Origin of the sequence: uncultured Paraglaciecola sp., assembly GCF_943787955.1 — a bacterium.
In the GTDB taxonomy this organism is placed as follows: Bacteria; Pseudomonadota; Gammaproteobacteria; order Enterobacterales; family Alteromonadaceae; genus Paraglaciecola.
This window is the reverse complement of the sequence record NZ_CALSOK010000010.1, coordinates 465,619-523,289: the sequence shown is the minus strand read 5'-3', so window position 1 is coordinate 523,289 and position 57,671 is coordinate 465,619. Positions and strand designations below refer to the sequence as shown.

The window sequence follows — 57,671 nt, the reverse complement described above, 5'->3', positions numbered from 1 at the left end:
TGGAAATGATGGTATAACTCAAGAGCATAATATTTAACAGTGATATCCTTGCCACATTATAATGCGCTATTTATTAAGATACGCGTTGGTACCCGTTATCAATACATTGAAGGAATTTAGCTGTTTAATAGACGCTCTGAGTTTATCTTCAGCTTTATCTAATTCCTTGAATTTATTACAAAACCATTTAGCCTTAAGCTTTAGGGTTTCAGCTTTTGGCCCCACAGTTTGACCAATTTCTTCACCTAAAATTTCTAGTTGGTTAGCTATCGTGGCGACCTTTTCTTTACTCACCTCACCATTAGCAACCAGTCCACCGATAACTGATAATATACCACCTACAGAAGTGCTCATTGCTTCTTCTAATTGTTCTTCCAATTCGTGGTCGACCAAATCGTTCACTTGCTCAAGACTGCCAGGCCCCATATAAAAATTATCGCTAGCACGTATAAACTTTTCTTTAACGCTCATTTGCACACGTTCAAGAGATTTTTGCAGCTTTTTCTGACTTTTTTCATCTTTCACTAAGCCGCTATACACTTGCTCTATCGTCTCGACAGCAAGCTCGACACCTTCGTTTGCCAACAATATCATTTTAGGCACAACTTGATGGATGCCAGAAGAAAACTCAGCAAGCTCGCGCTCTTGTTGCTCATTTAAAACAATCCATTCACCTTGCACAATCAGCTGTGATGGATGGTTAATCTGGTAAACAGACCGGCCACCATGTCCAATGATTCGGATTTGTTGTTCACTGACTACGACACCATAATTAAGAGACACCTCACAATCTATGTTCGCATTAACAGTGGAGCTTATTAGCAGTAAAATAAAAACTAAGAGACGCATAAGATTCCAAAATGTATAAATCCTAATGCAGTGTGCCTTCAAACAAAAAAAATGCAAAATCAGATCAGATAGGACAGGCAAAACATAGGTTAATCTGCATTTCGCACTAAAACATCAAAACAAATATACAATAAAGGGTTAGAAGCCAATGTTGAGCTGATAACGTCATTTCTCGACATTATAAAATCACCTCACTTTATTCAACATCGTTAGCTGCCAGTTTTAACATCTTCTAAATGATATTTTTCAATCAGAGAATACAAAGTAGGCCGAGTTACGCCTAGAAGTTCAGCGGTTTTAGTCATGTTATGTTCTGCCACCAAAAACGCATTACGTATTGCCCGACTTTCAGCATCTTCTCTGACTTCTCGTAAATTAAGCGTGTCTATATTGGGTTCATCATTATGGAACAACAAGCTCAAATCTTCTGCCTGAATATGAGTTCCTTCGGCCATTATCACAGCAGATTTCAGTTTATTTTGAAGTTCACGAATATTACCAGGCCATGTATGTTGATTCATGGCTTTTATGGCTGAATCACTAAAACCTTTAATCTTAGTTTTAAACTCCTCATTGTATTGCGCCAAGAAGGTCTTAGCCAATAACACCACGTCATTATCACGCTCTCTAAGGGGTGGAATTATGATACTGATTTCACCCACTCGATAGAATAAATCTTCACGGAAAGTTTGCTCTAATACCATGGCAGGAATATCTCGATGCGTGGCGCAAATCACCCGAATATTCACCGGTATTTCAGAGCGCCCGCCCACTCGTTCAATCACACGCTCTTGTAAAAAACGGAGCATTTTAGCTTGCAAACCAATTGGCATATCGCCAATTTCATCTAAAAACAAGGTGCCATCTTGAGCTGTTTCTATCTTGCCTGGTGTGGTTTTATTAGCACCAGTGAATGCGCCTTTTTCATAACCAAACAGCTCACTTTCCAATAAGTTTTCAGGGATCGAGGCACAGTTAATAGCAACAAAAGCTTTGTTTTTTCGTAGACTGTGCTCATGAATACTGCGGGCAAACACCTCTTTACCGGTGCCACTTTCGCCAAGTAATAAGGTACTAATATCAGTTTGCGCGATACGCTCCGCTTTTCTGCTCGCAGCTAAGAGCCCTTCACTTTGACCAATGATTTTGTCCATCGAAGGCGCGACTTCTACCAAGTGGCGGTTTTCCATCTCTAAATTAAACAGGTTAATGGCGCGGCTAACTAAAATTTGAATAGTGTCTAAGTCGATCGGTTTTTGATAAAAATCATACGCGCCAAAGTTCACTGCTTTTAGCGCATTTTTTTTATCATTATTGCCGGTTATCACTATGACTTTTGTTTGAGGCGCTAAAGCTAAGATTTCTTCTAGAGTCGCTAACCCTTCAGTTGCATTACTTGGATCGGGCGGTAAACCTAAATCTAGCGTGACTACTTTTGGTTCAAAACGCCTCAACTGTGCAATAGCCGAACTCCGATCTTCGGCAAAGACAACGTCATAACCTGAAAAGCTCCACTTTAATTGCTTTTGGATCCCTAAATCGTCATCAACGACCAAAATTTTGTCCATGTATTAAAATCCTTTTTATTGTCTAATCTGTTGGAATTCGTAATGTAAAAATACTACCTTGCTGTTGTTTACTTTGTACCAGTAACTGACCTCCAATACGTTCTAAATAAGCTTTAGCATCAAACGCCCCAATGCCCATTCCTGCGTTGCCTTTGGTTGTATCAAAAGGTTTGAACAAACGTGTGCGAATAAAATCTTCGCTCATACCGATACCCGTGTCCACAATATTAATCAACATATACTTCTTATCTGTGGATAACTGTATTTCAATATCTACTTTGCCATCATCACTGGTGGCTTGTTGTGCGTTACTTACAAGATGGTAAATAACGTTACTTAGTTTATCTTTATCTAAAACCGCAGGTGTTTCACTACTAACTACTACACTAGGTGTGGGTAAATAGGATCCACATCTTTGTTCAACCACATTTTTAACACACTCTGATATGTTGACTAAGCTATCAAATCCATCTAGAGAAGCATTTTTTTCAGTCAACTGATATAGCATTTTATCCATTCGAACTTTGGTATGATGCAAGGTTTCAAAAGTATCATCAATGAATTGAGGATTATCTTTATGTTGTTTCGCATTAGACAAAATAAGGTTAATTTGTGCCGCTACGTTTTTTAAGTCGTGCACGATGAAGGCAGACATACGAGTGAAAGCCGCAAATTGTGCATTTTCAGCCAGCTCTTGCGCAGCTTGATGATGAAACAAAAAGTTTGAAATCTGAGCGTTCACAGCGGTCAAATAATCTCTTAACTCCCAATTGAGTTTTTTACGGGTGTTATCTGAACCTTGCATCACCGCCATGCCCCAGAATTTTTCTTCATTGAATATGGGGATCACCAGATGGAAAGAAACACTATTTAAAAGGCTATGGTTGACCTTTAGCCCCTCATAAACATAAGGCTGTGTTCTAAGCTCTTCAATATCGATTATCCAATTTTTCGACGTAAAAAAGGCTGAAAACGCTAACAAAACTGCTTGTTCATCATCATTCAAAGCGGGTTTATCTATATTTGCCAGCACCTTGAGTTCACCGTTTTGACTTTGAATCAAACACCCTATTTGGTAATCAATTGCCTGAATCACCCCTCTTAAAGCACTCGCGTACACATTCCCGTCGGATTCACGGGTATTAAGACAGTGTGTTAACTTCAGCCATTCAATCCTGTAATCAAATTGATTGGCAAAAAAGTGTTTAGTAATAAAAACCTTAATCTTAGTCCGAAAACTCAAAGAAAGAAATAAACTCACTAAAAGAGACAAAGACAAGACAATAAGTACTACTTGAATGGCAGAACCCCATTGGCCACCAAAGTACTTAACTGCATAACCTAGCATCGCCATTACAAATAGATAACCACCCGCTACCATTAAAAGAGTGCTGTGCATCACAATGTCTCGGGAGATATAAATATCAACCCCCCAATTTTTAACTCGCCTAATAGCTAAGACTAACAATGGAATAAGAGCAGAGTAGACATAACCTCTGGCAGCAATGTAATTAGTATTAATTTGCTCCACCATTAAAGCATCCGCAAAAGTAACAAATTCAAAAACGCTGATAACTGCCAAATATATTATTAATGGTTTTAATGCCCAACTACTTTCACCAGCCTGACGATAGATGACTTCAAGCAAAACAAGCACTTGCAAGGCAAGCACAGTCTGAATAAGGAACCTCCACGATCCTTGTTCAATCCCTAGGTAAGGCATTGAAATAGCAATAATCGGCAAGGACAAAATCAACCAGGTCTGTTTTCGGCACAATACTTCAATAATATTAGTAAAGTTATCTTTTAAGCATGAAGCTAAAAAAAGTAGCCAAAAAAAACTTTTAATATTGTCGAAAAGCAATAGCTTTTCGACAGATAATGCGGCAAAAACGAAGGGTGTGATAGACCATAAACATGTTGCACCGGTAGCAAAAATTAACAGATACTTTGCTAGTCCTGATTTGCGAACAGTTAGTAGAAGGAGTAAAAGAAAGGCATAACCAATAGCACTGATTGCATAACCAACAGTTGCGATCATAGTGAAACCTCTATAGTTTTTTTAATAGTAAACTACCGATCGAATACCCAGCCCCAAAGGAACAAAGCAAGCCAATGTCACCTGATTGCAAGTCTTTGTGATGCAAATAAAATGCGATAATGGAGCCAGCAGAAGCGGTATTAGCAAAGGTATCTAATACTATTGGAGCTTCTTCAAAGGTTGGCTGTTTGCCAAGTAACTTTCGGCTTATCAAAGTATTCATATTGATATTGGCTTGATGTAACCACCACCTTGAAACGTCTCCAGAACTAAGTTCATGACGAGCTAAGTGCTCAGATATATGATCTACGGCCATAGGGCATACTTCTTTAAATACCTTGCGTCCCTGTTGATGAAAGAGTTTATCTTCAGCAAATGGATCGGCATCGTTCGCACGGCTAACATAACCAAAATTTGAGCGAATATTGTTTGAATATTGAGTAACCGCTTTAGTGCTCATAATTTCGAAAACATGCTCTGAATCAGCAGTATCAGTATTTTCAACTATTATAGCCGTGGCCACATCACCAAAAATAAAATGACTATCACGATCACAATAATTGACTTGTGGCGAGGTTAATTCAGGGTTAATGACCAACACAGCCTTAGCCGTACCTGCAGTGATCATTTCATAGGCACGATGCAGGGCAAAAGTAGCTGCGGAACAAGCCACCAGCATATCAAAAGCAAAACCTTTAATGCCCAATGCACCTTGTACCTCAATCGCCAAAGCTGGATAAGAGCGCTGTGTGTATGCACAAGATACAATAACAACATCGATGTCTTCAGAGGTTTTATTTGCGGCTTTTAACGCATCTTTGGCTGCATAGATCGCCATTTCAGCTTGATCAGATAATTCATCTTCTGAGCGCTCAGGAATATTGGGCCGCATCCTATCTATGTCTAAAACGCCATCCTTTATATAGACGTAGCGACTCTTAATGCCCGAGGCTTTTTCAATAAATTCTGCACTTGAAAGTGGTTTAGGCTTCAGTCCACTTTCCTCAATTTCTTTTTGATACTGTTGATTGAACTGCTCGGCGTAAGCATTGTATGCCAGAACCAGTTCTTCATTACTAATACTGTGAGTAGGTTTCCATAAACCAGAACCGCTAATTACTACTGAAGGAGTCATGAAAAGTCCTAACTAAACAGATTAGGCTACATATATTTAATGCTATGATGTAGCAAAGAATTTTTCAGTTTATCGGTTTGTAATAAAAAAGTCAGCTTGAAGCTGACTTTTTAGTTTAATAAGTTTTAAGGCTTACCTAAAATAGGTAGGTCTTCGGGGCAGTTAACAATTTGTTTTTATCAGACTTACCCGTCACGCAGAACTTTACATCTTTATATTTGAACACATACACTTTGTCATGAGAGCCATATACACTATCACCGTCTGCTTTAACAAAACCAGATAGAAGAAAGGTAATATTCTCATCATTAGATAAAGAACGAAGCGCAGCATTGATGTTACATAACATGTCGCCAATGATGTCTTTAAACCATGCCAATGACTTTGCAATAAGACGCTCGTCGGTTTTCTCAAATACTGTTTTTAATTTCCTTCGATTAGGATGTGTTCTCTTTGTTTATTAAAGTCGAGGGACACAGTAAAAAAGTTTGTTTCAATAATCAGTCTTTTTAAATCATGTTGTAATTAACGCGTCAAGGTAGGGATAGGAATTAAAGGAGCAACTAATTCAGCCAAATGACGAAACAATCTGACTCGAGTTGTACCGCTTCGCCACACCATACCAATTTCACGATAAGCCATATCTTCGGCAGGCATCGATACGAGAGGAGTGGTGCTTAATATATGATGTTGAATAGCTAATTCTGGCATAAAAGTGAAACCCAGCTTACTATTAGCAAGCTGGACTAAGGTATACAAACTACTAGCGGCTAACGAACTCACTTGCTCTTTATGCTGCAAACCACATGCGCTAACAGCATGCCCAGTCATACAATGCTCTTGTTGCAATAAGAAAATACTTTCTTTGGGTAAAGCTGACATGTCAAGTGGCACTGGTAAGGATTCAACCAAGTCACTGTGAGCAATTAAATGAAAGGGATCATGACCTAAAACCAATTGCTTACAACCTGGTGTATCCAACGGTAAAGCCAAAATAAGTAAATCTAAGCCACCTTCATTTAACTGGGTCAACAAGTTAGCCGTCGTGTCTTCTTGAAGTTGCAACGTAATATCGGGAAGATGTTGTTTAACTGTTTTAATCAACTCCTCAAAAATAAACGGCGCGATGGTGGGAATAACCCCTATTTTGAGTTTACCTGCTTGCCAATTCCCTGCACTTTGCGCAAAATCCACTAATTCGCGGGTGTCGGTTAATAAGGCCTTGCTGCGCTCAACTAATTCTAAGCCAAAAGGCGTAAACACAAAGTTCTTATGATCCCGCTCTAATAACTGAGAGCCAAACTGCTCCTCAAGATTTTGAATAGCGGTGCTGAGTGTTGATTGGCTGACATGACAGCGCTGTGAAGCTCTATGAAAGTGTTGCTCTTGATGTAAAACCACCAAATAATGAAGGTGTTTAAGGTTGGGCCATTTCATGATTACTCATCTATAAAAACGATTAATACCTTTATTATAGATTAGATTCATTGATAAAAAAGCGCCATCAATGCGCTTTTTACAAAAGTTGAGATGAAAGATTAACTACCCACTGAGGCATAAGTCGCAATCTGATTTCTTTCGCCTTCAACAAATTTTGACCATTGTTGCGCCATTCCTCGGCTACCATCGTATTCTTGCGCTTTAGCAAGCTGGTTTAAAGCTTCGTTGTATTCGCCAACATTAAATTGCGCTAAACCAATGACCAGATGCGACATACCTTCATTACGCAAACCGCCTTTTTCAAGAGCTTGTTGCGAAGCGGCAACCGCTTGTTTCCATTTGTCCATGTTTAGGTACATTTGACCAAGCTGAGCATACAACTCACCTGAGTCAGATAATTCAGCCGCAGCTAACATAACAGGGATCGCTTTTTCAGTTTCTTTAGCAAAATTCCAAGACTGGGCTAAAAACGTTAAGTTACGCTCATCTTCAGGTAACTTACCCACATCCATCGCTTTTTGCATAATAGCAGCTGCTTTATATGGCATTTGGTGATAATAATAAAGTTGTGCCAAATTGAACATATCTGAGCCTGTGGCGATAAAACTTTTTTGCTCAGCAATTTCCATCACTGCCAGTTGTTTTTGTTCTTGCTCAAGCTCGCCATACATACCAGCAAGTTGTATCCAATATTTAGGCGCTTCAAACTTTTTAACCAGCTTGAGCAATACATTTTTAACATTTTCAGGCTGTTTCAGTTCAAAATAAATCGCTCTTTGTAACACGTACCACTGCTCGTCTACTTGGAAACCTAAATCGTTGGTTTCAACTTGTAGCACCGCCGCGTTGATGTACTTAGATGCTGCAGCATAATCTTGCTTTTGATACATAGCTTGGGCTTTTAATACTAAATTTTTAGCTGGGATATCTGTAGATGGATACAAGTTTTTTTGAATGGCTTCCCATTGCTCTATTTTGACAATAGCTTTGTCGTAGTTGCCACGCATCATGTGCAATTGAGCCAAACTAAACAAAGTGGCTTGTTCAAAGGTTTCTGGAATGGGCTGTTGTTGTACGACGTTTTCAAAGGCTGCAATCGCTTGGTCGTAGTTTTCAACTTCGTAATGAATAAAAGCATAAAAATTATACATCATGGCAAGTTCATAACTGTTCATTGAACTGGCTTTAGACTTAACATTGTCTAATACCTCAAAGGCTTCTGCCTGATCACCCGCATCGGCTAAACCTTGGGCACGAGATAATTGGTCATACACTTTAGCACGTAAAGTAGGCACACGTTTGGTTTTACGCTCGACTTCTACTTCTTGTGCAATAACAGCACTCACTTGCATACCAGATACCAATACACCGGTCATTAAGACTGGTGCAACTATTTTAAGTATTATTTTATTCATCAACATTTTAGCCCCCTAATTCAAATTTAACTCGCACTTCCACCCCAGATACTTCCATGGGTTGGCCATTAACGACGCGAGGTTTGTATTTATATTTTAAAGTGGCATCCAATGCCGCTTGATCAAAAATACCTGCAGGTAAAGCTTGAATCACCCTAGGACTGGTTACCGAGCCTAACTTAGACACGGTGAATTCGACATCCACATAACCTTCAATACCGCGCTGCAATGCCCTTCTTGGATACACAGCAGCAACACGCACTATAGGTAAAAACTCACCATCACCCGACTCCAAAGCTAATCCACCTTCAAGTGACAGTTCAGCGCCTACATCGGCACCAAAGTCCATACCACTTGTGGTACTTTCTGGACTAGGCGCATCCATTTGTGGTGGCGCCATATCAGGTGGCGGTTGCTCTGGCTTAGGTGGCTTCTTAGGTTTTCTGTCTTTCTTTTGAACCGCTTCCTCTTTTTTCACACGCACAAAATCCAGCACACTGCCTTTAGGTGCATCCGTTAATGCGCTACCACCACTTTGAATTAATGATTGCATCAAAAAGAACAACCCTAAGGTGACAACTGCTGCCAGTAAGATAGCTACAACCACTCTTGATAATGTCTGCGGCATAGTCTTTGACATGGTTTGTGGCATAACGGTTTAAGGCTCCTGCGCAGCGATAGAGACATCTTGAATGCCTGCAGCCCGTGATGCATCCATCACTTTAATCAACACGTCTGTCGTGGCTTTTCTGTCGGCCTGAATAACCACAGTACCTTGCGGGTTTTCAGCATATAAACGTTCGATGTTGGCTTGCACTGCTCGTACATCAACCTTGCGTTTATTGATCCAAATTTCACCTTTTGCACTGATAGCGACCAAAATATTCGCACGGTCTTTCTTAACTGCAGTGGCGGCTTCTGGGCGATTTACATCGATACCCGCTTCTTTGACAAAAGAGGCCGTCACGATAAAGAAAATCAACATAATGAATACGACGTCTAACATAGGTGTCATATCGATTGTGGCTTCTTCTTCATCCATCAAGTTTTGGAAATGCTGTTTCATATCAATCTCTATTTAATAATCCAAAATATGATGGATTAAACTTTATGTTCACAAAGGATTAAACTTTACGTTCCATATGCAGCGAGTCTTCTAAATTCACTCTTTCTTTTTTTGCTGTTCTTGCCAGCCAGGTTGATGCGAAGACACCTGACAAAGCACCCACCATGCCTGCCATAGTGGGGATAGTCGCTTTTGACACGCCAGACGCCATTGAGCGTGCGTTGCCAGAGCCTGATATAGCCATGACATCAAACACTTCAATCATTCCCGTAACCGTTCCCATCAAACCTAATAGCGGGCATAAAGCCACCAGTGATTGGATAATAGGTACACCACTGCCTAATTTTAACGACACACGAGAAATCATCGCTTGGCGAATTTGCTCAGCGTTCCAAGATGAGCGCTCCTGTCTCGCCATCCACTTGGCAATCACCGCTTTTTTGTATTGTTTGTGCGTAACATACACGTACATAGCGCGCTCTAAAATCATTAACCACATGACAAAAATCAATCCGCCAATAATCAGCAGGACTTGCCCACCGCTTTCAGTAAAATCGCGAATAGATTCGAGAGCAGCTGCGAGAATTTCAATCATGATGAATTAAGCTTTTTCGTTTTTGTTGGCTGCGACACTATTGGCTGCAGCGCTTTTTGAAACGGCGCTATGTGCTTCAGCACGCTCAGCAATCACACCTGCAGCTTGCTCTTGCAATATATAAACGATGCTTTTACTGCGAGTATTTAAAATGGCGTATAACAGTGTCATAGGAATAGCGACCACCAACCCTAATACGGTTGTTACCAATGCGGTTGAGATACCACCGGCCATCAATTTAGGGTCACCAGTACCAAACAAAGTGATTGCTTGAAAAGTGTTGATCATGCCCGAAACAGTACCAAGTAGCCCCATCAAAGGTGCAACAACTGAAATCACTTTAATAATACTCAGAGACCGACCTAACTTAGGCACTTCGCCTAAAATAGATTCTGTAAGGTGCAGTTCTAGTGCTTCGGTATCCGCTTCTGGGTAATCATCTTTAGATTTCATAACACGCCCGAGACAGTTGTTGTCTTTAAAGGTTGTTGACTTGAGTTGACAGTTAACCTTTGCGCCTTCAATAAACAAGGCAATAAAGCGCCAGACCGCAATCAACAAACCAACCAAGCCCACGGCTAAGATGATATAACCTACCGTTCCGCCTTGCTCTACACGCTCTTTTAGGCTTGGGGCTTGTACTAATAATTTAAGAATTGAACCACCAGTTGGGTCTAAACCAAACTCAATCAAATCGCCTGATGATTGTTGTAATTGTTCAGCACTGTCGCCATAACGACCAGCGGGCTGACGAACAAGTTCAGCAACCGAACCAGTAGTGCCGTTGTAATCTAAATATTTACCATCTGCAGTCAAAGCAAAGGGCCCAACACGTAACACTTCTTTACTGACTTTATTGCCACCCGCTTCAATAACATCGGTCGTGAATGTGGTGACTTTGCCTGACTCAGTCATTTCACGCTGCATTTCGAACCAGACACGCTCAATTTCTTCGATAGAAGCTAGTTTTGAGGAGGCTCCCATTGATTGGGCTAAGTTATCTAAAAACTCCGCACGACCTGGAATTTGTGCAGAAACAATCGAGTTTTGAAATTTGCTTTTGGTATCACCTGATACTTGCTGCAATACCCCAAATAACTCTTTTAATGAACCTAAACGTTTGTTCATGGCTTCATTTAAGTCGGCGAGTTTAAATTCGTTTTCTTCAAACTGGGTTTCCATTCTTTCAGAGGTAGTTAACGCTGCATCACGAGTTTGTTTGGCTTGACGTAACATTTGGTCTTGCTCAGAACGCTTTGCAGCAAACTCTTGCTCACGTTGAGCATTTTGTTTGTTTTGCTGAAACTGACCTTGTTCAAGCTGTTTTAACAAGGTGTCTAAATTAAGCGCTTTATCTTCTTGAGCCAGCACCAAATTCGAAGTGAAGCCAATACTGATTATTAATAATAATTTTTTTAGGATGCTTTTCATGTTGTTCATGTTTGTCAGGCCCTTAATCCGTCATGGCTATAGGTAACATTAGAAGGTCTGGTGCGAGTTGTTTCTTCGCCATACGCAACCCCTTAGTCACTTGTGTACGGTAACTTGAAGACAAGGCTTGCCACTGACGTGTTTGTTTGTTCCATGTACCTTGTAAACTAGCGTCACGAGTTTGATAAATAAGTGCAGTACGACCCACACGTAAAAAATCCACATCGCGCTCTTGCCCGTCAATAGTATGCAAACCACTATAAGCTTCGAGTGTGCGGCCGTAATCCATTTCAACTTGGTAAGCTTCCATCACGCGGCGAAACTTTTCTGATGGCGCAATATCGGCTCTGTCCATCATGGCTTGTAACTCAACAACACGGTTGTTTCTTTCCTGAGCAAGAAAAGGCACGTCTAATTCTACAAACTGTTCAAGTCCAGTGATCATGCGCATCATAAGCGGGGTAATTTGACGTTCGATAATGCTGACACCATCAATGGATGCATTTAAGTCAGCCATTTCCTGCATTTGATTATCAATTTGTTTTTGCAACTGACCGTTATATACATCCAAACCAGTCGTTTCTTTATTAATAGCTTTAAATTGCTGTAATTTGTTATCAATTTGATCTGTGATGCTGTTGATTTTTTGTTGAGATTTCGCTGCCGATTCATTGATCTCAGTTGCTTTTTGAACCGCAGGCTCAAGCGCTTTTTCCTCTTGAGCAACGCTACTTCCAGCCGTTATGAATATGGCTAAAAATGCTGCAGATAACTTGGTCAGTCGTGTCATACCTCAAACCCTAAATATTGGATAACAGAAAATTACTGTTACTTAAGAACTGCGCAGAGGATAAGGTGTGTATGTGACAGAAATATTACAGATAAATGACGCTAAAATGACAGCGACAATAGTGACAAAATGAGTCTTTTGTTTAGTCTTTTATAAAGAGCAGTGAATGTCGCATTTTAGTTGGGCTGAGGATGTATTTAGAAAAAAGTGTCTAACCTAATACCGATAGTAATTATCCACAATTTTTACAAATTAATAATATGGTATGGTCATTAAATATAAATAATAGGGCCACATGGAGTGACCCCATAATATAAAAATGAATAACCTAAAAGTCGTATTTCAAAGATAAACTCACTTTTGTTCCACGGGTTTGTGAACGCAACAGTACCTCTTCAAATGCTAACTTTTTGTTTTCGCCTAAAAGGTTTTGCACCTTAAAGGTCACAGTCGTATTAAAATTCGGATAATATTTATAAACCGTGTCCAAAGAGTGGAAAGGTTGTTCATAACTATCATCAAATCCATCTATACCCGGAATGAGAATTCGCTCACCAAATACGTTGTAGACAACAGATAAGGAATGCTCCCCGTTGTCTGAATCATAACCCCCTTGCATATTGGCCACATATTGAGAATGGCCAGTTAAGCGACGAGTAAGGTTTGTCACCGCTGCAGATAAGCCCGTTTGATCCACAATATTTTGACGATCTAAAGTTATTTCTGAATCACTGATAGTCAAGTTACCGGATAGAAATATATTCTCCCAAAGGCCATCACCAAAGGATTCTAGGCCTTGCAGAAATTCAAATTCTATACCGTATAACTCACCCGTTTCTGCATTCGCAATTTTGATGAGGGGTGGACCGTCTTGTGCGGGTGATTGCACCGATTCTATTGGCGCGTCCATGTCTTTATAAAACAAACCTATAGAAATGTTATTACCCGCTTCGCGGTACCATTCCCATCTTAAATCGTAATTTAATATGGATGTAGTATCGATGCCTGGTGTACCAGAAGTAGGAAAACCGGTAAGAGGGTCAATAAAGGTTGATGACGACACTTCACGCAAATCAGGTCGAACAACGGTTTGGCCTACACTGGCTCTAAACTGCATTGAGTCATCTTTAATGTAGGTAAAAGCGAGCGCGGGATAAAAGTCATCTTCCTGAAATGCTAGTTGGCTTCGATCAGCATCATCTGGTAAATCGATTTGATTGGTTCTTGGATCAAAAGGTGCCACTACTTGCCGAAAGTCTTCAAATCTAGCACCGCCGCTAACACGCCATTTTCCTTTGTAAAACAAATCCGCTTCCAGATAATAGGCATCGACCTTTTGCGCTGCGACATAGTCATCACCGGCAATAGTGGTATCACGAAGAATAGCGGTGGTATTGAAACGACTTGGGTCTGCCAATACCTCATCACTCAATATAGAAAAGAATGAACTACCCACTAAATCCGTACTGTCTGAAAATGCTCGGGTATTAATATCAAATGTACGGCTTTGTGATGAACGTGTTTTAGTGAGAAAGTCACCGCCCACTTTAATTTCTATTTCCCAATCTTTAATAGAAATTGGATAGGTAACGTTATATCCATAGTTTTCTAAGCGGTCATGTAGATTTTGAAACGTATAGCGAGCAGCAGTGGTCGAGTTATTCAATGAACTTTCATTTTGTGTATCGAAAGACCCATCTTCATTCGCATCCGCTAACACAAAACGTGCTTCTACATTTCCAGGGGCGTCTCGAAGAGAGCGGCCTAATGAATACTTCCAATCCAGTCCTGCAAAGTTAAGTGACGGGAAAGTATGCATACCGCGTATTTGGTTGGTATACATTTTTCGTTCTTCATATTCCACATCAATGTCGCGGATACGCAAGCCTTCTGCAAGGTTCAAGTTTTCTGTATTACCAAAACGTTCACTGATCTCATCGCTAGTATCGCTGAGTAAAATCAAACTATAATCGATACGATGATTTCGATTAAAATCAACACCTAAATTAAGCATGTTTGACCATTTCACAGTCGTTTCAGTGACGGAAATATCATCAAAGAAACGCACGATGTTTATCGAATCTCCAACACGGTCTGCCTGCTCTAACTCATATTCTTCAGACACCGTGGTTTCATTATCGTAGCTGGTTGTCCATAAAAATCCGATGCGCCAGTTAGTGTTAACATCGACACTATTACCCAGAGAAAAACCAAAACCAACATCTGGGCCCACACTTTTCAAGAAAGGATCATAGTCTCGATTCACATCGCTTAATAAAGATAAAGCCACGTCTTGGTCTAAATTATCTAAAAATTGTTTGTTATCCCAACGAGTCTGTATCGCGTTAGGTACTGCTCTTGTGCCATCATCCCGACCTAACCAATCTTGGCCGCCGCCATTATAAGAGAGTGCATCTGCAGTGTTTTCGCTGTTATAACCTAGATTACCTGACATATTAAACAAAAAGTTATCTGGAATAGTTTTCAGACGTATATCCACATTACCACCACCAAAGGATGCAGGCATAGAGGGTGAAAACGCTTTTTGAACAGATAAACTTTCGATAATGTCTGAAGGGAACAAATCTAATGGAATAACATTACGGGTAGGATCAGGACTAGGTACTGCCGCACCATTTAACTGAGTGCTAGAGTATCTCTCACCTAAGCCTCGTACGTAAATAAACTTACCATCAACCAAAGTCAAACCGGTGACACGGCGTAGTGCTGATGCCGCATCACTGTCACCTGTTCTGGATATTTGTTCGGCACCTAATATATCGGCAACAAATGCCTGATTTTTTCGTTCCTCTATAACAGCCGTAGCCGTACCTTTTAAGCGTGTTCCTGTTGTCACAACTTCATCAAGCACATCGTTTTCATTTTGACTTTCTTGGTTTTTTTGGCTTTCTTGTCCTATCACGACTTGCGACATTGTTAACGAAGCAAGCACGGCAAGAGTAAGTGGTGTGACTCGGAACCTATTTTCAGGCTTATTCATTTTAACCTCATTAGCTGCTAACTACTTTTGCAGCCATGTAACTGAACATTGATAACAATTCATTAAAAAATAAACATTTGAAACGCAAGTGCGCTACCTTGAGTAACGCACCTGTTTTCTTATTTTGAACTTAGCGATTTCTATTAATCACTCTACATTCTTATTAAAGACCAACCGTCCAGTTCGCCGTCCAGTCATTATCAGCATCTTTAACCGCACCAATAAAATCAACACTAGAGAAGAACGTACCTAAAGTTGTGACATCAGTAGGTGCGGTGGTATCAATGGTGTAAAACCCTCTGAGTACCGCGCTTTGAGTAGCTGCAGTAGAAGTACCTGATTGAGCTGTGAACCAAGTTTCTTGGTCAAAACCACCTGAGTTTTTGATGTTTTCACCACAAGCTAATACAGAGCTAGCAAAGACCAGTTGCGGGTCGTTTGCGCCATCCATATTTGCTTCTAGGGTGGTATCGCCATCAGACAAATCAGCTTCGAAACACTCGCCCATTCCGGCAGGTCCGGTTACGACAAAGTTATACAGTTGAGCATTAGTCTGGTCTCTTAATAGCACACCTTCAGAGTCAGATTCTGCGGTATCAAAGGTATTACCAATAATAGTCATATTAGCCACAGTAGGGTTTGAGAAAGCCGCACCGTCACCGCCGTCACCATCCCCTTCAATACCTCGGTTTGCATCTGAATTATCATCAGCGTGTTTAACCAAGATAAACTGCATATTACCTTTAAAGCCGTTATCCCAATCAACAGAATCATCTTGAATACCCGTTAGAACAAGATATTTAGCGTTAACAGCACCACCGAAGAACTCCACACCATCGTCAGCGTTTTTATGCACTTGCAAATATTCGAGTGTTGTACCAGATCCTACAGCACCAAATGTAATACCATTTAATTCGTTATCAGGTGCAATTTCGAAACCACCGTGCATGACGCGAACATAACGTAACGTGCCAGAGTTGTCGGTATCGTCTGTGCCACCAAAGACAGCACCTTCTTGAACACCTTCAACTTGTAAAGAGCACTGGGAACCATCTTGTGGACATTTAGTGGAGTTACCATTGCCTAATATAACTAAACCACCCCATTGACCGGCTTCACCGTTAACCAGACCATCAATCACACCGCCAGACACATGATGCTTAGAAGTGAAGGTAATAGGTGCTGATGCCGTACCATTGGCTTCTATTTTTGAGCCGCGGCTGACCACTAAATAATCATTACCAGAACTACCGTACACAACCACACCAGGCTCAACATTCAAGGTAGCACTGTCAGCGTTGTCGTCACCAACAAACACCGCACCAGAAAGTGCATAGTGATTGCCTTGTGTAAGGGTAAGGTTTGATGTAATACGACCTGAAACTTGGCAGGTATTGGTTACGCCATCGATCATCGCTATAGTAGTAGTACCTGCAGGGCAACCAGAAACAGACGTTACAACCCCCACTTCACCACCACCAAAACCAAATGCCCAACCTTGACGCCAGTCATCAGCAGACGTGCCAACAGCCCCTACAAAATTATTGGTATCAAAGAAACCATCAACCACAGCAGGATCACCACCAGCATTCAGTAGCGTGCTTTGAGATGTTAAAGTGCCGTCTATATTTAAACCAATATTTGAGCGGTCCGCATAAGCTACAAGTTGGTTACCTGACTGACTTGTGGTAAACCAAGATTCAAGGTCAACCGTTCCTTCGGGCGTTTTAAAAGCTTCAGCACAGGCAATAACTGAATTCGATATAGTGATGTCTGAATCAGTAAGGTTACCTTGAACAGTCTCATCGGTATCCATTTCTAAACACTCACCCATACCAGAAGTACCCGTGATCAACATATTGGTAATATAAGCACCCGTTTGGTCGCGCAGTAACACCCCTTCTGAGTCCGTCTCGTCTGTATTAAAATCGTTACCTACAATAGTAATGTTGGCAAGCTTCGGCAGCGAAAAGTCTAAACCATCACCGCCATCGCCATCTCCTTCAATACCACGGTTAGCATCAGAGCCATCTGCAGCATGTTCAATATATACATACTGTAACTTACCGTTATAGCCATTATCCCAATCTACAGAATCGTCTTGAATAGCGGTGAGGACTAAGTGTTTAGCACTGACGGAGCCACCAAAAAATTCAACACCATCATCGGCATTGGCATGTACTTGCACATAATCCACCGTAGTACCTGAACCTACACCACCAAACGTGATGCCATTAAGTTCATTGTCTGGTGCAATTTCAAATCCAGCATATTTAATGACAACATAGTTAAGCGTGCCTGAATCGTCTGTGCTGTCACTTCCACCAAATACAGCACCACTTTGAACACCTTCAACTTGCAACGCACAGTCAGTTCCATCTTGTGGACATTTGGTAGAAGGTGCGTTACCCAAGATAATCACACCACCCCATTGACCAGCACGCACTTCATCACCTAACACATCGTTGTAAGAGGTCATGATAATTGGCTCAGCTGCTGTCCCTATTGCTTCGATATCAGAACCTCGGCTAACCACTAGATAATCACTACCACTGCGTCCAAAAATGATGGTACCTGGCTCAATCACTAAATTAATTGAGTCGGCATTATCATTACCAACAAATACTGCGCCTTCAAGCGCCCAGACGGTGTCATTCGATAATGTGATATTGCCACTCGCGTCTGCATCAGCTGCAACAAGCCTGCCTGTTATTGAGCGCACTTCGACTGTTTTACCAAGAGCAGAAGAAACCTGTGAAGATAAAAAAGAACTGGCTTCACCTGGACGGTCATCGCTTACAACAGGCGTTCCATCAGTGCCATCGTCGCCACTCGTATTGTTGGTCACACTATTGTCTGTCACGCTGTTATCAATAGCGCCTTCGCTAATATTGATATCTCCGCCACAACCGGCCAAAACTAACGCGGCTGCAATTGCACTAGCCTTAAAAAAATTCATAATTTCCATTGTGTGCTCCAAATGCGAGTTATTTTATAAGAATTAGAAAACGCGAAAAGAATAACCAAGCAGCATGACATTTTTGTTACATCAGATAGATGTCACAAAAGTTTAATATAAATATTTTAAAAAAAAGCTTTCAGCTTTAAAAACGTATTTTGAGCGAAGATGGAATATGGAAAATTAATGGGCCATTATCCTAAAGCCCATTGATTGAGTTACGGTATAAACTAAGAAATTGAGTGAATGGCAGAACACCTGCCATTGTTAAATAGGGAGAAATAATACTTATTTTGTATCAAAGCAATTTATAACGCGATTTGTAAACGGGCACGAAATTCACTCCCTGTATCATAACTTAGATTGTCTTTAGCATCGGTATAGGTTGCACCAACACGAATAATATTGTTGATGTAATAATTAAGGCCTATGCCAAAAGATGTCGCATCAGTATTACCCAGTTCTTCGTCTGAATAAGCGCCATCTCCATCTTCATATCGTACAACCACTTCCCATGCTCCTGACGAACTTCCGGGCTTAACACGTTTAAACACACCGCTTTTATATGGACGTGTTTCCCCTGTAATTATCCACCCAGCTTGCACATACAAACCATCTGAACTGACACCTAGCTTGTCCGAAGTGACATATTCAGTTTGAAGATGGTAAGACCCTTTCGAATAGGCTAATTCAACACCAGACATATTCACATCAGCAGCACGATTACTATAAGCTAAACCTAAATGGAGAACTTCGTCAGAGGATTTTATTGGACTGTATGTCACTCGACCGGTCACGGCGGCTCTATCACCAGCACTATCATCTTCGAATATGCCAACAGCGTAGGTGACATCACCTTGTTGCCCACTGAATTGAATACCCGCGCTTCTGCCAGGAGCATACGCCTCGGTAATAGCAGAACGTTCAAGGTAGCTAATATCTTTTGAAGATCCTAGAGATTCCAAACCAAATGGTTCTTTTTGTTTACCTACTGTCAAAACTGCTTTTTTACCCCAACCGTTGTATCTAATATAAAGATCTTCTGGAGTTCCGCCATTGTTATTACCGATGTTAAATTGAACTTTATACGACCAATCCTTTACGTTTCCTGACAAGTATAAGCGTGCTCGACGAAGGCTAAAATCATCTTCATCAGCAACACCGTTAAGTTCGGCATAATTGTAATCCCACATTAAACGACCACCCAATTTAACAGAGTAATCTCCATCAGATGTTTTAATCTTGATAGGGCCATTGAGATTAACAGTTAAATCATTTCCATCTGTTGACACAACTCCCGCAAACAGAAAGTTAGGTATAAAGAAGAGTGCACATAAAATAAAAGAATTACGCATTATCATAGTTTTTCCAAAATTAAACATTGTAGTTAATGACCATTTTATTGGGTGCATACCTTATGACAGTTTTATTGCATTTTTATGACAATGTGACACTTTTATATTTTTTGTATGAAACTTTAATGAATGATTTATGACAAGATGAATATAAGCATTTAATTGGACACAAAACCTTCACGGCATTTCTATAAAAAACAGGGTGACGATATTTTAGCAATACACAGTTTGCAAACGGGTATTGATTAACTCATTGAAATTGATTATAAAAATTAAATGTTGAGCATAAAAAAAGCCAGCTACAAGAGCTGGCTTAACATCTATCAATCTGGATCAGAACACGATAGTAGTCTCAAGAGTTATTGCCCTATGAAGCAAAAATACCTTTAATCATAAAGAAGAATACTATAGACAAACCCGCACCTGCCGGAAGTGTTATCACCCAAGAAACCACAATATTTCTGACTACACTTAAGTTAATTGCAGCGATACCTCTAGCCATACCGACACCTAGCACAGCCCCAACTAAAGTTTGCGTAGTAGAGATAGGTAATCCAGAACCAGAAGCTATGACGACTGTAGTAGCAGCGGCTAGTTCAGCCGCAAAGCCACGGCTGGGTGTAAGATGAGTAATGCCATTACCTATGGTTTTAATCACTCGATGGCCAAACAATGCCAAACCCGCCACGATACCGATGCCGCCAAGAGGTAAAATCCACCATGCTAACGCAGATTTTGCGCCAATTTCACCACCGCTTTGAACAATACTCACTACTGCGGCCAATGGACCTATGGCGTTGGCCACATCATTTGATCCATGGGCAAAAGCCATACAACATGCCGTTACTATCATGAGCACCGCAAACACTTTTTCAACATTAGCAAATTGCGCTTCTTTTTTAGTCTTCGGATCGATTTTAATACGTCGAATATACAGCCTTCCTAGGATACCAACGAGCAACGCTATCCCAATAGCGATAAAATACCCTTGATCGGCTGGGATCTCTAAACCAACATGTTTCAACCCTTTCTTTATGGTCACCAAAGCCATCACAAATCCCGCTAAAGCCATGTAAAAAGGCACATAACGTTTTGCACTTTCGAAGGGATTATCAGTATCAAAAATGAGTTTTTGCGCAGATTGGAATATCAGATAGGCAATAAACCCAGATATTGCAGGTGTGATAACCCAACTACCGACAATACCACCTACTTTAGCCCATTCTACAGCATCTGAGCTGACACCTACTGCAGCAAAGCCTACTATAGCACCAATAATTGAGTGTGTAGTTGATACCGGCCATCCAAGATAAGAAGCAAAAGCTAACCATATACCTGCAGCTAATAGAGCCGATATCATTCCGAAAACTAATAATTCCGGCGTGTTAATGAAGAATGCCGAATCAATAATACCTTTACGGATCGTTGAGGTGACTTCACCACCAGCCAAATAGGCGCCAGCAAACTCAAATATCATCGCAATAAAAATAGCTTGTTTGATTGTGAGTGCTTTTGAGCCAACCGATGTCCCCATCGCATTGGCTACGTCATTTGCACCAATACCCCATGCCATTAAAAATCCAACCGCAGCGGCCACAACAATTAAAATAAAACCGTAACTGTTAATAATATCCATGATAAATCTCTTAGTTAGCTAACATCAATTCGAGGCGAGAACCGACTCGTTCAGAAATGTCGGCCAACTCACCGACCCAATCAATAATGCTATATAAAAACATAACATCTACTGGATTGAGCTCTTTTTCAAGTGCTAGCAATCCTCTTCGTAAACTAATTTGTAATCTATCCGTATCGTCTTCAATTTCATCTAAGCGTTCGATCATGTTTTCGACCACTCGCAGTTCACGACCTCTAAAACCTGTTTCTAAGAGGTCGTCAAGTTCGTTAATCACTTTTTTAGCTTGGTCAGTTGCATCTAAACAACGCTTTAAATATTCCAAAAATGACTCATGAAGCTCTGCGGGGATGGCCAATTGACGCCCTAATATACGCCCTGATATATCTTTTGCCTTATTTGCAATTTTGTCTTGTTGAGTCAATAAATCCAATACGTCTTGACGTTGAATTGGCATGAAAATACCCATTGGCAAATTAATTCGCAGTTCACGTTTTATCTCATCTGCTTCTTTTTCTAGCATCGAAATGGCTTTCTGATGTTGTTGCGCAGTTTTCCAATCTTGGGCATACACAGCTTTAAAGAAAGGCAATAAGCCTTGGCTGCATTTATGTACAAGGTTGATATGATCTTCGAGGGGTTTGAGCGGTGATTTTGCAAACACACCCAAAAAAGTATTTATCGGCATAACTTTTCTCTTCAATTTAAAACAAAATTAACGGCGTTAATTTGGGGAAGTCAACACCCAAAATCTAAACGTCGACTGTATAATCGCACAAATATTAATAATCGAATGTGGATTATAATTACAAAGAAAACTTGATATTTTCAAAGCACCCAACATAACCTGTATTTCATTATTTTTTTAAATAATACCTTACATCTAATTCAGAATGTATTAGGCTATTTAAGAAAGCATAAGGCTTTCAGTATTCTCACTTTATTACAGAAATGTGACACTTTTATGAAACCCATAATATTTACTTTAGTTGGAATCGACAAACCAGGATTGATCAGTGATTTAGCCAAAACTGTTTATGACATGGGAGGTAACTGGTTAGGCAGTAACTTTTCGCACATGGCGGGCCATTTTGCTGGATTTGTTCAAGTCGATTTGCCCCTAGAAAAACATCAAGCACTCATGGAAATTTTATCAGAACATCCTGATCTAAAAATACATTTGTTACCTGGAATGACTGAGGCCAGAGGGGAACAGCAAACTGTACAAATCGATATTATGGGCAACGACAATACCGGTATTGTGCAAGAGTTAACGCAAATATTAAGTCAATTTAACCTGAACATCGTCAAATTTGATTCATTCCTCGAAAGTGCACCCAATTGGGGTGGGGCTTTGTTTAAAGCTAAAGCCATCATTACGGTTGCAGCAGATTTTGACTTAGAAACGTTACGCGACAGGTTAGAAAGCGTAGCAAATGATCTAATGGTAGATATTGAAATTCAGTAAACTAAAAACTGTTGTTATCAAATTATCATAATAGACGATTGATAACGTTAAATATGTTGAGAACAATGTATGCCTATTCCTCAAAACATTTATTATCCTAAAGAACTAAGCTGGCTTTCCTTTAATCAACGTGTGTTGCAAGAAGCAGCTGATGTCAATAACCCCATCATCGAACGTATACGATTCCTTGGAATTTATTCAAACAACATGGATGAATTTTATCGCGTGCGAGTCGCTGATGTTAAACGTAAAATATATATCCATTTAAACGAGGGTGAACTTGAAGAGGCTGAACAAACAAAATTATTGATGGAACACATTCAGGAAAAAGTCTTGGGCATGACTAAGGATTTTGACCGCATTCATTCTAACGTAGTAAAAGGTTTAGCCAGATACAATATATTTTTACTCGGCGAAGAAGATCTCAACAACTACCACACCCAGTGGTTAAGTCATTATTTCAAAAATAAAATTTTACGGCACATCGCCCCAGTTTTACTGAATAAAAAAGTGAAGTTGGTCTCAAGATTAAATGACTTTGCCACATACCTTTATGTAGGTATTCACAAAGACGATAAAGCCATTGCTTATGCCACGATTGAAGTGCCAAGCCAGAACATGTCTCGATTTGTGGTAATACCACCAGAAAAAAGCCGTAAAAAGAAGTACATCATTTTATTGGATGACATTATTCGATTGAACTTAGAGAGTATTTTTAAGGGGTTTATTGAGTTTGACTCTCTTGAGGCGTTCTCTTTTAAAATGACCCGCGATTCTGAATACTCTCTTAACGATGAAATAGATGAAAGTTATGTAGACAAAATGTCAGAAAGCATGAAACAGAGGTTGATTGCAGAGCCTGTTCGCGTGGTGCACGACAGCAGAATGCCTAACGAAATGCTTAAAGATTTAAAAAAACGTTTGAAAATCTCTTCCTACGACAGCCTTATTTCCAGTGGCCCTTACCGTAACTTTAAAGATTTTATTGGATTTCCAAATGTTGGCCGTAATTATTTAGAAAACCAAGAGCTACCTGCTCTAACCACTAAAGATTTTTCTGAATACGACACCGTATTTGATGCTATTACCGCTAACGATATTCTCCTGCATTACCCTTATCACCGTTTTTTACATGTTACCGAGTTTATTCGCCAAGCTGCTTTTGATCCCAGTGTAAAACACATTCGGTTGAATATTTATCGAGTGGCGATTCAGTCAAGAGTCATCAGTTCATTAATTGATGCAGTAGATAATGGCAAAAATGTAACGGTGGTAGTTGAGCTTCGCGCTAGATTTGATGAAGAAGCAAACATCCAATGGTCCAAAAAGATGACCGATGCTGGTGTTCAAGTAGTGTTTGGTATGCACGCGTTGAAAATTCACAGTAAATTATGTGTAGTGAGTCGTGAAGAAAAAGGTCAGTTAATCAAATATGCCCATTTTGGTACGGGTAATTTCAACGAAAAAACAGCTAAAATATACACTGACTTCAGTTTATTTACCCGTAACCAAGCACTCGCTACTGAAGCCGAAGCTGTTTTTACCTTTATTCAACAGCCTTATAGAAGACAAAAATTTCAGCATTTACAAGTGTCCCCTCTTAATGCACGAACTAAAATTCAAGCTTTAATACGCCAAGAAACACAAAACGCCAATGAAGGACTGAAGGCTGAAATAACACTAAAAATCAATAATTTAGATGATAAATTACTGATTGATGATTTATATAAAGCCAGTCAAGCCGGAGTAAAAATAAGAGCCATTATACGTGGTATGTGCTCATTGGTACCTGGGGTAAAAGGTTTAAGCGAAAACATTAGTGTCATCAGCGTTGTTGACCGCTTTTTAGAGCATCCAAGGGTGATGGTGTTTGAAAACGCAGGAGACACAAAAATGTTAATTTCATCTGCCGATTGGATGACCCGTAACATGGACTTTAGGATTGAAGTGGGTTGTCCCATCTATGACGAAGATTTAAAACACAGAATAATGGATATATTGAATATACAATTTAATGACACACTTAAAGCCCGTGTAATAGACAAACAACAAACCAACCATTACGTCACCAGAGGCAATCGTAAAAACCTGCGCTCTCAAACAGAAATTTATCGTTATTTAAAAGCACTAGAAAAGGGCAAAAATGTCTCGCACTAACACTGTACTTGATTCAACCTTCGACAACGTAGCGATAAGAAACTCTGTTAAAGTCGCTGCATTAGACATCGGATCGAATAGTTTTCACTTAGTGGTTGCACGGATCGTGGCAGGCTCAGTTCAGATACTTCACAGGGTTAAACAAAAAGTGCGTCTAGGAGATGGGTTAGGCTCAAACGGAGCTTTATCTGAAGAGGCTATGCAGCGTGGCTTAGAGACATTAGAGGTAATAGCAGAGAGCCTTCAAGGTTTTGAACCACAATGTGTAAGAGTAGTTGCCACCCATGCATTGAGAAAAGCGAGTAATGCAAAAGAGTTTTTAAGAGCCGCTAAAAAGGTATTTCCTTTTCCTATTGAGATCATATCTGGAGCAGAAGAAGCACGGCTTATTTATCAAGGTGTAGCCCACACCAATCATCAAGAGGGGCAACGCTTGGTAGTCGATATTGGTGGAGGTTCAACCGAATTTATTATTGGTGAGGGGTTTGATACTAGAGTATTACGCAGTCTACAAATGGGTTGTGTGAGTTATACCAATCGTTTTTTTAAACAAGGTGTACTCAAACAAAAAGCCTTTAACCAGGCCATTACAAGTGCCCAACAAGAATTGGAGATGATCGATAAAAAATACAAACAGATAGGCTGGAATACTTGTATAGGTACTTCAGGCACCATTAAAATTATTATTGAGCTAGCGGCTCAACTCGATAGTACCAATAGAGAAAACCATGTGTGTTTGACTGACTTACTGACATTAATGGATTTATGCTGCGCAGCTGGCAATAGCAAAGATTTACAGATCCAAGGTCTGACTGATGATCGCCGTTCCGTATTTGCAGCAGGTTTGTCAATATTAATTGCTACATTCAAAAGTTTGGATGTTCAGGAAATGGAATATTCTCAAGATGCGCTACGTGAAGGTGTGTTATATGAAATGGAAGCTCATTTAACCCATCCTGACATCAGGCAGCGCAGCGCTGAGAGTCTAGCCACTCGTTATGACGTTGACGTAGAACAAGCGAAACGCGTGCTTACCACTACCATGGCGCTGCATCAGCAGTGTAAAAAAGCATGGGGAATTGACAATAAAGAGTTAAAAAACATGTTGGCTTGGTCTGCCTTGTTACATGAGGTGGGTTTACAAATTAATACCCGCGGTATTCAGCGCCACTCAGGTTATATATTGCAAAATATCGAATTACCCGGATTTGGACAGGAGCAACAAAATTTACTGGCCACTTTAACTCGGTTTTACCGTAAAAAAATTAAAGTGGTAGAAATCCCTGAATTCACAATCTTGGCGCAAGAACAAGCATATAAACTTATCTCACTGCTACGTTTAGGGGTGTTACTCAACATAAAACGTCAAGATGATATTTTGCCAAATATGTTCCTTAAGGCACAAGGAAACGATTTAAGTATTCAATTCCCGAAAGGCTGGTTACAACAAAAGCCTGTTTTTAGTGCCGATATAGAGCGTGAAATTGATTACATTCAAGAGTTAGGTATAACTTTGAGTTATGAGTGATTTTGGTCGAGTGGTTAATATTTTAGACGAGTTGTGCCTATAACAGCTGTTAGCTAAATCGACACCGAATGGCCGAAATGACGACAACTTAACTTTCAAAATTAGACTTAACTATTTGAATATCATTAGTCCTTGCAGTCTGTCATGCCTCAGAATTAAAGCTATTAGCTTTGACAATCGATACTTGTAATTAGCGTGTCATAACATCAGAATTCATTTTCTGCATCACTTAAGAAAAATTTATTAATGTTTACTTGCTCTACCCATCTAATGATTGCAGTACTATGCATCAGCTTCTTTTCTCAGTGCAGCCAAGTGCAAGCATTAACCCCTGAACCCATATCTTTAGAATCTGGCTTATGGGAAGGTATCGAAAGTTCAACCTTACATTATAGATTGTTACAGATTGGTAATGACGGTAAACATAAGTTCCATAGCGTGGCGATCTCCTCAGCATTAAGAAAAGGTAAAACATATCCATTTACTAATGATGATGTTAACTGCACCAGTACAGAATGTTTCATCCAATTTCCATCCACAAATGACAACGCAATAAGGTTAGTTATCACACCATATTTGGACTCATCATACAAAGTCTTAGAAATTCCGACGGACAATAATGAGCAACCATTGGCGCAAACCACTTACCAACTTGATTCTGCGAAAAATGGGTCGGCGGTCAGTCATTTTTTAAATACCTACAAAAACCCAATAATAAAATCCTTAGTTAAACTCAATAGCGACAATGAGATTACTGGTTTATGGGTAGGCAGGTTAGTTATGGATAACAAGCCGCAGTTATTGTCGTTTGCAGTGTATCCTGATCAACAATCAAACTTCACGCTGCACTTAAATGGTGAGGTTTTTGTCAATAGCACCACATTTATGGTGACGGATATTAGTGAACACCGGAGTGTTATTCATATTGAAACTAAGCACCCTACTTTCGCCAATCAGCTATTGATAAATAGGCTAGGTAGTTCTCAACTTCGCGGATACATGTATTCAAAGCGAAAAGGTCAGACATTGCAGACTGGGGAGTTTTGGTTGTTACGGATTGAGTAGTTGTTAGGGGCTTAAGGATGTATCAAAATAAAAATATTTAAATATATTAGTATGGATTTTTAAGCGAACTTACTCACACTCAAATCAGTCAATCAGTGTTAGATAACAGCTAAGATTATCAGATTAATTATCGCTATTATCTTTTTTGAATATTGCGCGACATCCAGAGAAGTCTGCCGCACACCACTTCCAATTGAACGCTGGCAAATTTAAGCCTATTGTTGTGGTTGAATTAACCGGACACTTCAATAAAGGATTATAATCCTGTTAATTGAGGTGAATATGACTAAACGAACAAATAAACATTATCCCGCAGAATTTAAACAAGAAGCGGTCGCTCTGGTAATAGAGCAAGACTATCCAATCGTACAAGCTGCTGCATCTTTAGGTGTGACAGACAAACTACTTTACAACTGGGTAGCTAAGCATAAGAAACAGGCACTAGGTGACGTGTTGTCTGGCGATGAACGAGCAGAGTTAATTCAACTCAGGAAAGATAGTAAACGTCTACAAATGGAGCGTGAAATCCTAAAAAAGGCAAGTGCCTTCTTCGCGAAAGAAATGAAGTAAGATATTCTTTTATAAGTGAGCTTGATGCTAAGTATCCTGTGTCAGTCGCTTGTAAAGTGATGGAAGTGAGTTCGTCAGCATACTACGCATGGCTAAAAAAACCTGGTGAACTCATTAGCGCTCAAATGCTAAGACTGTATCGACGAGCCAAAGCATTATTCAAGGCAAGTCGAAACAGTTTAGGCAGCAGAGAGCTTGCTAAAGCACTACGCAAAGAAGGCTTTGAAATAACGCGGTATCGCGCCATTAAGTTAATGGAACGGCTTAAATTAGTTGTGACTCAGCGAATAGCTTATAAAGTGACAACCAAGCGCAAACACAGTGATGCTGTGGCTGACAACTTGCTAAATATGAATTTCAATCCTGTTGGACCCAATCAAATTTGGGCGGGTGATGTGTCCTATTTAAAGACTGGTGAGGGCTGGTTGTACTTAGCCATTGTCATGGATTTGTATTCACGCCGGATTGTAGGTTGGCATATATCAAAACGCATGACGCGTGATTTGGTCGAGCAAGCACTGACAAAGGCTCATAATTTACGCAAACCACCAAAAGGTTTGGTGTTTCACAGTGACAGAGGCTCTCAGTACACGAGTAAAGGCTTTAGAAATCTACTGTCGCGATTAGAGTGTCGAGCTAGTATGGGAGATGTTGGAGCTTGCTGGGATAATGCTGTTGTGGAGCGCTTCTTTGGAAGTTTAAAGCATGATTGGTTGTTTAAAGTACCGCAGCCCACTCGAACACATATGCGAGAAGATGTTGCTAGGTACATGAAATATTATAATGTTGAGCGACTACATTCAGCTAATTTGGATCAATCGCCAATTGAATTTGAAAACTCCTTTAGAAAAGTGTCCGGTTGGACTTGACCAGAACATATCTATCCAGTATCTCACTCAGCCATCAGCCATCAAACATAATACAATCTGGGCTGCTTATATCTGGCGTATTGAATGACTCCTTAGTATTTTCACTATTGGGAGATTTAATTAGCGACCAAGATATTGATCGATCAATATGGATAACTTGTCTTGAAAGTGTTCTTCGAAGTCGACAAGCACTTTACCAAACACTCTTAAGTATTTTTCAGTTTTGCCATGATCTAGACGTTTGTTATTCGTTTTATATTCAGTTTCGAGTGATGATTTATCATAACGGGGAGTGATGACCCAGCGCACAAAATATGAGACTAGTTTGGCCACTTCTTTTTTGGGAAATTGGCAGAAACCTTCGATATGATCAACGCCATCAGGTACTAAACACATGGGTTCAACTCTAAATGTCATTGTAAGCTTTTTATACAGAGGAAGCGGCAAATCATGGATCGTTTTTATCAGTTCTCATCCATTTAAGGACAAACAAATCAAAGAATAACCCAATCCCCCCAATCTTCCGAGTAAAAATAGTCAGGCAAATATCCAACCATTTTTCTCACAAAATAAAATCAACTTTTAGAGGCTTGATAAATGCTTTCTATAGATGAGTCCATAGTGGCATCAAACTCGGTATCGCTTTGTTTAGCACTTAGACCCTCGGATAGTGCACGAGAGAAACTTGCTATCATACCGTTATTTTCAGTCAACCTGTTGTTAGCTTCTTCTCTTGAATAACCACCGGATAATGCCACAACCTTTAACACTTTAGGATGATTAACCAAGTCTTGATAAAAGTTGGCGGTCTCAGGCAAGGTTAGTTTTAACATCACTTGCTGACCGGATGCTAAATTATCTAAATGTTTTAGGATTGACGCTTTAAGCAAGGCTTCAGCAGCCGCTTTTTCAGGACTATGGATATCCACTTCAGGCTCAATAATTGGCATAAGGCCTGCTGCTAAAATTTGTTTAGCCACCACAAATTGCTGAGCAATAATAGCTTCGACACCCACAGCATTTGCCAACTTAACCACAGACCGCATTTTAGTCCCAAACACATTTTGGGCATTAGCTTTTGCCAACAAGTTATCCAAGTCAGGCATCGCTTTTAAAAGTTGCGTTCCATTAACTTCAGCCTCTAAGCCTTTATCGACTTTCAAAAAAGGAATAACCTGTTTGACGTTCCATAAATAGCTAGAAGAACTGTGGCCTAAAATATTTCTATCAAGGGTATCTTCAAACAAAATCGCACCTAATACACGTTCACCATTGAACACACTTGACGTGATAATACGAGTGCGCATTGCATGTACTTTGTTAAACATTTCTTCGTCGCTTTGATACTCAGACTCATCTACACCATACAAACTTAAAGCCTTTGGTGTGCTGCCACCACTTTGGTCCAATGCAGCAATAAATCCATTTTGGCTATTAATTTTTGCAAGCATATCTTGTTGGGCTTGAAATACCATGTGCAATAATCCTTTTTTTATTTTGTTGAAGCCGATTTGCATAACGGCTCGTAGGGTTTAAGGTATACATCGAGTACTTAAGCCCTTCTCGTTATTATATTTTAGGTTATACGTCGTTTAACTATTTAGCCGCTCTGGCTTCTAACATGGCCACTGCAGGTAACTCTTTACCTTCAACAAACTCAAGGAAAGCACCACCACCAGTAGAAATATAAGAAATTTTATCATTCAAATTCCATTTATCAATCGCTGCTAACGTATCACCACCACCAGCTATTGAAAAAGCATCACTATCAGCAATCGCACGAGCCACCACTTCTGTGCCTTTAGCGAAATTATCAAATTCAAAAACACCACAAGGGCCATTCCATAGAATAGTTTTAGCACCTTTTAAAATCGCTGCCACGTTTTCAGCTGTTTGTGGGCCATAATCCATGATTTCTTCATCATCTTGTACTTCGCTGACATCTTTTATTACAGCAGGCTCTGACTCAGAGAAGTTTTTGCCAACACGCACATCGACTGTTTCAGGAATATCTAACGAGTCCATTAAACGTTTAGCTTCTGGGATCAAATTTGCCTCATGTAACGAACGGCCAACTTTATAGCCACGTGCTGCAACAAAGGTATTTGAAATTCCTCCCCCCACTATTAACTGATCAGCAATTTTAGATAAAGCATCCAATACAGTTAATTTTGTTGATACTTTTGAGCCGCCCACTATAGCCACTAAAGGGCGTTTGGGATTATTAAGTGCACTCCCTAATGCATCAAGTTCAGCAACCAGTAATGGGCCGGCACATGCTATTGGCGCAAACACACCCACACCATGAGTTGAAGCTTGTGCGCGGTGGGCAGTGCCGAATGCGTCCATGACATAAATGTCACACAACGCTGCATATTGTTTGGCTAAGGTTTCATCATCGTCTTTTTCGCCGACATTAAAACGCACGTTTTCTAACACCACCACTTCGCCGTCCTTAACGTCTTCACCATCTAAATAATCTTTCGCTAAGCGTACGTTCAGATCGGTTTTTTCATTTAAATAATTAACCACTGGGAGTAATGAAAACTCGTCTGCAGATTCACCTTCTATGGGACGACCAAGGTGCGACATAATCATCACTTTGGCCCCTTGCTCTAAAGCTGCGGTGATAGATGGCAGCGAAGCAAGAATACGTGCAGCAGAGGTCACTACGCCATCTTTTACAGGCACGTTTAAGTCTTGGCGTATTAATACTCTTTTACCGGCTAAATCAAGCTCGGTCATTTTCAATATGGACATAATTTACCTTGTAAATAATTATTTTTAAATTCGGTTTTATTTTTTTGTGTTGAACATGGCCATGGCATTATCAATCATTCTGTTAGCAAAACCCCATTCGTTGTCACACCACACTAAGGTTTTCACTAGTTGTTTGTGACTCACTCTTGTTTGACTACCATCTACTATACAAGAATGGGGATCGTGATTAAAATCAACCGATACTAAAGGTTCTTCAGTGTAGCTTAAAACCCCCTCTAAGCGCCCTTCTCTTGCTTGTTTAAGTGCTTGGTTTACCTCATCAATACAGACATGTTTATCAAGCGTGACACTCAAGTCCATTGCAGTAACATTGATAGTAGGTACTCGCACCGCAATGGCTTCAAATTTACCAGCAAATTTAGGTAAGATTCGTTCAATTCCTATCGCTAATTTGGTGTCAACAGGAATGATCGATTGACTGGCCGCTCGGGTAAGCCGCAAATCAGGATGGTATGCATCAATCACTTGTTGGTCATGCATTGAAGAATGGATGGTAGTAATCGTTCCGCTTAAAACGCTGAATGCTTCATCTAACACTTGGATCACCGGCACAATACAATTGGTTGTACAGGAGCCGCTGGAAACAATGAGGTCATCAGCTTTCAACTGATCATCATTAATCCCATAAATCACGGTTGCATCCATATCAGGTCCACAAGGCTGTGAAAACAATACCTTTGCGGCCCCTTGATCCAAATGCGCTTGGCCAGCGGCTCTATCATTATGCACACCTGAGCATTCAAACACCAAATCAATATCAAGTTGTTGCCATGAAAGATCTGCAATGTTTTCATGCTGGAGTAATAGAATCTCATCTCCTGCAACAGTCAGACATTGTGCTTGTAAATCAACAGAAAAACCAAAGCGCCCGTGAGATGTATCGTATTTGAGCAAATGTGCAATGCCTTTTGGTTCGGCTAACTCATTGATCGCCACAATTTTTATATCAGTATTACGGCCGCTTTCATATAAAGCCCTGACAACATTGCGGCCTATACGGCCAAAACCATTAATTGCAATTCGTAACATAACACCCTTTAATTTAATGCAAGGTGAGTAAAACCACCCGACACTTTTTTAATAATAAATACCTTAGAACAAAGGCGCTAAAAAGCGCCTTTGTATATTAAAAAAGCTCTTAGTTTAAGCCTTTAGCAGCTTTAATAATTGCTTCTGCGGTGATATCGAAATATTTCAGCAATACTGCACCCGGAGCAGATTCACCAAAGGTGGACATGCCCACAACCGTTCCACCCAATCCAACATATTTATGCCAAAAATCCACATGAGCTGCTTCGACCGCTACACGTTTGGTCACAGACCTTGGTAATACAGACTCTCTGTATTCGGCATCTTGTTTGTCAAAAACGGAAGTACTTGGCATAGACACGACACGCACTGCCATACCTGTATCAGATAATTGTTCAGCAGCTTCGACGGTGATCCCTACCTCAGAGCCTGTGGCAATTAATATAACATCGGGTGAACCGACACAATCTTTTAATACGTAACCCCCTTTAGCAACATGAGATAATTGCTGTGCATTACGTGGTTGAGCAGGCAAACCTTGACGACTAAAGATTAATGCAGAGGGGCCATCTTTTCGCTCTAACGCAGATTTCCATGCAACCGCAGTTTCTGCAACGTCACAAGGACGCCATGTCGCTAAATTTGGAGTAAGACGTAAGTTTGCTATTTGCTCGATAGGTTGATGGGTAGGACCGTCTTCGCCTTGGCCAATAGAGTCATGGGTATAGACAAAGATATTTGGAATACCCATCAGTGATGCCATTCGCACTGCGTTGCGCGCATATTCCATAAACATTAAGAAAGTAGCGCCAAATGGACGGAATCCACCGTGAAGTCCAATCCCATTCATGATCCCACACATGCCAAACTCACGCACACCATAATAGATATAATTGCCGCTAGGATCCTCGGCTGAAATGCCTTTAGTACCAGACCAGATTGTAAGGTTTGAGCCAGCTAAATCTGCTGAACCGCCTAACACTTCAGGCATCAGAGTGGCGAAGGTTTCAATTGAGTTTTGCGAAGCTTTACGGCTAGCCACATTTTCAGATTTGTCTTGTGATTCTTGAATAAACGCATCCGCTTTTTCAGCAAAGTTAGCAGGTAAGTCGCCCGCTAAACGACGCGTTAGCTCTGCTGCTAATTCTGGGTGTGTTTGTTGGTATGCCACAAATTTTTCATTCCAGGCTTGTTCTTTTACTGCACCTGATGCTTTTGCATCCCAACCAGCATAAATATCTGCAGGAATATCGAAAGGAGCATAAGGCCAGTTTAAAAATTCACGGGCAGCTTTAATTTCTTCAAGGCCTAGGGGGGCTCCGTGGCAGTCGTGGCTACCTGATTTGTTTGGCGAACCAAAACCTATAATCGTTTTACAACAAATGAGCGTTGGCTTTGATGTTTCTGCTTTCGCCGCTGCAATCGCATCAGCAATAGCTTGAGGATCGTGTCCGTCTACATTTGCAATCACTTGCCACCCATAGGCTTCAAATCGCGCCGGAGTGTTATCAGTGAACCAACCTTCGACATGACCATCAATTGAAATACCGTTGTCATCCCAAAATGCGACTAATTTACCTAAGCCCAGAGTGCCTGCTAAAGAACATACTTCATGAGAAATACCCTCCATCAAACATCCGTCACCTAAAAAACAATAAGTAAAATGATCGACCACATCAAAATTTGGTTGGTTGAATTGTGCAGCTAAGGTTTTTTCGGCAATCGCCATACCCACGGCATTACTGACCCCCTGTCCCAAAGGTCCAGTGGTAGTTTCAACACCCGGCGCATAACCATATTCTGGGTGACCCGGAGTTTTAGAATGCAATTGACGGAAATTTCTTAACTCTTCAATCGGTAATGCATAACCAGTCAGATGTAACAGAGAATAGATCAACATCGAGCCGTGGCCGTTAGATAATACAAACCTGTCTCTGTTAGCCCAATCGGGGTTGCCTGGATTATGCTGCATATGATCTGCCCACAATACTTGCGCGATGTCAGCCATTCCCATGGGTGCACCTGGGTGACCTGAGTTGGCTTGTTGAACGGCATCCATACTAAGGGCGCGAATGGCGTTGGCGAGTTCTCGACGTGTTGACGACATGTGGTCTCCTGACTGATCCGATAATTATGAATATCCGCAAATGGACATTAAAAAGGTTAATTTTAGCTATACATTTTGTATTAGCCAACAACTAACTGCAATGTTAAATACTCGATGAATCAGTATTTCCCTATCACTTTTGTTTACACCTTAGCAGAATAAACTTCATAGACGTTTGGACGTCTAGAAGTAAAGACTAGTATTTTGTATTTGGATAGTTAAAATACTCACATAAACCTGTATAACGACACTCAAGCAAGGCGCTTTTATGACCTCACATTTATTTACTTCTGAATCAGTATCCGAAGGACATCCTGATAAAATCGCGGATCAAATTTCTGATGCTGTTTTAGATGCCATATTGACACAGGACCCTAAGGCAAGAGTGGCCTGCGAGACCTTTGTCAAAACAGGTATGGTGTTAGTGGGTGGCGAAGTCACGACTTCGGCATGGGTAGATATAGAAGAAATCACCCGAAAAACAGTCAGAGAAATTGGCTATGTTCATTCAGATATGGGGTTTGATGCAGACTCTTGCGCAGTATTAAATGCAATAGGTAAGCAATCTCCTGATATTAATCAAGGTGTTGACCGCACTTCACCAGAAGAACAAGGTGCCGGAGACCAAGGTTTAATGTTTGGTTATGCAAGCAACGAAACAGATGTGTTTATGCCTGCACCTATTACTTATGCCCACCGCTTAGTAAAACGTCAGTCCGAAATACGTAAGAATGGCACACTCAGTTGGTTGAGGCCTGATGCAAAAAGCCAAGTGACTTTTATCTACGAAAATAATCAACCCGTTGCTATTGATGCAGTGGTGCTGTCAACTCAACATGATGAAAGTATTAGCACAGCAGACCTTCGCGAAGCTGTGATGGAAGAAATTATTAAACCAGTATTACCCGAAAAGTGGCTGAGTAAAAAGACCAAATTTTTTATTAACCCAACAGGTCGATTTGTCATTGGTGGTCCAATGGGCGACTGTGGTTTAACTGGTCGTAAAATAATTGTTGATACCTATGGCGGCATGGCAAGACACGGTGGTGGTGCATTTTCTGGTAAAGATCCATCAAAAGTAGATAGATCAGCCGCTTATGCAGGGCGTTATGTAGCAAAAAATATAGTAGCGGCTGGACTGGCCGATAAATGTGAAATTCAATTGTCTTATGCCATTGGTGTAGCAGAACCTACATCTATTAGTATTGAGACCTTTGGCACCAGTAAGGTTTCGGAAGACTTATTGGTTAAGTTGGTGCGTGACAACTTCGAACTTAGACCTTTTGGGCTGCTTAAGATGCTCGACTTAGAACGACCTATCTATATGGCAACTGCAGCCTATGGACACTTTGGAAGAGAAGAGTTTCCTTGGGAAAAAACAGATGTTGCTGCACGCCTCAAAGCAAGTATTTAAAGAGCTCGATTCTGAATAGGTATAGCCTCATGTGAGGCTATATTTGCTTACAGTTTTTAGAATTCAGGATGTTTTTGAATCGCATATTCACATGTCGATACAAGTTGAAGTCTTATTCTCACATACCGATTACTGATTCTCACTCTCCCCATGACTACAGATATATATGCTACAATTACTCTGAAATTAGTTCCTTCAACTGCCGCCTATCAGTATTACCCCCAAACACAGTGGTAAGAAAACCACAAAAATTTCATCAATAATAGCGCCTACTAGCATATCCTGATCATTAGCTTGCACTTTATTAAGTTCCCCGTCTACATAACCTAAGCAGCACCCTCGCTCTCATATAATTTAAATTTAATTTTTTATACGTCTCTACTCAGTCATAAAATTTAATGACAAATTAATTATTAGCTTGATATGAAGCGCATACAGTTAAAAAATCACGATTAATAGTGTTCAGTGAACAACGGGAAGATTGTGCATGGTAGTGTCAACTTAAAATTTAGTTTAGGAATTTATAAAAATAACGACATTAATCCGAACAGATACTTAATCGATTCCCTAAATCAAGGTATGATCGAACTATAACTAGACTGAATAAAAAAAATCCATGGGATATATCCAAAACTTTTGCTTAATCATTATCGTTGCGATATGTCTTTCATCCTGCGCTAAATCTCCTCTAGGGCGTAATCAACTCAAATTATATTCAAGCTCTCAGTTAGCAGGAATGGGCGAACAAGCTTTTGCCATTATGAAATCAGAACAAAAGGTGTCTAGTCAGCCAGTATCTAATCAGTATGTAAAATGTATTGCTGACGCTATTACGCAACATGTACCAAAATCAGTGTATGCAGGTGTTTGGGAGTTAGTGGTGTTCGACTCACCACAAATTAATGCGTTTGCCTTACCAGGGGGTAAAATGGGTGTATACACAGGACTTATTGAACTGACAGAAAATCAACATGAGCTTGCTGCGGTTATTGGCCATGAAGTAGGTCATGTCATTGCTGAGCATGGTAATGAGAGAATGTCGAGTAGTGCTCTTATAGGCATGGGAATGGAAGTCACTAATCAGTTATTAAAGGCTAATGAAATTGCAAGTAGTAATATGATCATGGCTGGCTTGGGTTTAGGTGTTCAAGTTGGCGTACAATTACCATTCGGTCGAACTCATGAATCAGAAGCAGATCTAATTGGGTTAGACCTAATGGCAAAAGCAGGCTTTGATCCTCAGCAGTCAATTAATTTATGGCAGAACATGTCCAAAGCCAGCGGAGACAAGCGTCAACCAGAACTACTATCCACACACCCTCATCCAGAAACGCGTATTAAAAATTTAGCTGACAATATGCTAAAAACTATGGATAAGTATCATTTGGCAAAGAATAAGCCAAACTGTAAAATTTAGCGTTTATTAAGACATATAAAATGCCACACTATTAAATACTAGCGTGGCATCTTTATGTCTAATAAAGCCTAACCTTCTTTATGTACATGTAAATCCATTTGCGGGAATGGAATTGAGATACCTTCAGCATCAAAGCGCAATTTAACGGCTTCAGTAAAGTCGAACTTCACAGCCCAAAAATCTGCAGTAGCAACCCAAGGACGCACTACAAAATTAACACTACTATCAGCCAATTCTCCCACTGCAACAGTTGGAGCTGGCTCTTTTAAGATCCGCTCATCAGCAGCAAGCATTTCCTTTAGAATCTCCTTAGCTTTTTTCAAATCACTGTTATAACCAATGCCTACCACCATATCCACTCGGCGTGTTTCTTTAGCAGAGTAGTTAGTAATATTGCCACCATAAATTGCACCATTTGGCACGATGATCTCTTTGTTATCAGCTGAAGTCATAATAGTCGTAAAAATGCTGATACTTTTAACCACACCCATTGCCCCACCAGCTTCAATAAAATCACCTGCTTTAAATGGTTTAAACACCAGTAACATGACACCCGCTGCAAAATTCTGTAAGGAGCCTTGCAACGACAGACCAATAGCTAAACCAGCTGCAGCTAAAATGGCGGCTAACGAAGTTGTATTGACATTTAATTGATCTAATGCAGCAATAATAACGAACAACATCAACACTGCTCTTGCAATCGCTTTAACAAAATCAATCAACATATCGTCATATTGGGAACGTGTCATTATCTTGCTAAGCAGATTCACTAACACGCTAACAATCACCTTACCAATAAAGTATATGGCAATCGCCATGACAATATTAATTCCCCAAGGAATAACATAGGTATCCATCATCTGAGACATTTTTTCCGTGTCAAATCCAAACATTTTTATCTCCAACCTTTTTAATAATTAAATAATACGACGATTATGATGAACTTATTAATACTCAGATTATAATAGTTTAAAGGTTTTATTTATCAATAAGACTACAGACTTCTTTTAATAGTTTTTTAGTTCCGATTAAAGCGCTTCATAAATGTGTCATTTAACTAGCTTAAATTTACTCTTGTGTTGAGTTCGCCACTCAACTCGTTTGATTAAAGTCAATTTTTTAAACATAATTGAAACAAGTGTTATGGTTGCCGTAGTGAGTTTATCTAATATTTTTAAAGGAATAAGAATGTTACAATTCACTCAATTAGTGGTTTCTTTGGTTTTACTTTTATTATTTTCAATCTCTGGAGAAAAGGGGAAAACCACTAAAAATGCTAATGGCATAATCCAAAAAAATGTCATCTCAACGTATTGATTCGACAGAAGTAATTCAAATTAACTTAGTAAAAATAAGAAACTAGACGAAACTAAAACACTTTTCGATGGTTAATACTCTATTGTTTATTAATCCCGCTTTTTATTCCTTATTTAATTTTCACACTGTTGATACAATTTATAAAAAACTAACCGAGTCACCACATGCGCATCAGCAGAGTTTATTACCCTTTTGAGTTGTCTATCGATACTTACGTCACATTAACAGATGATGCGATTAATCACGTGGCTAATGTTCTACGCGCTAAAAGTGGGCAAGCAGTCGTGTTATTCAATGGTGATGGAAGCGAATATAGTGCCCAATTCTTTGAAGTGACCAAGCGTAAGGTAATTGTTCACATAGATTCAAAGATTTCAATCAGCATAGAATCGCCACTTAGTATTCATCTAGGACAAGGTATTTCTCGAGGTGATAGAATGGAATGGGTGATCCAGAAGTCAGTCGAATTAGGTGTCACTGAAATCACGCCACTTATTACTGAACGCTGTGGTGTAAAACTAAGTCATGACAGGTGGTCTAAAAAACATGAGCAATGGCAAAAATTAGCCATAGCAGCCTGTGAGCAATCTGGCAGAAATGTATTACCGGTGTTACATGCGCCTAGTTTATTTTCAGATTGGGTAAATTCATCCACCAATCAAGTCCGCCTTACCTTACACCCAAGAGCTGAAAAAGCATTTAGACATGTGTCTATACCTCCTGCTGGAGCCAGGTTACTGATTGGTCCAGAAGGTGGTTTTTCAGACCAAGAAATTTACAAAACCGAACAAAATGGATTTCAAACTATTCAACTGGGACCAAGAGTTTTACGCACTGAAACAGCTGCAATTGCTGCCATATCTGCTCTGCAGGCAATACACGGGGATCTATAGAAAGTCTGATACCTTTACAATTACTCAAAAAATAATGGTTAATTGGCTATGCGTAGCACTAAAAAAAATAATAAATCCATGCAACTTATCTCTAACAAAACAATAAAAGATATATTGCCTTAGCCTCACATCCTATATTGGATGATGCACGCGATTGTGCGATGTAAAGTTGCGGGTTAAGTATTTATATCTGTAACAACATCGCTATGAAAGTACTTTGAGCAACATTGATTGTCGGTCTGAATTAGGCAAAAGGGTAAAGCCTACTATTGCATATATTATATAAGCACCGCCTTCTTGGTATTAATACTTCATCACTCAAAATTAAAATGCCTGCTAAATTAGCAGGCATTTTAATTTTGGCTGTGGGCAACTGCCCGTTAATTAATGCAGAATTCTGGTCTTAATTGTGCCATCAATTTTTTGTAGCTGCTCAAATGCTGCTTCTGCATCATCGGTTTCAACATCAATTACTACGTAACCAATGTTTTGATTGGTTTGTAGATATTGCGCCGTAATATTCAAACCTTTTTGCGCAAATGCTTGGTTGATTTGAGTTAACACTCCTGGCGCATTTTTATGAATATGTAATAAACGTGAGCGATCAGCTTGTTCAGGCAAAGATACTTCTGGAAAATTAACGGCCGACAAGGTCGAACCATTATCACTGTATTTAGCGAGCTTTCCGGCAACTTCGACACCAATATTTTCCTGGGCTTCTTGAGTACTTCCACCTACGTGGGGTGTCAAAATAACATTATCAAACTGGGTCAGAGGTGATTCAAAAAGCTCGTTATTTGACTTTGGCTCTATTGGGAATACATCGATGGCTGCACCAGCCAATTTACCACTTTTCAGGGCATCTACCAAAGCATTTATATCAATAATAGTTCCTCTGGCAGCATTCATTAGGATTGCACCATCTTTCATCATACCCAACTCTTTAGTACCGATCATATTTTGAGTTTGTGTGGTCTCAGGTACGTGAAGGGTGACTACATCGGAAGTATTCAACAGCTGTTTTAACGTTTTAACTTGTGTTGAGTTACCTAACACTAATTTGTTTTCAATATCAAAAAACTGTACTCGCATTCCAAGATGCTCGGCCAAAATACTTAATTGCGTACCAATGTGGCCATAACCAATAATACCTAAAGTTTTACCCCGCGCTTCAAAAGAGCCCACTGCGCTTTTATCCCAAATGCCCTTATGTGCCTTAGCATTTTTTGCAGGCACACCACGCAAAAGCAAAATGATCTGAGCAAGAGCCAACTCAGCAACTGAACGAGTATTTGAAAAAGGCGCGTTAAAAACAGGTATACCTCGCATTTGCGTAGCCACCAAGTCAACTTGGTTAGTCCCAATACAAAAACACCCTACAGCTACTAACTTATTAGCCGCGACAATAACCTTCTCATTCAGCTGTGTTCTGGAACGAATACCCACAAAATGTACGTCTTTAATTTTGGCAATCAATTCATCTTCAGGGAGTGATGTTTTTAAATACTCAATGTTTTCATACCCATTAGCATGAAGAGTATCCAAGGTACTTTGATGAAGACCTTCAAGTAGTAATATTTTGATTTTTTCTTTCGGCAACGACACTTTGCTCATGATGTTCCTACGTGACAGTTAACTTGAGACATCTGGACGTCTATTTGGTGGGAAAATAGCAGAAATCAGTATATTTAGAAAGGCAATAATGACTAAATCCATATTAAAAAAGTGGATTTATAGTTATTGTTTATACACAAAGTGCTTAACGGCTTAGTTAGCTGCCAATTATTGCAGCGATAATTCGAGGAGAATACTAGTGGCAGTCACGGCCTACAAAACCTTATTTAGTGAATATCACAGTGGCCCAACTTCTTTTATCCATATGTTATCTAAGCCTATTGCACCAATACGTGACGTAGATTTATACCAAGACGACGCAGATAAATTAAAAGAAGCAGTGGACAAATCCGCAAAAAAATCAACACAAAGCTGATTTTTTTGGGGTCCATAACACTGATAAGGCCATTCAACTAAATCAACTTGCTTACCATACTAAAGAGTCCGTGTGTTTCATTGACTGTCAACGATTGGTCGATAACTATAAGGGAGAAACTGAGACATACCTATCAAAACTCACAGCACAAGCTGAATCAGAAAGTTGGATATTATTCTTTGATAAAGCTGACACTTTATTCTCTAAATACTCAGATGTTAAAAATGAACTTCACGAATATACCAATCAAGAAGTCAGTTATGTTCTCAAACGTTTATCGCAGTACCCTGGTTTATCAATACTTTCGCTGACTGAAAAGCCTATAGTGGAAATGCTCCAATATGCGGTAAATAGTATAATATCATTTCGCTAGTGCCACTTGCGATTGTATTGATCTACCCCGCCCCCGGAGCTAAAGAAATATTATCAATTAATTGAAGTACATCAAGATTAGCTAATGCCAACTGGCACCTATGATGATTTTGAGTTTGTTCCACTGAACAATCCACCTGCCATTGCCTTAATACGTAAGCAGCAACGGCAGCTCTTAATTGTATCGAAAGCATCCCATCTGTCATGTTGTAATCCATCTCTATCGCCTTCGACTGCTTAATAGTAGGATGGGGAACAATCACAATATTCACAATTTGTTGCCATTGCTGGTCATAAGGACTGGCTTCATGCACATGAACAGCCCCTTGGATCAAATCTATAAAAGTAAAACGGGTTGACACAAAATCCCGAAAACGATTACTCTTTCGATCATAAGCACGCACATGCCAGCGATGACCATTATTGATAATTGAGTGAGGCACTAACGCTCGTTCTGTTTCACCGGATGATACTGAAACATAACCACACTTCACCCCTTGTTTATTATGAATAGCTCGCATGATACTGGCAATTATTGCTACATTCGGATGTATCAGCCTGACCGCATCAAAACACTGCTCAGATGGCTGGACACCAGTTGAAATACCATTACCAAAACCGCGACTGAGGGAAGTTAAAATCACCTCTGGATCATGTTTATATATTGGCTGAAAGACATCTGTTCTATGATAACTTTTGGTTTGATGTCGCAAGATAAGATTATGTGGGGCAAGTTCTTTATAAGTACTGAAGTCTCGTGTACTGGCAGCCAACCCTGTTTTAAAACGTTGGATCAAATCTGTACGGGCAATATGACCAAAAAACTGCAGACTAAAATCAATAAATGCCAAACGGTCTGATTGTGCATGGGGTAACTCTGCCAGCTTTTTTTCTATTTGTAATTCATTTAAATTATTTTGGTATTCCATCAAGATAGACTCATAATGACTAGATCATAAGAGATTAAAGTATTCCCCCCTTCAATACAATCATTATGATTACATCAATAATATAACTCATTCACATTAAACATGATGTTTTACCATATAAAATATCATTCCTGAGTTGAAGGTAATGTCGTAGTTCAAGTTCCCATTATCCTCGGACACAATAAACATTATAAATTAAAAGATTAGATAACAATCCACTTATGGCGCTAAAAATAGCTTTTAGCTATATACCAAGAGTGATTGAGTGACTAGATATGAATATGATGATCGCTATCAGGACATTTTGAACCACATAGAAACGGAGCGAGAAACGCGACTCATTATCGATGTAGAACCAGAGAAAGTATCTGGTAAAATAAACCCAGCCCCCCCCGCATTCAATTATTAATACTGCTCAATCAGAAATTGTCTGTGATCAGTTTGGTGTATTCGTCGGTATCTTAGAAAAAAAGATAACAAATAAATTAAAAAGTAAACGTGCAAATATTGCGTAATTTGAGGAATCTGCAACTAGATAACACCTGCTGCTTTGTATAACTGAAGATGTACTTTAACTAATGCTTTTATGTTTCGTTGATAACCACCACCTATTACCGCTGCAACAGGTAAACCTTTACGTTTGCAAATATCAAAAACCATGCAGTCTCTTTGATACACCCCTTCAGTACTGATGCTTAAATGCCCCAAATCATCATTGATGTGAATATCGACCCCCGCATCATAAATGACTGCATCAGGTTGACAAGTATTAATGGCCAAATACAAAGCACTGTCGACTGTGTCTAAATATTCGCTATCTTGTGTTCCTTTAAGCAAATTAAAGTCCATATCTGAGTGTTGTTTTCGGTACGGGAAGTTTTTCTCTGCATGAATAGAAACCGTATAGATTTGGGTATGGTTTTCAGCTAACTTCGCAGTCCCGTCGCCTTGATGTACATCACAGTCGAAAATAAGTACCTTATCAATCTTAGGACTTTTCAGCATAGTCAAAGCAGCTAAGTACAAATCGTTAAAAAGACAAAAACCAGAACCATAATTAGCAAATGCATGATGATAACCCCCAGTCAAATTTAATGCTTTACCATGCTCTAAGGCTAGTTCGGCACTTAACACAGTGCCGCCTACAGCTGTTAATGAGCGCTGAATAAGCTGAGCAGACCAAGGAAAGCCGATACGCCGCATTGCCTTTGCATCCAGATTTCCAGTAAGGAGTTGTTGTACATATTGTGGATTAAAGACTTTGCATAAGTCTTTTGGAGAAACAGGAGTTGGCCTGAAAAAGCTATCATCTGTCACTCCCTGAGTAGCTAATGCATTTCGGATACCTTGATATTTTTCAGTAGGGAAACGATGACGTACAGGTAAGTCAAGTTGGCTATAAATAGGATGAAATACCAGTGGGATCATAATATTGGTCGATTATTGTTTTAGAATGAATATGTACTATTAATGGACAATATCAGTTCAAAACACGTTAAAGTATTTTAAATTAACAAATAAACTATTTAGGAACAGATTGTGAGAACGATGCACACAGTGTTATATGCCTTTCTATCTTTTATCTTTGCCCTAACAACACAAGCAACAGAATTAGAGTATCAAGATAAACAGCAGTTACATGATATTCATCAACAGATATCTGCAAAACGTATTGAACAGGACATTCGTAAATTAGTTGGCTTTGATACTCGTCACACATTGTCTGAAACAAAATCGGACACGCGCGGAATAGGTGCGGCTAGGCGCTGGATCAAGTCTGAATTTGATAATATCTCTAAAGCCTGTGGTGGTTGTATAAAGGTATATTTCCAATCACAAACCATTCAAGGTGAAAAGCGTATTCCTGATGCGACTGAAGTAGTCAGTGTGATTGCGGTGCAAACGGGTAGCACTGATCCTAACCGCTACGTTATGATGTCAGGCGATATTGACTCTCGCATTTCAGATGTCATGAATTTTACTGATGATTCACTTGGCGCAAATGATAATGCTTCTGGCGTCGCAGGCATCATAGAAGCAGCACGCGTGCTTAGCCGATACAAGTTCAACAGCAGTATTGTTTACGCCGCTCTGGCTGGCGAAGAACAAGGACTATTTGGTGGGAAAATATTAGCTGAAACAGCAAAAAAGAAGGATGGCGTTTAAAAGCAGTGTTAAATAACGACATGATTGGCAATATTGCCGGCATAAATGGCGTTATCAACAATACCACAGCTCGTATTTTTGCGGAGGGCACTCGCTACACCGAAACAGATGCACAAGCACGCACACGCAGGTATACGGGTGGCGAAGTAGACTCTCCTAGTCGCAACTTGGCTCGTTATATTGATTTAATGGCTGACAGATATATTCCTAACTTAGATACTATGGTTGTTTATCGTTTAGACAGATTTGGCCGCGGCGGACATCATCGCCCTTTCAACGATTTAGGTTATCCAGGTGTACGTATTATGGAAACTAACGAACATTACGATCGTCAACACCAAGACCTCCGAGTAGAAGATGGGGTGAAATATGGCGATACCATAGACGGTGTTAATTTTGATTATGCAGCTAAACTCACCGCTTTAAATGCTGTGTCGCTGGCTGGCATGGCGTGGGCGCCCTCTCCACCAGCAAAGGTAACGATAAAAGGTGCAGTCCAACCCAGTACTTCATTGAGCTGGGCGGCACTAGAAAAAAGCCAAAACAAGCAGCTCGCTGGATACAAGATTTATTGGCGTTACACCGACTCACCGCAATGGCAATACAGTAAATTTATCGGTGACGTTACCCAATACACATTAGAAAATGTGGTAATAGACAACTACTTTTTTGGTGTCGCCAGTGTGAGCAAAGAGGGTTTTGAGAGTCCTGTGGTGTTTCCCGGTGCTGCAGGCTCTTTTGATGACTAATAAAGCAAGCAATATATAGAAAATAACAAAGCGGTAATATAGTTTAAGATATTATTTTCTCTAACTATGCACGGATCTGTTCGTCGCTCATAAACCAAATATTTCTCGGTCGTTAGTGATGCTTCACCCATCGGCCTATAAGCATAAAGCTGAGTTGTCGCGATACCAATTTCTGCACCTAGCCCGAGTGCACTACCATCAGAAAAACGCGAAGAATCACACCCATCTTGCGAATTTGCAATCCATTAGGACGATTGTTGACCACTCATTTAGCACCAATGGGGCCTGCCAAACCAGCAATAACTTTAATTGATAATGCCATAGCTACAATTCTTTCATCATTTAAGGTGAGCCTGTCAATTATCGAATTGCTCAAATTATTTTCTTTGCCTGCACTAAGTCTTATTTACATGCGGTAAGAATTGTTTGCTTTTTTCACGCAATGTCGTATCTATAACAACCACTACCTAGTTTTAATTGACTCCCCTAAAATGGCTAACACCTTGGATGCTTAAGCCGTACTTAGTGTGAACGTTCTTATCATGCTCATAATGTCTCTAACAGGGCGACATGTTTATCTGAGATAATCGGGCCAGTTTGTTCTTGAAAATCACTCGCAAAATTTTTATCTTCTTGATTAGTAATAAAATTCAATAAACAACTACTGTAGTTTGATTTAGCTTTTGCCAACTTAGTACCATCATGTTTGCGTACCAATATCGTATCACCTACGGCAAATTCACCTTTAACCTCTATTAAGTCGTCACTGGTGAGCGCTTCACTGTGCGCGTCTAGTTTGGCGGTAAAGTTATCTTCAACTATCACTTCACCCTGAGCGGTAGATGTATGTGTCATCCAGTGTAAATGTTCTTTCATTGGAGAAGGATCGGATGAGAAATGTGTGCCCGGGTTTTCGCCGTTTAGCAACTTGGTAAATGACAACTTATTAAAACCATTCACTATATAGGTATCAATACCGTGCAAGGTCGCTTTTTGAGCTGCTTCTACTTTAGTTATCATGCCACCTGTGCCAACTGCACTGGTCGCGCCATCTGCCATGGCCAAGATGTCTGCTGTTATCTCTGAAACACTTGGAATGAGAACAGCATCATGGTGTTTATTTGGATTTTTGTTGTAAAGACCGTTTATGTCAGAACAAATAATCAAGGCATCAGCGTCAGCGGCAGCAGCGACTATTGCAGATAAATTATCATTATCTCCAACTTTCAATTTGTCGGTCACTATGGTGTCATTTTCATTAATAATCGGCAGAACATCATGCTCGAGTAAAGTAAATATTGTCTCTCTAACACTTACGTAACGTTCTCTGTCTCGCAAATCGCAACGTGTCAGTAACATTTGTGCAGTGGGAAAATTAAATAGCTTTTCCCATGTTCCCATCATCTCAGCTTGGCCTGCAGCAGCCATGGCCTTTTTTATTGGAATAGTTTGTTGTAACTCATCTGGAAATAAGTGTGATCCTGCGGCAACCGAACCTGATGACACTAACACCACTTCGATACCTTGAGAACGACAGCTCACTATAAATTGCGCGATACTGATTAAATATTCGCTACTACAGCCCTTTCCATGTGGCGCAATCAATGCACTTCCAACTTTTATGACAATACGTTTCCAATTAAATCTATTCATGTAATTAATTATTACCTTGCGTTGTTCAACGCTTGTATTTTGATGCAGGCATAAGTGCCATTCTTAATGATTTATTCTGTTGATATGCCCCATCGCTTGAGCTTTATCTTTTTTGAGGTAGGTTAGTAACTTATTGCTCGAGAACCGTCAGTGTTGATAACAGTTGGCTTGTCTTACAGACAATATTTTTTATTATTGCAGTTTAAAACCACGAACAAATTCATCAGCAATTTAAAGCAAAAATATTCAACAAAAACCTAGAGAGGTTGATGCCCTACTTTTGGACTTTTAATAGCTACTGATGTGTCTGATTTGCTCGAAAGCTGCATTTTTAACTTATTTAAAAATTTAATTAAAATTAAGTAGCAAACTAATGATTCGTACTCTAACTATATAATCATCGCAAATCCACTTCATTCCGAGTATATCATAGTTTAAAGGCTAATAAACTAGATAGAGTTGAACTTTTTATCACACCCCAAAAATCAAATGATGAATAAAAAAATTGAACTCCACGTTAATTACTCATACATTAAGCGGCATTATTTGCTGGTGATGAATAGTATTATCTCTCACCTTTCAAAGATGTTTAAAGGTAAGTGTTATGCAAAAATATGAAGAGTTATTGGTTTCCTTAAGAAAGGTAATAAGGGCTATAGATCTTTATTCCAAAAAACTGTCCAAAGAAAGTGGGTTGACCAGTCCTCAACTAATTGTGCTTAAGGAAATTGATCAACATGCAGGCTATATGGTCAAGGATATTGCTCAAAGTATTAATCTTAGCTCAGCCACTGTGACGAGTATTTTAGATCGACTTGAGGCACGTGCTTATGTCATCAGAGAGCGTTCGATAACAGACAAACGTAAAGTAGGGTTACACCTCACTGAACAAGGAAAAACCGTCATCAAAAATGCTCCTCGTCCACTACAAGCACATTTTATTAATCGCTTTGAAAAACTGCAAGATTGGGAGCAAACCCAATTAGTTTCAACCATGCAGCGTATTGCATCCATGATGGATGCAGAGAACTTAGATGCAGCGCCAATGCTAGAAGTGGGTGCAATACAGGAAATTACTGAACCATAGTAGTCTAGAACACTAAGACCTTCGTAGTAACTCATTTACAAGGCCGTCTATTCATGCAGAAAAAGACAGATATAGCCTCTATCCCAAAGAGTCGATTAAGTCGTTTCGGTAAACTCGGATCCTTAGCAGGGCGAGTGGCTGGAAACATGCTGGCTGAAGGTGTCAGCGAATTAGCCAAAGGCAATCGGCCTAAAATGAAAGATTTACTGTTGACACCCGCAAACGCCATGCGTGTGGCCGATCAACTTGCGCAAATGCGTGGTGCAGCAATGAAAGTCGGTCAAATGATATCTATGGATGCAGGTGATATGTTACCTGCCCAGTTAACGGATTTATTAGCTCGATTGCGCTCAGACGCCAAGTCTATGCCAGAAAGGGAGCTAATTAGCTTATTAGAAGCAGGATGGGGTGCAAACTGGCAGAAAAAGTTTATCCAATTTCCGCTGCAACCAATCGCGGCAGCCTCTATAGGCCAAGTACACAAGGTCATCACCCAAGATTTCAGACGCTTGGCGATTAAAATTCAGTATCCAGGCATAAAACAAAGCATCAACAGCGATGTGGATAACGTGGCCACTTTAATAAAAATGACGGGATTGCTCCCCAAGGGGATGGATATTAAACCGTTATTGGCCGAAGCTAAAAAACAACTTCACGATGAAGCAGATTATGCCCTTGAAGGACGATATTTAGACCAATATGCCGCGGTGATTGAAAATGATGATGCCTTTGTTATACCGGTTTTAGATAAAGAATTTAGCTCAGATACTATTCTTGCTATGAGCTTTGTAGACGGCATCCCGATAGAGCAGTTGGTTGATGCACCACAAGAAACCCGCGATCAGGTCATGAGCCAACTGATGCGTTTATTTTTTAAAGAATTATTCGATTTTCAGTTGGTACAAACCGATCCAAACTTTGCCAATTACCAATATGATCAAGATACCCAAAAAGTTGTCTTATTAGATTTTGGCGCGACCCGCGTTTACACACCACAGATGGCTGAAAGTTATCGTCAGCTGATGCAAAGCGCCAGCAAACATGAAACACAAAACATCCGTCAAGCGATATTAGATATAGGTCTAATCAGGCAGGATTTGCCAGAGAAAGTTCAGCAAAACATCACTGATTTGGCTTACATGGCCTGCGAGCCTTTATACGGTGAATCCCCTTACGACTTTGCAGCCTCTGACTTGTCCTCCCGATTACAAAATCAAGGCATGCAACTGGGGTTAGAGAAAGAGTATACACACACACCATCCGCCAATGCGATTTTTTTGCATCGCAAACTGGGTGGATTATTTTTATTAGCAATAAAATTAAAAGCAAAAGTGGATATGCAAAGCCTATTTGCGCCCTATAATAATGTTTAATCAGCAGTTCTAAAAGACGTTTATATGCTCATTCAACTCGCCCCAGTTCAAGCTCGACTTATTGGTGTATTACTCGAAAAAGAAGTAACTACACCAGATCAATATCCGCTATCGCTTAATGGTTTAATCTTGGGTTGCAACCAAAAAAGTAACCGTGACCCCGTAATGAATTTAAGTGAGTCTGAGGTGCAAAACGCTTTAGATGAACTCAGACACAAAAAGTTAATATTTGAACATACCGGCACGGGGAGCAGAGTTGTCAAATACAAACATCGTTTTTGTAATACCGAATTCAGTGATTTAAAGTTTAGTCGCCAGCAATTAGCTATTATCTGCGTGATGTTGCTACGCGGCCCGCAAACTCCGGGGGAACTCAGAACACGCACCAACCGCTTGGCAGAGTTTGACAATGTGAATGAAGTAGAAGCCACGTTACATAAATTGCACCAGCTAAACGATGAACAATTAGTGGTGAAACTAGACCGCGAACTTGGTAAGCGGGATGCTCGTTATGCACACTTATTTAGTGGTGATGAAGGATTGCAGAAAGCAGCAAACACGACCACAACAAACTCATCTCAAGATTTAACATCAGTCTCCCCTCAAGCCATAGAGCGCATTACAAGATTGGAACAACAAGTAACTGAATTAACTAGTCAATTAGCAGAATTAAAGGAACTTGTAGATATATTGAGCGAATGAATAGACCCACGTTAATAGTCGATTTGTTGTGGTTGAATTAACCGGACACTTCAATAAAGGATTATAATCCTGTTAATTGAGGTGAATATGACTAAACGAACAAATAAACATTATCCCGCAGAATTTAAACAAGAAGCGGTCGCTCTGGTAATAGAGCAAGACTATCCAATCGTACAAGCTGCTGCATCTTTAGGTGTGACAGACAAACTACTTTACAACTGGGTAGCTAAGCATAAGAAACAGGCACTAGGTGACGTGTTGTCTGGCGATGAACGAGCAGAGTTAATTCAACTCAGGAAAGATAGTAAACGTCTACAAATGGAGCGTGAAATCCTAAAAAAGGCAAGTGCCTTCTTCGCGAAAGAAATGAAGTAAGATATTCTTTTATAAGTGAGCTTGATGCTAAGTATCCTGTGTCAGTCGCTTGTAAAGTGATGGAAGTGAGTTCGTCAGCATACTACGCATGGCTAAAAAAACCTGGTGAACTCATTAGCGCTCAAATGCTAAGACTGTATCGACGAGCCAAAGCATTATTCAAGGCAAGTCGAAACAGTTTAGGCAGCAGAGAGCTTGCTAAAGCACTACGCAAAGAAGGCTTTGAAATAACGCGGTATCGCGCCATTAAGTTAATGGAACGGCTTAAATTAGTTGTGACTCAGCGAATAGCTTATAAAGTGACAACCAAGCGCAAACACAGTGATGCTGTGGCTGACAACTTGCTAAATATGAATTTCAATCCTGTTGGACCCAATCAAATTTGGGCGGGTGATGTGTCCTATTTAAAGACTGGTGAGGGCTGGTTGTACTTAGCCATTGTCATGGATTTGTATTCACGCCGGATTGTAGGTTGGCATATATCAAAACGCATGACGCGTGATTTGGTCGAGCAAGCACTGACAAAGGCTCATAATTTACGCAAACCACCAAAAGGTTTGGTGTTTCACAGTGACAGAGGCTCTCAGTACACGAGTAAAGGCTTTAGAAATCTACTGTCGCGATTAGAGTGTCGAGCTAGTATGGGAGATGTTGGAGCTTGCTGGGATAATGCTGTTGTGGAGCGCTTCTTTGGAAGTTTAAAGCATGATTGGTTGTTTAAAGTACCGCAGCCCACTCGAACACATATGCGAGAAGATGTTGCTAGGTACATGAAATATTATAATGTTGAGCGACTACATTCAGCTAATTTGGATCAATCGCCAATTGAATTTGAAAACTCCTTTAGAAAAGTGTCCGGTTGGACTTGACCAGAACAATTTTATTGTGACTTGTATGGGCGGTGCCGCTAACTTTTAAACAGGTTATTTGATGAAGTCTAATTATTTTGGGGAGTCTGACGAGTCACAACAGTATGCCGACATAACATCCATGTGTGACTAGCAACAAGAGACTAAAAGCCACATAAAGTCGGTTATGATGTCTAATGAAGTGTCACAAGCAGTCAGCTAAGATACCCGAAATTCACTATAATTAGCGCCTGTTGCATAGACTATGCATAGCGTTTATCCTTTTATAAAGCCTTGTATAAACCCTCAACCACGAATGTACTGCAATGATATTTAATATGTTATCAAATGTACGCAAACGTTTTCCATCGCTGCTGGCGTTCCTGTACTTGGTCTAGCGGATATCGAACAGGCTTATTTAGGTATGTTTTATGCCAACAGCAAAAAGAATGCCAGCGTTTGAGTCAGGGGTTTTGACTAAAACGCTGGATTAGGCGCCGTGCGGTCTGGCTATCTTTTAATGGATGAGGCGTTACTGGAGATTTACAACGTTGCCACATGTAACGGGCCAAAACATCGCCTGCACCTGCAAACAATCATTTTGGCTTGGTGCATAGAAAAGGCTGGTGTAACAATCAACAACCCTTAAGATAAACCCCATAAAAAAACCAACAAAACTTATAAAGAGAACAACAGACAATGGCTATTGACGAAAGTTACAAAAAAACCAAAATCGGTGATCACGCCCTTAAGCCTGAAACAATGATGATGTCTTACGGTTATGACCCGCAACTCTCCGAAGGCTCCGTCAAGCCGCCTGTTTTTTTGACCTCCACATTCGCCTACCAAACACCAGAGGAGGGTGAAGAATTCTTTCACATCATGGCTGGCCGAAAGCCCGCCCCACAAGGCAGTGTTGGCGGCCTCATTTACAGTCGTTTCAATCATCCCAATGTCGAAATAATCGAAGACAGACTGTCTCTCTTTGAAGGCTCAGAGCGCTCTGTAGTCTGCTCCAGTGGTATGGGCGCCATTAGCGCAATACTTCTCGCTTATTTGCGTCCTGGTGACGTGATCGTGCAAAGCGCACCTTTATATGGGGGCACCGAAACACTTATCCGTAAATTTCTGCCCGAATTCAACATAGAAACTGGCGAATTTCATGAGGGTCTGGACGAGGCAGCTATGCTCAGCTCTCTGCGTGAAGCTAGCAAAAAAGGTCGAGTTGCCATGGTTTTCATTGAATCCCCCGCCAACCCAACAAACTCTCTTGTTGATTTCGAAGCGCTAAACCGTGTATTAGATATTATTGAAACAGAAACAGACCACCGCCCAATCAGTGTCTGCGACAACACACTCATGGGCCCTGTGTTCCAACAAGTGGTGCCCCAAGGTATTGATATGGCGATGTACTCCCTAACAAAATATGTTGGCGGCCACAGTGACCTTGTCGCTGGAGCTGTCTGTGGTAGCAGTGAAATGCTGCGCCCAGTTCGCGCCACGCGTGGCATTCTGGGTCTTAATCTCGACCCACATACGAGCTGGATGATCTCCCGCTCACTGGAAACCTTAAGCATTCGCATGGAACGTTCCGCTAATAGCGGCCGTAAAGTGGCACAATGGATTGCAGATAATACTTACATTACTGCAGAAGTTCTTCACCCTGATTTCATTGAAGATAAAGCTTACCAAACCGTTTATAAGCACCAATGTTCAGGACCTAGCTCAACATTTTCATTCGTGTTGGACGTGTCAAAATCAGACGCCTTTCGCCTGATCAACAACCTGTCCATTTTCAAATCGGCGGTCAGCCTCGGGGGCAGTGAAAGTCTTACCTGCCACCCAGCTAGTACCACGCATTCTGGCGTACCTGCTGACTTACGTGAGCAATTCGGTGTAACCGATGGTCTTATCCGCCTCTCAATCGGCCTTGAACATCCGGATGATCTCATTGCTGACCTCGATAACGCCTTTCGCAGAACCTTCAAGGATATAAATACTGCTTAACATCTAACGGTGTCATGGACAGAACCTGAATATGGATATGTATTTTCAGGTCAGTCAAATCAAGAAAAGAGGTGCCACTTGAATAGTGAGAAGATGATACAAGCCCTTAATCATAAGTTGAAAATCTGTCTCATATGTCTCCACTTGAGAATTAAGACACGCCTTAAATTCAGGTCAATCCATTGTCTGAAATGTGCTGTGAGCTTAATGGAGTCATTGGTTACAAAGCACTAGTATGGGTCTCTTTGAATGTTGAACTAAACACCATCAACCACTATCAGTTGTTGTTGATTTAAAAAAAGTAAATACCGACACAAATTACTCTTTATTAAATTTGAAACTCACATCCGCATTATAAATAAACGTTCAATGGCTTTTGGTTTATGGTTTATTGATCTTCCCCTGAAACTGTAGACACTTTTTACTTAGAAACCGAAGTAGGTAAAAGTGTTATGAATAAAAAATATCCCGATGAATTTAAACAAGAAGCCGTTCGCCAAGTGGTTGAAAAAGGCTATTCCGTACCTGACGTTTCTAAGCGTTTAGGTATATCCGATAAGTCACTCTACTACTGGGTGAGTAAGGCGAAAGTACCCGCCAGTCAATCCGCAGAGCAAGAAGAAATACGCCAGCTTAAGGCAGAGGTCAAACGCCTGACAGAAGAGCGTAACATCCTAAAGGAGGCCGCCGTGTACTTTGCAAGCGAGTCAAAGAAAAGTACACGTTCATAAAATCACGACTCCATGTTTACCGCGTTAACACTATGTGCAAGGTGTTAAATGTCCACCGCAGTGGTTTTTACGCCTGGTTGAAAGAGCCTCAATCTAATGCGGAAAAAGACAATGTACGATTGCTTGAACAGATTAAAGCCAGTTATGTGCAAAGTGGCGGTGTGTATGGCAGTCCACGCATCACACATGAGCTGCGTCGTTCGGGTGAAACATGCGGTGAAAACCGTGTGGCTAAGTTGATGAAGCAAGCCAAACTCAGAGCTAATATTGGTTATAAACGGCGCTACTTTAAGCCTTCTACGCCTCATATTGCAGCAGATAACCATCTACAGCAGCAATTTGTTGTGTGCGAGACTGATACCGCTTGGGTTGGAGATATTACTTACATCAAGACTTATGAGGGATGGTTGTATCTGGCTGTCGTATTGGACTGTTGTGGTTGAATTAACCGGACACTTCAATAAAGGATTATAATCCTGTTAATTGAGGTGAATATGACTAAACGAACAAATAAACATTATCCCGCAGAATTTAAACAAGAAGCGGTCGCTCTGGTAATAGAGCAAGACTATCCAATCGTACAAGCTGCTGCATCTTTAGGTGTGACAGACAAACTACTTTACAACTGGGTAGCTAAGCATAAGAAACAGGCACTAGGTGATGCATTATCTGGTGATGAACGGGCAGAGTTAATTCAGCTCAGGAAAGATAGTAAACGTCTACAAATGGAGCGTGAAATCCTAAAAAAGGCCAGTGCCTTCTTCGCGAAAGAAATGAAGTAAGATATTCTTTTATAAGTGAGCTTGATGCGAAGTATCCGGTGTCAGTTGCTTGTAAAGTGATGGAAGTGAGTTCGTCAGCATACTACGCATGGCTAAAAAAACCTGGTGAACTCATTAGCGCTCAAATGCTAAGACTGTATCGACGAGCCAAAGCATTATTCAAGGCAAGTCGAAACAGTTTAGGCAGCAGAGAGCTTGCTAAAGCACTACGCAAAGAAGGCTTTGAAATAACGCGGTATCGCGCCATTAAGTTAATGGAACGGCTTAAATTAGTTGTGACTCAGCGAATAGCTTATAAAGTGACAACCAAGCGCAAACACAGTGATGCTGTGGCTGACAACTTGCTAAATATGAATTTCAATCCTGTTGGACCCAATCAAATTTGGGCGGGTGATGTGTCCTATTTAAAGACTGGTGAGGGCTGGTTATATCTAGCAATTGTCATGGATTTGTACTCACGCCGTATTGTGGGCTGGCATATATCAAAACGCATGACGCGTGATTTGGTCGAGCAAGCGCTGATAAAGGCTCATAACTTACGCAAACCACCAAAAGGTTTGGTGGTTCACAGTGACAGAGGCTCTCAGTACACGAGTAAAGGCTTTAGAAATCTACTGTCGCGATTAGGTTGTCGAGCTAGTATGGGGGATGTTGGAGCTTGCTGGGATAATGCTGTTGTGGAGCGCTTCTTTGGAAGTTTAAAGCATGATTGGTTGTTTAAAGTACCGCAGCCCACTCGAACACATATGCGAGAAGATGTTGCTAGGTACATGAAATATTATAATGTTGAGCGACTACATTCAGCTAATTTGGATCAATCGCCAATTGAATTTGAAAACTCCTTTAGAAAAGTGTCCGGTTGGACTTGACCAGAACAGACTTGTTCTCACGCAAAGTGATTGGTTGGTCAATGCAACCGACTATGACATCAGATATTGTGATTAAAGCGCTGCTCATGGCCGTATGGCGACGACCCAAAGCAACACAGGTGATTGTTCATAGCGATCAAGGGAGCCAATATGCAAGCGGTGATTATCGAGATTTCCTAAAAGCGCATAATCTGACTCCGAGTATGAGCAGACGAGGACATTTGTCTGGATAATGCTGTTGCAGAAAGTTTTTTCCACTCGCTCAAGACTGAACGTGTAAAGCGAAAAGTGAACGCAACCCGAAGTGAAGCCAAAGCAGATTTGTTTGATTACATAGAAGTGTTTTACAATCGAACTCGACTGCATAGCCATCTTGGCCATGTGTCTCCAGATGAATATGAAATCATGTATTCACAGGCAAGCTAAGTGTCTATAAAATTGGGGGAAGATTATATGGTTTATTTAGTTTTCTATATGACTCTTAACAACACAATAAGATGTTTACGAAAAATAGATGCGCAAGGGGACAGTCAGATTTGTTTTGATTATCTCGGCTTTGAGCGAATTATAGTTTTTCAACCTTAATTATCTCTTGTAAATAGTCCTATAAATTTTTGAGCTGATTAGCCATTCGGTAAGATTAAAATATAAAAATGTAATTTTAAATAAGCCAAGTCCATTAGGGACACTGATTTTATTTTTCTTATGGCGTTCGTAAACGGCTATTTGAAAGGGAGAATCAATTGTTTTTTTATTATTTGGGACAAATGACACTTTATTTTTAAACGGTAAATTATGGAATGCATTGATTTGCTCATCATTAGCTTTCCAGTCATCACAAATTTTAAAAAAATAATTATCTTTATCCTGTATTTCTAACATCCTATTTTTTCTTTTTATCCACTTTTCTTTGGCTTCTTTACTGGTTTTGTAATGCACAAAATGTATTTCAACGTCCTCTAATACACCCATGGGATAAAACGATGTCTTAAATTGATAGGAATGTATGCTCTCTTCTTGAGGTTTAAACTTCAATTCCAAATTCATGTAATAATCAAAATTAGAAAGTAATTTAATATAACATTCGCCATAAACCCCCAAACCAACAAATGGACTGTTGTAAGGTCTGTCATACCATTGAT

Annotated in this window: 47 protein-coding genes and 2 pseudogenes (2 of these 49 only partly in view); 21 read left to right on the top strand and 28 right to left on the bottom strand. The window is 40.2% G+C overall.

The window, feature by feature from the left end:
• Positions 1-17, top strand: partial view of a radical SAM family heme chaperone HemW gene (hemW, locus tag Q0Y52_RS10080; protein WP_297821151.1) — the 3' portion only. It extends 1,144 nt beyond the left edge of the window; the window shows 17 of its 1,161 coding nt (coding positions 1,145-1,161); its start codon lies off the left edge, out of view; it ends in the stop codon at positions 15-17.
• A 49-nt stretch (positions 18-66) separates the two neighbouring features.
• Here hemW and Q0Y52_RS10075 read toward each other — a convergent pair whose 3' ends face one another.
• The 17 genes from Q0Y52_RS10075 to Q0Y52_RS09995 all read right to left on the bottom strand — a co-directional run bounded on the left by Q0Y52_RS10075 (position 67) and on the right by Q0Y52_RS09995 (position 21,969).
• Positions 67-849 (bottom strand): YggN family protein, encoded by a 783-nt coding sequence (locus Q0Y52_RS10075; protein WP_297821149.1) that lies wholly within the window; start codon positions 847-849, stop codon positions 67-69.
• A gap of 209 nt (positions 850-1,058) precedes the next feature.
• Positions 1,059-2,417 (bottom strand): PEP-CTERM-box response regulator transcription factor, encoded by a 1,359-nt coding sequence (gene prsR / locus Q0Y52_RS10070; protein ID WP_297821147.1) that lies wholly within the window; start codon positions 2,415-2,417, stop codon positions 1,059-1,061.
• Positions 2,418-2,439: 22 nt separating this feature from the next.
• Positions 2,440-4,458, bottom strand: a complete 2,019-nt coding sequence (gene prsK, locus Q0Y52_RS10065) for an XrtA/PEP-CTERM system histidine kinase PrsK (RefSeq protein ID WP_297821144.1) — start codon at positions 4,456-4,458, stop codon at positions 2,440-2,442.
• A 10-nt stretch (positions 4,459-4,468) separates the two neighbouring features.
• Entirely contained in the window at positions 4,469-5,593 is a 1,125-nt protein-coding gene (locus Q0Y52_RS10060; RefSeq protein WP_297821142.1) for a beta-ketoacyl-ACP synthase III, read from the bottom strand.
• Positions 5,594-5,729: 136 nt separating this feature from the next.
• Positions 5,730-5,972, bottom strand: a complete 243-nt coding sequence (locus Q0Y52_RS10055; protein WP_297821140.1) for a hypothetical protein — start codon at positions 5,970-5,972, stop codon at positions 5,730-5,732.
• A gap of 146 nt (positions 5,973-6,118) precedes the next feature.
• Positions 6,119-7,030, bottom strand: coding sequence for a hydrogen peroxide-inducible genes activator (locus Q0Y52_RS10050; RefSeq protein WP_297821138.1), 912 nt, complete (start codon positions 7,028-7,030; stop codon positions 6,119-6,121).
• Between the two features lie 101 nt (positions 7,031-7,131).
• Positions 7,132-8,454 carry a hypothetical protein gene (locus Q0Y52_RS10045; RefSeq protein WP_297821136.1) on the bottom strand — a complete coding sequence of 441 codons (1,323 nt, stop codon included), beginning with the start codon at positions 8,452-8,454 and terminating at the stop codon, positions 7,132-7,134.
• 1 nt (position 8,455) lies between these two features.
• Entirely contained in the window at positions 8,456-9,100 is a 645-nt protein-coding gene (locus Q0Y52_RS10040) for an energy transducer TonB (protein WP_297821134.1), read from the bottom strand.
• Between the two features lie 6 nt (positions 9,101-9,106).
• The gene (locus Q0Y52_RS10035) at positions 9,107-9,514 is read right to left on the bottom strand and encodes a biopolymer transporter ExbD (protein WP_297821132.1); all 408 of its coding nucleotides are present in this window, start codon (positions 9,512-9,514) and stop codon (positions 9,107-9,109) included.
• A 58-nt stretch (positions 9,515-9,572) separates the two neighbouring features.
• Positions 9,573-10,109, bottom strand: a complete 537-nt coding sequence (locus Q0Y52_RS10030) for a MotA/TolQ/ExbB proton channel family protein (protein WP_297821130.1) — start codon at positions 10,107-10,109, stop codon at positions 9,573-9,575.
• A 6-nt stretch (positions 10,110-10,115) separates the two neighbouring features.
• Positions 10,116-11,540 carry a MotA/TolQ/ExbB proton channel family protein gene (locus tag Q0Y52_RS10025; RefSeq protein ID WP_297821511.1) on the bottom strand — a complete coding sequence of 475 codons (1,425 nt, stop codon included), beginning with the start codon at positions 11,538-11,540 and terminating at the stop codon, positions 10,116-10,118.
• 22 nt (positions 11,541-11,562) lie between these two features.
• The gene (locus Q0Y52_RS10020) at positions 11,563-12,330 is read right to left on the bottom strand and encodes a DUF3450 domain-containing protein (RefSeq protein WP_297821128.1); all 768 of its coding nucleotides are present in this window, start codon (positions 12,328-12,330) and stop codon (positions 11,563-11,565) included.
• Positions 12,331-12,658: 328 nt separating this feature from the next.
• Entirely contained in the window at positions 12,659-15,331 is a 2,673-nt protein-coding gene (locus Q0Y52_RS10015) for a TonB-dependent receptor (protein ID WP_297821126.1), read from the bottom strand.
• 163 nt (positions 15,332-15,494) lie between these two features.
• Positions 15,495-18,299, bottom strand: coding sequence for a hypothetical protein (locus Q0Y52_RS10010; protein WP_297821124.1), 2,805 nt, complete (start codon positions 18,297-18,299; stop codon positions 15,495-15,497).
• Positions 18,300-18,598: 299 nt separating this feature from the next.
• On the bottom strand, positions 18,599-19,645 hold the full coding sequence (locus Q0Y52_RS10005; protein ID WP_297821122.1) for a porin: 1,047 nt from the start codon (positions 19,643-19,645) through the stop codon (positions 18,599-18,601).
• 367 nt (positions 19,646-20,012) lie between these two features.
• The gene (locus Q0Y52_RS10000) at positions 20,013-21,281 is read right to left on the bottom strand and encodes an inorganic phosphate transporter (RefSeq protein ID WP_297821120.1); all 1,269 of its coding nucleotides are present in this window, start codon (positions 21,279-21,281) and stop codon (positions 20,013-20,015) included.
• A 10-nt stretch (positions 21,282-21,291) separates the two neighbouring features.
• Entirely contained in the window at positions 21,292-21,969 is a 678-nt protein-coding gene (locus tag Q0Y52_RS09995) for a TIGR00153 family protein (RefSeq protein WP_297821118.1), read from the bottom strand.
• Between the two features lie 276 nt (positions 21,970-22,245).
• Between Q0Y52_RS09995 and Q0Y52_RS09990 the strand changes: the two genes are divergently transcribed.
• The 5 genes from Q0Y52_RS09990 to Q0Y52_RS09970 all read left to right on the top strand — a co-directional run bounded on the left by Q0Y52_RS09990 (position 22,246) and on the right by Q0Y52_RS09970 (position 28,938).
• Positions 22,246-22,749, top strand: a complete 504-nt coding sequence (locus Q0Y52_RS09990; protein ID WP_297821116.1) for an ACT domain-containing protein — start codon at positions 22,246-22,248, stop codon at positions 22,747-22,749.
• Positions 22,750-22,818: 69 nt separating this feature from the next.
• Positions 22,819-24,906, top strand: a complete 2,088-nt coding sequence (gene ppk1, locus Q0Y52_RS09985; RefSeq protein ID WP_297821114.1) for a polyphosphate kinase 1 — start codon at positions 22,819-22,821, stop codon at positions 24,904-24,906.
• Entirely contained in the window at positions 24,893-26,434 is a 1,542-nt protein-coding gene (gene ppx / locus Q0Y52_RS09980) for an exopolyphosphatase (protein ID WP_297821112.1), read from the top strand. The genes ppk1 and ppx overlap by 14 nt, the downstream gene beginning before the upstream one ends.
• 315 nt (positions 26,435-26,749) lie before the next feature.
• A complete protein-coding gene (locus tag Q0Y52_RS09975) occupies positions 26,750-27,499 on the top strand; it encodes a hypothetical protein (protein ID WP_297821110.1) in 750 nt (249 codons plus the stop codon).
• Between the two features lie 282 nt (positions 27,500-27,781).
• A protein-coding gene (locus Q0Y52_RS09970; RefSeq protein WP_297817961.1) for an IS3 family transposase occupies positions 27,782-28,938 on the top strand; the annotation gives its coding sequence in 2 pieces (ribosomal slippage) (positions 27,782-28,028 and positions 28,028-28,938; 1,158 coding nt in all).
• A 120-nt stretch (positions 28,939-29,058) separates the two neighbouring features.
• Here Q0Y52_RS09970 and Q0Y52_RS09965 read toward each other — a convergent pair.
• From Q0Y52_RS09965 to tkt, 5 genes are all read right to left on the bottom strand, one after another.
• Positions 29,059-29,355 (bottom strand): hypothetical protein, encoded by a 297-nt coding sequence (locus tag Q0Y52_RS09965; protein WP_297821108.1) that lies wholly within the window; start codon positions 29,353-29,355, stop codon positions 29,059-29,061.
• A gap of 158 nt (positions 29,356-29,513) precedes the next feature.
• Positions 29,514-30,413, bottom strand: a complete 900-nt coding sequence (locus tag Q0Y52_RS09960) for a fructose bisphosphate aldolase (protein ID WP_297821106.1) — start codon at positions 30,411-30,413, stop codon at positions 29,514-29,516.
• Positions 30,414-30,534: 121 nt separating this feature from the next.
• Positions 30,535-31,698, bottom strand: coding sequence for a phosphoglycerate kinase (locus Q0Y52_RS09955; RefSeq protein ID WP_297821104.1), 1,164 nt, complete (start codon positions 31,696-31,698; stop codon positions 30,535-30,537).
• 36 nt (positions 31,699-31,734) lie between these two features.
• Positions 31,735-32,748, bottom strand: a complete 1,014-nt coding sequence (gene epd / locus Q0Y52_RS09950) for an erythrose-4-phosphate dehydrogenase (protein ID WP_297821102.1) — start codon at positions 32,746-32,748, stop codon at positions 31,735-31,737.
• Positions 32,749-32,857: 109 nt separating this feature from the next.
• Entirely contained in the window at positions 32,858-34,855 is a 1,998-nt protein-coding gene (tkt, locus tag Q0Y52_RS09945; RefSeq protein WP_297821100.1) for a transketolase, read from the bottom strand.
• 268 nt (positions 34,856-35,123) lie between these two features.
• Between tkt and metK the strand changes: the two genes are divergently transcribed.
• Positions 35,124-36,269: a methionine adenosyltransferase gene (gene metK, locus Q0Y52_RS09940; RefSeq protein WP_297821098.1), complete on the top strand. Its 1,146-nt coding sequence runs from the start codon at positions 35,124-35,126 to the stop codon at positions 36,267-36,269.
• A gap of 616 nt (positions 36,270-36,885) precedes the next feature.
• Positions 36,886-37,686: a M48 family metallopeptidase gene (locus tag Q0Y52_RS09935; protein WP_297821096.1), complete on the top strand. Its 801-nt coding sequence runs from the start codon at positions 36,886-36,888 to the stop codon at positions 37,684-37,686.
• 68 nt (positions 37,687-37,754) lie between these two features.
• On the opposite strand, the gene Q0Y52_RS09930 is transcribed toward Q0Y52_RS09935, so the two are convergent.
• On the bottom strand, positions 37,755-38,579 hold the full coding sequence (locus Q0Y52_RS09930) for a mechanosensitive ion channel domain-containing protein (RefSeq protein WP_297821094.1): 825 nt from the start codon (positions 38,577-38,579) through the stop codon (positions 37,755-37,757).
• Positions 38,580-39,167: 588 nt separating this feature from the next.
• Between Q0Y52_RS09930 and Q0Y52_RS09925 the strand changes: the two genes are divergently transcribed.
• Entirely contained in the window at positions 39,168-39,896 is a 729-nt protein-coding gene (locus tag Q0Y52_RS09925) for a 16S rRNA (uracil(1498)-N(3))-methyltransferase (protein ID WP_297821092.1), read from the top strand.
• Positions 39,897-40,280: 384 nt separating this feature from the next.
• Here Q0Y52_RS09925 and serA read toward each other — a convergent pair whose 3' ends face one another.
• Positions 40,281-41,510, bottom strand: a complete 1,230-nt coding sequence (serA, locus tag Q0Y52_RS09920; protein ID WP_297821090.1) for a phosphoglycerate dehydrogenase — start codon at positions 41,508-41,510, stop codon at positions 40,281-40,283.
• A 199-nt stretch (positions 41,511-41,709) separates the two neighbouring features.
• Between serA and Q0Y52_RS09915 the strand changes: the two genes are divergently transcribed.
• Together Q0Y52_RS09915 and Q0Y52_RS09910 are read left to right on the top strand one after the other, a co-directional pair.
• Positions 41,710-41,886: a hypothetical protein gene (locus Q0Y52_RS09915; RefSeq protein WP_297821088.1), complete on the top strand. Its 177-nt coding sequence runs from the start codon at positions 41,710-41,712 to the stop codon at positions 41,884-41,886.
• A 31-nt stretch (positions 41,887-41,917) separates the two neighbouring features.
• Positions 41,918-42,259: an AAA family ATPase gene (locus tag Q0Y52_RS09910; protein ID WP_297821509.1), complete on the top strand. Its 342-nt coding sequence runs from the start codon at positions 41,918-41,920 to the stop codon at positions 42,257-42,259.
• A 22-nt stretch (positions 42,260-42,281) separates the two neighbouring features.
• Here the strand turns inward: Q0Y52_RS09910 and Q0Y52_RS09905 are convergent, their stop codons facing one another.
• Together Q0Y52_RS09905 and Q0Y52_RS09900 are read right to left on the bottom strand one after the other, a co-directional pair.
• Positions 42,282-43,187, bottom strand: coding sequence for a WYL domain-containing protein (locus Q0Y52_RS09905; protein WP_297821086.1), 906 nt, complete (start codon positions 43,185-43,187; stop codon positions 42,282-42,284).
• A gap of 531 nt (positions 43,188-43,718) precedes the next feature.
• Positions 43,719-44,615 (bottom strand): histone deacetylase, encoded by an 897-nt coding sequence (locus Q0Y52_RS09900; protein ID WP_297821084.1) that lies wholly within the window; start codon positions 44,613-44,615, stop codon positions 43,719-43,721.
• A gap of 120 nt (positions 44,616-44,735) precedes the next feature.
• Between Q0Y52_RS09900 and Q0Y52_RS09895 the strand changes: the two are divergent.
• Positions 44,736-46,102: pseudogene (locus tag Q0Y52_RS09895) on the top strand (M28 family metallopeptidase).
• A gap of 546 nt (positions 46,103-46,648) precedes the next feature.
• Here Q0Y52_RS09895 and proB read toward each other — a convergent pair.
• Positions 46,649-47,755, bottom strand: a complete 1,107-nt coding sequence (gene proB, locus Q0Y52_RS09890; RefSeq protein WP_297821082.1) for a glutamate 5-kinase — start codon at positions 47,753-47,755, stop codon at positions 46,649-46,651.
• A gap of 604 nt (positions 47,756-48,359) precedes the next feature.
• On the opposite strand from proB, the gene Q0Y52_RS09885 reads away from it, so the two are divergent.
• The 9 genes and pseudogenes from Q0Y52_RS09885 to Q0Y52_RS09845 form a co-directional block, all read left to right on the top strand.
• Positions 48,360-48,842, top strand: a complete 483-nt coding sequence (locus Q0Y52_RS09885) for a MarR family transcriptional regulator (RefSeq protein WP_297821080.1) — start codon at positions 48,360-48,362, stop codon at positions 48,840-48,842.
• 53 nt (positions 48,843-48,895) lie between these two features.
• Complete coding sequence (locus Q0Y52_RS09880) at positions 48,896-50,215, top strand: AarF/ABC1/UbiB kinase family protein (protein ID WP_297821078.1); 1,320 nt, start codon at positions 48,896-48,898, stop codon at positions 50,213-50,215.
• 24 nt (positions 50,216-50,239) lie between these two features.
• Complete coding sequence (locus tag Q0Y52_RS09875) at positions 50,240-50,917, top strand: DUF480 domain-containing protein (RefSeq protein ID WP_297821076.1); 678 nt, start codon at positions 50,240-50,242, stop codon at positions 50,915-50,917.
• Between the two features lie 87 nt (positions 50,918-51,004).
• Positions 51,005-52,161, top strand: a protein-coding gene (locus tag Q0Y52_RS09870) for an IS3 family transposase (RefSeq protein ID WP_297817961.1) whose coding sequence is annotated in 2 segments (ribosomal slippage) — positions 51,005-51,251 and positions 51,251-52,161 — 1,158 coding nt in all. Because the reading frame shifts where the segments join, the coding sequence is not laid out codon by codon here.
• A gap of 678 nt (positions 52,162-52,839) precedes the next feature.
• Positions 52,840-54,147 (top strand): cystathionine gamma-synthase family protein, encoded by a 1,308-nt coding sequence (locus tag Q0Y52_RS09865; protein WP_297821075.1) that lies wholly within the window; start codon positions 52,840-52,842, stop codon positions 54,145-54,147.
• 452 nt (positions 54,148-54,599) lie between these two features.
• Entirely contained in the window at positions 54,600-54,878 is a 279-nt protein-coding gene (locus tag Q0Y52_RS09860; RefSeq protein ID WP_297821073.1) for a transposase, read from the top strand.
• A 32-nt stretch (positions 54,879-54,910) separates the two neighbouring features.
• Positions 54,911-55,321, top strand: a complete 411-nt coding sequence (locus tag Q0Y52_RS09855) for an IS3 family transposase (protein WP_297821071.1) — start codon at positions 54,911-54,913, stop codon at positions 55,319-55,321.
• Positions 55,322-55,372: 51 nt separating this feature from the next.
• Positions 55,373-56,529 (top strand): IS3 family transposase gene (locus Q0Y52_RS09850; RefSeq protein ID WP_297816348.1). Its coding sequence is split into 2 segments (ribosomal slippage): positions 55,373-55,619 and positions 55,619-56,529, totalling 1,158 coding nucleotides; the frame shifts between segments, so codons are not numbered across the junction.
• 8 nt (positions 56,530-56,537) lie between these two features.
• A pseudogene (locus tag Q0Y52_RS09845) lies at positions 56,538-56,955 on the top strand (IS3 family transposase); the annotation flags it as partial.
• A 159-nt stretch (positions 56,956-57,114) separates the two neighbouring features.
• Here Q0Y52_RS09845 and Q0Y52_RS09840 read toward each other — a convergent pair.
• A protein-coding gene (locus Q0Y52_RS09840) for a DUF1919 domain-containing protein (RefSeq protein ID WP_297821069.1) crosses the window boundary here: on the bottom strand, positions 57,115-57,671 show its 3' portion. Its footprint extends 97 nt past the window's final position; the window shows 557 of its 654 coding nt (coding positions 98-654); the start codon falls outside the window, past its right edge; it ends in the stop codon at positions 57,115-57,117.

Coding starts and splice junctions, on each gene's coding strand:
- epd (WP_297821102.1), bottom strand. CDS start 32,748: ATGTTACGAATTGCAATTAATGGTTTTGGCCGTATAGGCCGCAATGTT.
- Q0Y52_RS09860 (WP_297821073.1), top strand. CDS start 54,600: ATGAATAAAAAATATCCCGATGAATTTAAACAAGAAGCCGTTCGCCAA.
- Q0Y52_RS10015 (WP_297821126.1), bottom strand. CDS start 15,331: ATGAATAAGCCTGAAAATAGGTTCCGAGTCACACCACTTACTCTTGCC.
- proB (WP_297821082.1), bottom strand. CDS start 47,755: ATGAATAGATTTAATTGGAAACGTATTGTCATAAAAGTTGGAAGTGCA.
- Q0Y52_RS09925 (WP_297821092.1), top strand. CDS start 39,168: ATGCGCATCAGCAGAGTTTATTACCCTTTTGAGTTGTCTATCGATACT.
- Q0Y52_RS09995 (WP_297821118.1), bottom strand. CDS start 21,969: ATGCCGATAAATACTTTTTTGGGTGTGTTTGCAAAATCACCGCTCAAA.
- Q0Y52_RS09955 (WP_297821104.1), bottom strand. CDS start 31,698: ATGTCCATATTGAAAATGACCGAGCTTGATTTAGCCGGTAAAAGAGTA.
- Q0Y52_RS09880 (WP_297821078.1), top strand. CDS start 48,896: ATGCAGAAAAAGACAGATATAGCCTCTATCCCAAAGAGTCGATTAAGT.
- Q0Y52_RS09965 (WP_297821108.1), bottom strand. CDS start 29,355: ATGACATTTAGAGTTGAACCCATGTGTTTAGTACCTGATGGCGTTGAT.
- Q0Y52_RS10075 (WP_297821149.1), bottom strand. CDS start 849: ATGCGTCTCTTAGTTTTTATTTTACTGCTAATAAGCTCCACTGTTAAT.
- Q0Y52_RS09855 (WP_297821071.1), top strand. CDS start 54,911: ATGTGCAAGGTGTTAAATGTCCACCGCAGTGGTTTTTACGCCTGGTTG.
- Q0Y52_RS10050 (WP_297821138.1), bottom strand. CDS start 7,030: ATGAAATGGCCCAACCTTAAACACCTTCATTATTTGGTGGTTTTACAT.
- Q0Y52_RS10000 (WP_297821120.1), bottom strand. CDS start 21,281: ATGGATATTATTAACAGTTACGGTTTTATTTTAATTGTTGTGGCCGCT.
- Q0Y52_RS09900 (WP_297821084.1), bottom strand. CDS start 44,615: ATGATCCCACTGGTATTTCATCCTATTTATAGCCAACTTGACTTACCT.
- Q0Y52_RS10025 (WP_297821511.1), bottom strand. CDS start 11,540: ATGAAAAGCATCCTAAAAAAATTATTATTAATAATCAGTATTGGCTTC.
- Q0Y52_RS09865 (WP_297821075.1), top strand. CDS start 52,840: ATGGCTATTGACGAAAGTTACAAAAAAACCAAAATCGGTGATCACGCC.
- Q0Y52_RS09885 (WP_297821080.1), top strand. CDS start 48,360: ATGCAAAAATATGAAGAGTTATTGGTTTCCTTAAGAAAGGTAATAAGG.
- Q0Y52_RS09960 (WP_297821106.1), bottom strand. CDS start 30,413: ATGGTATTTCAAGCCCAACAAGATATGCTTGCAAAAATTAATAGCCAA.
- Q0Y52_RS09875 (WP_297821076.1), top strand. CDS start 50,240: ATGCTCATTCAACTCGCCCCAGTTCAAGCTCGACTTATTGGTGTATTA.
- Q0Y52_RS10035 (WP_297821132.1), bottom strand. CDS start 9,514: ATGAAACAGCATTTCCAAAACTTGATGGATGAAGAAGAAGCCACAATC.
- Q0Y52_RS10040 (WP_297821134.1), bottom strand. CDS start 9,100: ATGCCACAAACCATGTCAAAGACTATGCCGCAGACATTATCAAGAGTG.
- Q0Y52_RS10030 (WP_297821130.1), bottom strand. CDS start 10,109: ATGATTGAAATTCTCGCAGCTGCTCTCGAATCTATTCGCGATTTTACT.
- Q0Y52_RS10010 (WP_297821124.1), bottom strand. CDS start 18,299: ATGGAAATTATGAATTTTTTTAAGGCTAGTGCAATTGCAGCCGCGTTA.
- Q0Y52_RS09935 (WP_297821096.1), top strand. CDS start 36,886: ATGGGATATATCCAAAACTTTTGCTTAATCATTATCGTTGCGATATGT.
- Q0Y52_RS10060 (WP_297821142.1), bottom strand. CDS start 5,593: ATGACTCCTTCAGTAGTAATTAGCGGTTCTGGTTTATGGAAACCTACT.
- serA (WP_297821090.1), bottom strand. CDS start 41,510: ATGAGCAAAGTGTCGTTGCCGAAAGAAAAAATCAAAATATTACTACTT.
- tkt (WP_297821100.1), bottom strand. CDS start 34,855: ATGTCGTCAACACGTCGAGAACTCGCCAACGCCATTCGCGCCCTTAGT.
- ppk1 (WP_297821114.1), top strand. CDS start 22,819: ATGCCTATTCCTCAAAACATTTATTATCCTAAAGAACTAAGCTGGCTT.
- Q0Y52_RS09930 (WP_297821094.1), bottom strand. CDS start 38,579: ATGTTTGGATTTGACACGGAAAAAATGTCTCAGATGATGGATACCTAT.
- Q0Y52_RS10020 (WP_297821128.1), bottom strand. CDS start 12,330: ATGACACGACTGACCAAGTTATCTGCAGCATTTTTAGCCATATTCATA.
- metK (WP_297821098.1), top strand. CDS start 35,124: ATGACCTCACATTTATTTACTTCTGAATCAGTATCCGAAGGACATCCT.
- Q0Y52_RS09905 (WP_297821086.1), bottom strand. CDS start 43,187: ATGGAATACCAAAATAATTTAAATGAATTACAAATAGAAAAAAAGCTG.
- Q0Y52_RS10045 (WP_297821136.1), bottom strand. CDS start 8,454: ATGTTGATGAATAAAATAATACTTAAAATAGTTGCACCAGTCTTAATG.
- Q0Y52_RS10005 (WP_297821122.1), bottom strand. CDS start 19,645: ATGCGTAATTCTTTTATTTTATGTGCACTCTTCTTTATACCTAACTTT.
- prsR (WP_297821147.1), bottom strand. CDS start 2,417: ATGGACAAAATTTTGGTCGTTGATGACGATTTAGGGATCCAAAAGCAA.
- prsK (WP_297821144.1), bottom strand. CDS start 4,458: ATGATCGCAACTGTTGGTTATGCAATCAGTGCTATTGGTTATGCCTTT.
- ppx (WP_297821112.1), top strand. CDS start 24,893: ATGTCTCGCACTAACACTGTACTTGATTCAACCTTCGACAACGTAGCG.
- Q0Y52_RS09990 (WP_297821116.1), top strand. CDS start 22,246: ATGAAACCCATAATATTTACTTTAGTTGGAATCGACAAACCAGGATTG.